This window comes from Endozoicomonas sp. ALE010, from assembly GCF_049310165.1.
GTDB lineage: Bacteria > Pseudomonadota > Gammaproteobacteria > Pseudomonadales > Endozoicomonadaceae > Endozoicomonas.
In genome coordinates this window covers 115,344-155,823 of sequence record NZ_JBLYNV010000005.1, presented here as the reverse complement: position 1 = coordinate 155,823, position 40,480 = coordinate 115,344, and the positions used below count along the sequence as shown (strand labels likewise).

The window sequence follows — 40,480 nt, the reverse complement described above, 5'->3', positions numbered from 1 at the left end:
CATAGCTACGGCTATGCTCCCTCCGTTGTGCCTCGCATAGCACCTGCCCAAGTAGCCAGAAATATATGATTCCATATGGCCAGCTACTTAAGAGTTATGCCCGCCTGTCGGTGACGGCAGGCGGACGTCGTTTTTATTGAGACTTGCGAACCCGGATATACCATTCGGATAACAGGCGAACCTGTTTCTCGGTATAGCCATGGGCAACCATTCGTGACACAAAATCGGCATGCTTGCGCTGATCTTCCTGGGATCCCTTGGCATTAAATGAGATAACCGGCAGCAGGTCTTCCGTATTGGAGAACATCTTCTTCTCAATCACGGTGCGCATCTTCTCATAGCTCAGCCAGCTGGGGTTCTTGCCATCATTATTGGCCCGGGCCCTGAGCACAAAGTTCACCACTTCGTTCCGGAAGTCCTTGGGATTGGCAATACCCGCAGGTTTCTCAATTTTCTCCAGCTCTTCGCTCAGTGCAGCACGGTCAAGAATATGGCCGGTATCCGGATCACGGTACTCCTGATCCTGAATCCAGAAATCAGCGTAGGTGATGTAGCGATCAAAGATATTCTGACCGTACTCAGAGTAGGACTCCAGGTAAGCGGTCTGAATTTCCTTGCCCAGGAACTCGATATACTTGGGCGTCAGGTACTCTTTGATAAACGACAGATAGCGATCGTGTATCTCTTCCGGGAACTGGTGCTGCTCAATCTGCTGTTCCAGAACATACAAAAGGTGTACCGGGTTTGCAGCGACCTCTGAAGGATCAAAGTTGAAGACCTTGGACAGAATCTTGAAGGCAAACCGGGTGGAAAGACCGTTCATGCCTTCATTAACCCCGGCCATATCCTTGTATTCCTGCAAAGGCTTGGCATTGGGATCGGTGTCTTTCAGGTTTTCACCGTCGTACACCTTCATTTTCGAGTAGATAGATGAGTTATCTGGTTCCTTGATACGGGACAGGGTGGTGAACTGTGCCAGCATCTTCAGGGTATCCGGTGCACAGGGGGCTTCCCTGAGGGAGCTGTTTTCAAGCAGCTTTTCATAGATATGAATCTCCTCACTGACTCTTACGCAGTAAGGCACCTTGACGATGTTAACCCGGTCAATAAAGGCTTCATTGGTTTTATTGTTGCGGAAAGACTGCCACTCAGACTCGTTGGAGTGCGCCAGCAGAATACCTTCATAAGGGATGGCACCAAGGCCTTCGGTGCTGTTGTAGTTACCTTCCTGGGTTGCGGTCAGCAGCGGGTGCAACACCTTGATGGGGGCCTTGAACATCTCAACAAATTCCATGATGCCCTGGTTGGCACGGCACAGCGCGCCAGAGAAGCTGTAGGCATCGGGATCGTCCTGGGAGTACTCTTCCAGCTGACGAATATCGACTTTACCCACCAGGCTGGAAATATCCTGATTGTTCTCATCACCTGGCTCGGTTTTGGCGATACCAACCTGATTCAAACGACTTGGGTAGAGTTTAACCACTCTGAATTTGGAAATATCACCACCATACTCATTCAGCCGTTTAACGGCCCAGGGAGACATGATGTACTTAAGATACCGGTTTGGTATTCCATACTCTTCCTGGAGAATGTCGGCATCTTCATCCGGATTGAATAAGCCCAGGGGAGATTCAAAAACCGGAGAGCCTTTGATGGCATAGAACGGTACTTTCTCCATCAGGTGCTTTAATTTTTCCGCAAGGGATGACTTACCGCCCCCCACTGGCCCCAGTAAGTAGAGAATCTGTTTCTTCTCTTCCAGGCCCTGTGCGGCATGCTTGAAATAAGAGACGATCTGTTCAATGGCTTCTTCCATGCCATAGAACTCTTTGAACGCCGGGTACTGCTTAATCAGTTTATTGGAAAAGATCCTGCTTGAACGTGGATCCCGGGAAGTGTCAATCACCTCAGGCTCACCAATCGCTTTCAACATACGTTCAGCGGCGTTGGCATAAGCCCAGGGATCTTTTTTGCAGAGTTCCAGGTACTCTGTGAGACTCATCTCTTCCTGCTGGACGGACTCGTATCTCTGCTGGTATTGAGCAAATATGGACATCTGTTTCCCCCTCGCCTGATCGTTGTGAGTCTTTTAAGGCGTACTGCTTAGTTATGATTTTCAGAAGTCTTTCTATCCTTTTGAACGACACATTATCAATAATGAAAAAAGTGTGCGTACATTAACGTTATAGAACTAATGGATAAGAATGTCTATACCTTTTACGTTTTGATTTTTCAGGAATTATTTGTAAAAGAAAAGAGTGGGGTGGGGATAAAATAGCCAACTGTTTAATAGGCATCCAGCCATTCTAGATTAGTTTTTCGATTATTTGAATATACTTTGTCGTATAAATATTAGTCGTATAAATATTGGTCGTAAGAGTTGGTTGATTTTCATAAAAATCTCAAAAAAGATATTTTATTTAATTTGCTTATCATCATTGAAATATCCAGGTTAATAGGTATTCCCTGAAAATAGACTCACCTGATAATAGTTTATCGTCGTATAATTGTTAATCTGTTTTTTTATAAGGGATAACAATGCTCTTTCTACTCTACCTTGTCCTGGGGGCTTGTGCCGGAGTAATGGCCGGTTTATTTGGTATTGGTGGCGGGCTGATTATTGTTCCTGTACTGATCTTCAGCTTCACCGTCCAGGGTATGTCCCCTGAGGTTTTGACCCATTTGGCGGTAGGCACATCTCTGGCTACCATGGTGGTCACATCGGTAAGCTCCATTAAAGCGCACCAGGATGCCGGAGCTGTTCGATGGCGGATATTTGCCACGTTAAGTGTCGGTATTCTTGCCGGTGCTTTTCTCGGGGTGTATACCGCCGTGAATCTGAGTGGGCATCTGTTGCAGAAGCTTCTTGGTGTATTTGCGATCCTGGTGTCAGCAAAAATGTGGTTCGGGTTTAAGGTTTATGAAGGTGGCAGAGCGCCGGGGAAATCAATGCTGGTGAGTGCCGGTGTTGTCATTGGGACTGTCTCCAGTATGTTTGGTATTGGTGGTGGGACTCTGTCTGTGCCGTTTTTGCGCAGAATCAGCCTGACAATGCAGCAGGCAGTGGGTACTTCGGCGGCCTGCGGCTTCCCTATTGCCGTGATGGGAGCCTTATCCAACATGGCTCTGGGTGAAAAGAGTTCAGGCCTGCCTGCTCTGGCTACCGGGTATGTTTATTGGCCTGCTTTCCTGGGGATTGTCTTGACCAGTGTTCTATTTGCGCGAATTGGTGCCCGTATTGCTCATGGACTTGCCGCAGACAAGCTACAGAAATTGTTTGCCCTGTTTCTGTTTATTGTTGGAATACAGTTTTTGGCTTAACACCGGCTGATCCGTTCATTATCCAGTTGTAAGTAGCTAACCATATGAAATCATATATTTCTGACTCCTTGTGCCGACACTCCCGGCAACTGCTCCTGCGTTGCTCTAGCTCCTGCATCCATGCAGTCGTGCTTCGTTACAACTCCGGTCACATAGCTACGGCTATGCTCCCTCCGTTGTGCCTCGCATAGTACCAGCCCAAGTAGCCAGAAATATTCGATTCCATATGGCCAGCTACTTAATACTGATTCTGGCGTAGCATTTCACACTTGATTTATCCGTTTTTCCCGCTCTAAGGTGCTCACCATTTCAACCAGTGTTTCTGCCAGATATTCCTGACGGGATTTAAAAGGTGGCAAGCTTGAGTGGGGGTCATCATGCTGAACCGTACTGTCTATTTCGGCCATAACCTGGCCTACCGTTGTATTTTCAAATCCCCTTTGTCTGGCGATAGTCACACACTCAGCAGGCAATAGTACCGGTGATGTTTCCTTGATGTATTGCATGCCCCCGGATGTCTCGATAATAACGACGGCTTTATCTAACCATACTTTCTGACCGTTGACCTGCTCATGGAAAATACCATTTTCAATGGCCACCAACAAAAAATCAGCGTCACGATCAGCTGCCTGGTACTTTGCTTTCGCGTCTTTTATTCTGTTGCCAGCTCCCGTAAGGGTTTCGTTTTCAACGGGCTGGCTATTTATTCCGGAGCGTGCTTTGGTTGCAATCAGATTAACCTGGTAGCGAGCAAAAGCTTTCTCTACGGCACTAATTTTCATTTTTGACTCAGAGCCCACAACAATATCAATTGCAGGAATATCAATTGCAGGTTTGCTGCCAGGGACGGAAAGATTCATAGCAATGGCTCTGCTTTTTTTAGAAGATGCTGAGCAATTATAGTGAGCTTTTCGGATTGTGCTTCTGATAATTTTCAATTTGTGACTGAGCGAAAACTCCAAACACGTGAAAACTTAATTGCTGTTTTTTGAGGTCAGCGGACCAGGCCCACAAAGCTGATGGGAAACAAGTTTAGCGGGTGTTAAAAATGGCGATATATCAGACATTCAGTATTGAGATTGAATTTTTGAACTTTGCGGTTTTTAGCTAAAAAGGATTTACCCATGGCTCCTCCCATTGAACCCAACAAGCCTGGCTCCAGTAGCTTTATCCACGATTTTTCGACACCAGAAAGTAAACCAGCCAAAAAAAAATACCATAAAGATGTATCACCAGTCAGGCTGAATGAGCCCGGCATACAGGCAGATGATGGGCAGCAGGGAACAAAAGCGATCACCAGCTTTGAAACAATAAAGCCAGTTAGTGCAAGCCCTCTTGTGGATGAAAAAAACTGTTCTGTACCCGAGCAGGAATTGGAAGAGCTGCTCTCAACGGATGGAGAGCTTGCGAAAATTCATCGGGAAAATTCAGAAAATTACTATATCAGTGAATCTGATAGAGCGCTGAAATCGTTAATGGAGTCCATAAATAATGGTGTTCTGAACAATGATCTCTCCGACAAAAAAGCTTTCAATAGCTATAAAAATTTAGTCACACAACTGAATTTGCCAAAAGATCTGACAATCACCCTGACAATGCCATCAGGTGACATATTCTGTTTAATTCCTGTCAACAGCCGACTAAAGATTATAGATAACCTGCAACCACTGATTAGCACAGCGATCCAGCTTACTGAAGACATAAAAGATTCAAGAACCAGCCAGCAGAGAGCGCTACCCCCACCCTCCAGAAAAAAAGAAATTCTGGAAAACATCAATCAGCTACTTCCCAGGGTCAATAACCCTGAACCGTTTATATCGAGACTTAAAGAAATAAAAAAAACACCAATATGCATCACGACCGATAGCTGCAAACCATCTCCTGCTGATGTGCAAAGCCGATCCACACAGCTTGCCATCACAACCATAAATACCCCGGAACAAATAGAAAAGCTGGCTGACCAGTTAACGGCGCACCGGGAAAAAGTGCAATCGTTCATCCACTGGACGCAACGCTTATTGTTGGAAAATGGTCCGGATATGAGGTGGATAGCGCCACACTGGCCCGACATTGAGGGCGGCCCACTGCAACAGGCAAGGCAGCTGGTTGGCAGTGGCAGCGAACATCTCAGTGCAAGACTGATAGCAATGACTGGCGCTATTGAAGATGATATAGCGGGCTTGAAAAGATATATACGGGATGCCGCCAAATACGATTTCAGAGGTGGCGAGCAATATCTTGGACAGGTGGATATCTATGCCGAAGTGGTCAGGCGGTTATCCAATACTCAGTCTGGAAAGAAAAAGGCTGACGGGGAAATCGCTGCAATTATCGATAGTAAAAGGGCAATCGCACAGACCAGTACCGGCAAGACGGTCCAGTGCGTTCCTGACGCCATTCAGGAACTCACCGGACTGCACAAGCAGCTAAAGAAACGATTTAATGCCGATCTATTTGAACAGGAACTTATGAAGGTTCTGGCAGAGGATAGCACGTCGTTCAGCAGCCGACTTCATATTTATCAGCATGATCAATGGCACCAGGTCACTCTTGAATACACTCCGGCAGCGTCCATGCGTCTCCATGATGACACTGCTGATGCTGGAAACAGAGACCCTTTTGCAAATGGCTATCATGACAAATTGGCTCTTTCAATGGAGCGGAACTCGCCTCATGCAATAAATATGCTGGCCTACACCATGCAAGTTGATGGTCAGGAGACGGCCAGGCATATCCGGGTCGGCTGCCCTTATGCCTACAAGGAAAAAGGAGAGAATGTAGATCGCATAACCGACCAGCGCCTCGATGAAATCTTTACCGCCCTTCTGCTTCACAACCATAAACCGGCGTTACAAAATGCCATGAAAAACCCCGATCACCAACCCATTCAGCTGGATTGCCTGTACTTGAATTTACTGAGCCCGGATCAGATCCGTGATAGTCGTATTGCCAGAGCCGCAGGCCTTGAAAATGAGAAAGAATGGACTGAAAAGCTGCACGAAAAGTTAATGGAAATGTCCAATAAAGAGCGCACGCTAACCATTCATTACGCTGATGGCAGGTCCGCTGCCGTGAAAATCAGGCCTCGGCCCGTCATGCTGGTTGCACCCTGTAATAAACTGGCCTTGGCAGACCGGCAAAAATCATTGTCTGGCAAAATCCTGATGGCTAATGCCAACACCTGGAAAACGGTGATGGAGGTCAATGGCGCTGCACTGCAACAATTAGTCGGTTCAAACCATCAGTACGGCGGCTTACTGGGAGAAAAGCTGCCAGCACTATCCGCCAGCAACCAGTACAGGGCAAAGGAACTGGCTGATGATTTATGGGCGCTGTACAACACACCTGGCGGCCTGCAACAGGTTGCCGAACAAGCAGGTCCCTTTTATTTCTCCGGAAAATTAAGAGAGCTATCCGCCATTATGGGAATGGACCTTTTCACCGGTTGCAAAAGCAATAAAGATCGAACCGGGCTCTCTGAGGCAGTTCAACAGTCGATGTCAACCTGCGGTACTCCCGGTCTTACGGAGCAGTTTATGGTCTACGGTGGTCATATAATGATTCAGATGAAAAATACCGGCCTGCCCGGCTATAAACTGGATGGCACCCAGGCCAAACAGCTGGACGACAGTATATTTTCAAAGCTAATCCGTTAAGACAGGTTTATGGGCGAAGACATCAACGACTTTTCTTTTATTTCAACTGTTTCCGGCTGGCTCAGAAGCCAGTTACCTTGGTACACTTGAACTGTATTTTACTGATCGGAAATGGTTTGTGATTGCGTATCCTGAGATAGATCCCGTGGCGTTCAGCCTTGGCCCCCTGAGTGTGCACTGGTATGGCCTGATGTACCTTGCAGGCTTCGCCCTGGCACTCTGGCTGGGTGGTATTCGTGCCCGGAGATCCGGTGGCCTGTGGCGTCCGGAACAGGTCAGTGACCTGGTTTTCTATGGGGCTGTCGGAGTTATCCTGGGTGGACGATTCGGGTATGTCATCTTCTATCACTTTGACTATTTTGTCAGAGACCCGCTCTGGCTGTTCAAAGTGTGGGATGGCGGCATGTCCTTTCACGGTGGCCTGCTTGGGGTGCTTGTGGCCATGTGGCTCTATGGCCGTTCTCAGGGTAAAGGCTTTTTTCAGGTGACGGACTTTATTGCCCCACTGGTACCTTTGGGGCTGGGCCTTGGTCGAATAGGAAACTTTATTGGTGGCGAGCTTTGGGGCAGAGCCTCCGATGTGCCCTGGGCCATGGTGTTTCCTACCGATCCCGGTCAAATGGCAAGACACCCTTCCCAGCTTTATCAGTTCTTCCTGGAAGGGCTCGTGCTGTTTGGCATACTGTGGTGGTTTTCAGCAAAGCCCAGGCCAAGAATGGCCATTTCCGGACTGTTTCTGCTGATCTATGGGCTGGCAAGGTTTGCCGTTGAGTTTGTCCGGGAGCCGGATGCCCAGCTTGGTTTTATCGCCTTCGACTGGCTGACCATGGGGCAGCTGTTGTCTTTGCCGATGGTCGTTATGGGTATAGTGTTTATGGTCTGGGGTTATCGTCACCATTCACTGGTGAATGGTATGAATAGTGATGACGCCGCCTGGCAGGCAAAGACCAGGGCTAATAACAGCCCAAAGCACAGAAACTGCCCAGAGCCTAAGCAACGAAATAGTGGATCGAAAAAACGATGAAAGAATATCTGGACCTCCTGCGCCATGTAAAAGACCATGGCACGTTCAAAGCGGATCGGACCGGCACGGGTACCTACAGTGTGTTTGGCTATCAGATGCGGTTTGATCTTTCCCGGGGCTTGCCACTGGTGACCACCAAAAAGTGTCATCTGAATTCAATCATTCATGAATTATTGTGGTTCCTCAAAGGGGATACCAATATCGGCTACCTGCAGGAAAACGGTGTCCGGATCTGGAATGAGTGGGCAACCGACGACGGTGGTCTCGGCCCGGTTTATGGCAAACAGTGGCGCAGCTGGGAGGGGGCCAATGGTGAAGTGGTCGACCAGATTCAGTGGCTATTGAATGAAATCAAAACCAACCCGGATTCAAGACGGATGGTGATCAGCGCCTGGAATCCATCGGTACTTCCGGATGTCGCCTACTCGCCAAAAGACAATGCCGCTATGGGGCGTCAGGCGTTACCACCGTGCCACTGCCTCTTTCAGTTTTATGTTTTGGATGGCAAGTTGTCCTGCCAGTTGTATCAACGCAGCGCTGACATCTTTCTGGGAGTGCCTTTTAATATTGCTTCCTATGCGCTGTTGACGATGATGATTGCCCAGGTCTGTGACCTGGAACCCGGTGATTTTGTTCATACCTTTGGTGATGCTCACCTGTACGCGAATCATCTTGAACAGGCAGAAGAGCAGTTAAGCCGCACACCTTACCAGCGACCCCGGATGAAGCTAAACCCGGCCATTCGTGATCTGTTTGAGTTTTCCATTGATGACTTTGAGCTGGTGAATTATCAAGCCCATCCCCATATCAAAGCGGCTGTGTCCGTTTAACCGACAGGCTCCTGGCCTCTTGGTGGTTTATCCGTGGGGCAACCTGCGGGTTAACTCTTCAGGTGTGAACCTTTCAGGGGCCAGGATTGCATACCCCTGCCTCAAACATAGCCTGCAGTATGGCGTTTCGGTTCTCTTGCAATGTGACCAGGTTCTGGTACTGGAGGGAGTTTTGCACAAACTTCAATGATCTGCGCTGTCTGGCGGCAAGAATCTTACTGTCTATATCCAGTGGGCCCCCTTGTGGATTTTGCCCATAGTGGCGAATGATATCGCTGGCGACAATAAATGTACCGGTCCGGCCTACCCCCGCGTTACAGTTAACCACCATCGGATTATTTGCCCGTTCCAGCACTGCGGGGTGTTTTCTCAAGGTTTCGGCAATCATCGTGATGGCTGCCAGCCTCACCGGATTGCTGGCTGTTCCATCAACCCACCCCATTTCATTGATGCGAAAGTGCGGTTTGCCATTAATTTCCAGTTGGTCAATCCTCAGCTTCATATCTGGCAGATCCATTGAACCGACCAGGCTTACTGATACAGAAGGCAATGTCTCCGTTCCTGTTGTGGTGGTGATTTCCAGTGCAGGAATGGTTTTCGGCTGATCAATGTCGGTTGGTCCAATGCGGGTGTTATCAGGGCGCTTGAGCTCATTTTCAGTGACCAGGGCAACGGAGATGGCCGTATCGTTCACTGCCAGCAGCTGCAGGAAACGGTCATGGGTTCTGTTGACGGACCCCTGTGCCGCAATGAATCGACCGTAATGCATGTCGATGTAGTTGGCATGGTATGCCTGACCAGGCATGGCGCAGTATGCCTCGTGACAGCTTATATTGCTGTGCTTGGAGAGGGCATAATTTCTAAAGTTAGCGGCACTGGCCCTGGGACAGGCCCCACCATTGAGATTTTGCTCAAAGGGAACATCGCTGGATCTTTTGCGCAGCTCCAGGAAACGTTTGGAGACCTCTGCGGAGCAGAACCGGGAGAAATTGGGAAACGTCTGCGCGACCGATCCAAGGGCCTTCAGGATGCCCTGCAGAGTTTCGGCAATGGCAGGCAGTTCTGTGCTGTTCCCGGTGATGACTGTCCGGATGGGCTGGGTATCGGACTGGCGGTCATTACTGGCTGCAAGGCCCTGCGAACCGGGCAGAAGTGATTCAGCCTGAGCCAGTGAGCCTGCTGTTGGTGAAAGTTGCACAATGCTACTTTGAGTTAATGACGATGGGGGAAGGATTTGACAAAGTGCAGTTGCCAGGCAAATAAGCCCGGCAGTGGCAAAAACCGCGGAAGGTATAAAAGTACCGGACGCGATCGCAGCAGCGATAAAACCCGCGCCGACAAACGCAATGGTACAGGTACGGACTTTTCGCCAGGGCACTCGGGCGATTATTCCGGTGTTATTCCCGGGCTGCGCAACTGGATTGTGGCGATAAACTCCAGTTGTTTCTGCAGTTGTCGAAGCTGTTGGCATCATTCTATTGGTACTGAAAGTCAGGTACTTCTGAAGTCAAAGATGAAACTTTTTCATTATCGTATGGTCAGAAAGTTACCTGAAACCTGTTAAACATAGAAAGAAAATTGGGGAGATATTTCTAATGAGTCCAATTTCTTCACATTTCTCAATGTTTCATGAATTCTGGGGCGACGACGAAAATGTTGTTCGGGGTAGCCAATCTTCCAAGTTATTCTGGCGTCATGGTACCGGGCACAAGACCTTTACTACTGATGGTGCCAGTAACCGTCTGATAGAACAGGCAACAGTTGACCATGTTGGCTGTTGCCTGGTCTCTTTTGATTCAGGAAAACGAAAAGTTGCTCCGCTGAACCCTGACACTCGACTGCTTTTCAGACATCAACTACCCCATGAATCGTTCCTGGAGCCGGAAAAAATCAAGGAACTGTCCGACAGGAACATTATTGTGCTCCATGGTTTCTCTGAACTTCATGATGCGCAAGCCTTTGAGCACCATCTGAGAGTGCACTCTTATTATAACGACGATGGCACTTGCATATTGGATGAATTCCCGAAATGGCCTTCGGCTGACCAGATGGCAAGTTACGGTTTCGTTTTTTCTGAGATTCAGGTTCACGGTCCCGAGGGCAAAGCGTGCGTGGATATGGATTCAATCTGGCAAAGTAAATTGTGGACTAACTTTGCGATAGACGATATGAAAAGACAGGATGCTGACGACATGAAAATTGAGGATATATACTCTGATTCCTGTAGATTTACTCTGAATGTTGATAAACAGCAATACCTTGCTGAACTCAATGCCGCCCGTAGGCAACCGGTTCTGCAACTGAACCACCAAGGCTTGAAGAATAATAACATGCTGACGCCGGTTTCGGCCTTGCGCTCAGTGGTACAAACTGAAGACGCCTCCCTGCCCGAACTGCAGCTGATCATGCCTGCCGATTTTGATATTCTGCCCAGGTGTAATCCTGAAGGTTTTGCCGCCCGATCAGTGCCGGTTGCTGTTTGTGATCCATCCTTTACTATTCCTGTTTTCCGATCGAAAGAAATATCGCTTGTCTCGCAAGTGAGACAACCAATCAATTCGTACCCATTTTCTCCGGTGGAAGATTCGCACATGGCCGACTCTTCTGCTGATTCCGATTCTGCCACGCTGAAATTTACTGGAGAAAGTGTTACGGCACCTGATTTTTCGGCGGTAAAGTGCACATTAGTAAAATTGCCTTCAGTGTATGTGAACATAGTTGTCACCCCAATGGTACCTTAGTGCATATTACAACCTTCTTGCTTTTTGATATACATCATCCAGAGCTGGACGATGGCCGCTGGTCGTTCCCAATAGATTAACAGAACCCAAATTGGCAGGTCGCAGCTGTGGTGGGATGGGGGGGGGAAATTGCGAATCAAACATGAAACTTTTTCATCATCGTATGGTTAGCAAACTGTCTGACACTTTTTAAAAGTGAGCAGTCGGAGAAAGAAAATTGAGGAGTTTTTTTAATGGGACCATTTTCTTCACATTTCTCAATGTTTCATGAAGTCTGGGGTTGTGACGATGACGGAAATGTTTTTCGGGAGCACCCGTCTTCTGATTTATTCTGGCGTCATGGTTCCGGGCATAAGACCTTTACCAGTGATGGTGCCAGTAACCGTCTCATAGAACAGGCAACCGTTGACCATGTTGGCTGTTGCCTGGTCTCTTTTGATTCAGGAAAACGAAAAATTGCTGCGCTGAACTCTGGCACCCGACTGCTTTTCAGACATCAACTACCCCATGAATCATTCCTGAAGCCAGAGAAAATCAGGGAACTGTCCGACCGGGATATTATCGTACTCCACGGTTTCTCTGAACTCCGGGATGCGCAAGCCTTTGAGCACCATCTGAGAGTGCGCTCTTATTACAACGAAGATGGCATTTGCATACTGGATAAATTTCCAAAATGGCCTTCGGCAGACCAGATGGCAAGTTATGGTTATGTATTTACTGAGGTTCAGGCTCACGGGGGCAAATGGTGTGTTGATATGGATTCAATCTGGCAAAGTAAATTGTTTATCAACTTTGCGATAGAAATGATGAATAAAGATCATTCTAACCTGACGATGGAGGACATATACGCAGCGTCCTGTCGCAACATGAAGGTAGATAAAGGGCAATACCTTGAGGAGCTTGATGTCGCCCGCAGGCAGCCTGTGCTTAATCTGAACTACAGTAGCTTGCAGAAAAATGACTGGCTAACGCCGGTTCCGGCCTGGCGTTCAGTGGTACAAACTGAAGATTCCTTCCAGCCTGAACTGCAGCTGGTCATGCCTGCCAATTTTGATATTTTGCCCAGGTGTAGTCCGGCAGGTTTCGGTATTGCCGCCCGAACCTGGCCGACAGGTCCGACCGTTGGTTATGGTTCATCCACTGCTAATCCTTATTGTCAGTTGCAAGCAACATCGCCTTTGCCACCAGTGAGGCAGCCAATAAAACCGCCAGCATATCCCTCTATTCAGGCAAGGGCTCTGCACGTGGCCAGGACGGGTGCTGATTCCTATTCTGCCACTCTGAGATATGCCGGGGCTGTGTTGAAGCACCTGATTTTGAGGCGGTAAATGACGGTTTAATCGTGATTTTCAGGTACCGGCAGCTGGGCAACACCCAGGTCAAGCACTTCTTCAACCACTTCCTGGTCATACTCGGTATCTGCCAGGGTACTGCTGACTTTGGCAAGATGAACCAGTGCATCGCCCTCATTGGCCAGTGGCAGCTGGCTAAGGCCAATAACAACACCATCAAACGGTGCGGTGATGCCTTCACTGTCACTGGCGTCAAACGGATTCACAATGGTCATCATGGTGTCCCCTTCCTTGACCAGGTGACCCTGTTTGATATGAAGTAACACCAATCCATCCCTTGAGCTTCTCAGCCACTGGCTCTGGTTGCACTCCCATGGCTGAATAGCCGGTGTTTTGGCGGGTTTCCCGGGCAGCATATTCAGATGACGCATAACACGCATAACGCCTTTGAAACCCAGCTTGATGGAAGCCTGTTCCAGTCGTAGTGCTTCACCGGCTTCATAAACCAGTGCCGGAATGTTGTACTCATTGGCTGCATGGCGGAAAGAGCCATCTCTCAGGGATGAGTGGAGGATTACCGGCGCACCAAAGGCCCTGGCCAGACCAAGACATTGCTCGTTGGTCAGGTCGGTTCTCAGCTGTGGCAGGTTGGTTCTGTGAATGGCTCCGGTGTGGAGGTCCAGGGCGTAGTCAACGTGTGGAAAAATGCCCGTAGTAATCAGGTTGGCGAGCCTTCCGCCCAGAGACCCTTTGCTGGATCCCGGGAAGCAGCGGTTCAGGTCTCTGCGATCAGGCAGGTAACGAATTTGCTGGATGAATCCGAGCTGATTAACCACGGGAATGACAATCAGGGTGCCATGGATTTTCGCCAGATTTTTATAGCCGAGGATTTGCCGGCAGATTTCCACGCCATTGAGTTCATCACCATGAATGGCCGCCGTCACTAACAGGCATGGGCCTTTTTTGCGACCGTGAATAACCTCAATCCGAAGATCAATGGGCGTATCGGTGTAGAGTCTGACGACCGGGATATTAAGGTGCTGTCGTGTACCTGGCAAAATGGTATGGCCAAATAGCTCTAGGGGTTGTGCTCTTTCCATGGAAGACTCCAGCCCCGGTCATCAGGCCTGAAAGGAAGAGACCGGGATTGAAAAGCATCACTCGGGTGTTTTTTTAATCAGAGTGATGGTGGGTTGGTGAAGTGAATTTATCCGGTAATTCGTGTATTACTCGTGCGGCGATAGTTATTTTCAAGGTATTCAATAATGCAGTTGGCTACATCGTTGGCTGTTGCCCGCTCAATACCTTCCAGCCCCGGAGAGGAGTTGACCTCCATCACCAGGGGGCCGCGATTGGAGCGAAGAATATCGACACCTGCCAGTCTCAGCCCCATGGCTTTTGCCGCCTTTACTGCGGTAGCCCGCTCGTCTTTGGTCAGCTTCACCAGGCTGGCACTGCCGCCCCGGTGAATGTTGGAGCGGAACTCGCCTTCAGGTGCCTGACGTTTCATCGCGGCGATGACTTTGTCGCCAATGACAAAACAGCGAATATCCGCACCGCCGGCCTCTTTGATGTATTCCTGAACCATAATATTGGCTTTCAGGCCCATAAATGCTTCCAGGACACTTTCTGCCGCTTTCCGGGTCTCGGCCAGGACCACGCCAATACCCTGGGTGCCTTCCAGCAATTTGATCACCAGGGGGGCACCGCCAACCATATCGATCAGGTCGGGGATATCGCCAGGGCCACTGGCAAAGCCGGTAACCGGCAAGCCCACGCCTTTACGCGACAGCAGTTGCATTGACCGTAACTTGTCACGGGAGCGGGCAATGGCCAGGGACTCATTCAGTGAGTAACAGTTCATCATTTCAAACTGGCGAATAACCGCAGTCCCGTAAAAGGTGTTGGAGGCACCAATACGTGGAATCACCGCATCATAATGAGGCAGCTCCACCCCTTTCATATGAATACTGGGGTGTTTGTCATTGATATTCATGTAGCAACTCAAAATATCAATAACATCGATCGTATGACCTCTGGCTTCTGCAGCCTCAATGATGCGGCGGGATGAGTATAACCGCTCGTTACGGGAAAGTAGCGCAATTCGCATTGGGTAATTCCTGATAAAAGGTCATTCTGCGCTCTGGCTGAAAACCTGGTTCATGACTGATTCAAATTAAAAGGCTGAGAAAAAGTATGGCTTACCAGAGCGCTTTTTACTGAATATACGCAGACCAGCAGATACGTAAAACGGTGTTATAAAAGTAGTACTCGTCTTTTGCTATGAACATGCTTTGTCACCATGCCATGGTCGCTTATTCCATCGTCACAAAAGAGGTCCGGGTAATCGCTTGTCAACAGCAATATAAATCAAAGCGGGCTGATCAACTGCAGCCCTTGGGTAGAGGAGGGATCCTGATCAGTAGCGGGGGGCAGTTTACCAGTGGTCAAAGACCAGGTGCTCGTCTTCGAGTAACTCCCGCAACCGTTTGCGTTCAAGGTGAAGCTCCGCTTTCGACCGTTTTTTCTCATAGTCGGCCTGGCGGGTGCGATAACGCTTTTTAGCTTTGGCCGCTTTTTCAAACTCTTCTTCGAAGTCTGGATACTCTTCCATCTCTGCCTGCTCTGAATGCCGGTCAAGACAAATAGCAAACAGCCGTTCCTCATCTGCAAACCATCGTTCACAAAGGCTGGTCTACAAGAGAGAGGAACTGGTGTTGCTGCGCTAATTTCTGGTAAAACCGGGGTTCAGTCAATAAAAAAAAACAGGGCCAGGGTAAAACAGGATGAATTCCTGTTTTTTATGATTTAGTTGTTTTTTAGTCTGAAAATAATGCGTTTTTCTATAATTTTGCCTTTCTGATGGCATATTTTTAGTGTTTTATGTTTTTTTAGTAATGGTGGTGAGTGATTTTTCCCGGTTTTTTGTTAGATGTTGCTGAGTGAAGCGCCATAAAACCGCTCCTAAAAAGTGGTTGCTCTGCGGTTACGGCCATCGTCACTTAGTCTCAACGCGTTTTTCGGGTATGCTCACAAACTTTAGATCAATCGTCCGGCAATCAGCTTACCATCATGTTCTTCCCTGAGATCTTCCACTTTTTCCGCAATTACTGGGCAAACGACCGGATTAATTACAGTGTAAAAGTCTTTTTTGCCCTGACTGGCGTTACCTTGCCTGCCTGGTATCGGGGATCACCTGATGACATCACGCCTGTGGTACTGGGTGTGATTGCCGCAGCCCTGGCTGAAGTGGATGACAACCTCTGGGGAAGGATTAAAGCGCTGATCATGATGCTGGCCTGTTTTCTGCTGGCATCACTGTCCATTGAGCTGCTGTTTGATTATCCATTGCTTTTTGCGCTAGGGCTGTGCAGTTCGACGTTTGGATTTACCATGCTCGGTGCCATGGGGCCAAGGTATAGCAGTATGACCTTTGCCTCGCTGTTGCTGGCGGTTTACACCATGCTGGGTGCGGGGGCAAGCCAGAGCCTGTGGGAGCAGCCGCAGCTGCTGCTCAGTGGCGCGCTATGGTATGGTGTGCTGTCTCTGGTCTGGCATATTCTCTGGCCTGATCGCCCGGTGCAGCAATCCCTGGCCAATATATTCAAAGAGCTGGCGGGTTATCTTGACAGTAAAAGTCAGCTGTTTGATCCCGTCGCCAATATGAACCCTCAGCCTTTGCGTCTGGAGCTGGCCAGAAAAAATGTCAGTGTTGTCAATGCCCTGAACCAGGCCAAGGCTTCTTTGCTCCAGAGAGTCCGCCGACAGGACAACGTGAGCGCGCAGCCTTTCCTGCACATATACTTTCTTGCCCAGGATATCCATGAACGGGTGAGTTCCTCTCATTATCGTTATCAGGATCTGGCAGAGCACTTTTCCCGCAGCGATATTCTTTTTCGCTTTCAGAAAATGTTGCGAGTTCAGGCTAAGGCATGCCGGGCCATCGCCCGGTCTCTGGCCATGGGACAGGAGTATTTGCATGATAACGAGAATGCAGCGGTTCTTGATGAGCTGCGCCAGTCGCTGAAATATCTGCAACAACAGGAAAATCCTCAGTGGCGATCTCTGCTGGTTCAGCTGGAATATCTGCTGAAAAACCTGACGACAGTGGAATTACAAATATCATCTGTAGGACACCCGGACTCAGACATATCCGCCGACGAGCGCATATTGGCTGATTCCAACCCCAGGGGAATCAAGGCTCACCTGCTGTGTATCTGGCATGAGTGTCGCCTGGACAGCCCTCTGTTCCGACATGGCCTTCGTCTGGCAACGTCGCTGACACTGGGTTACGGGCTGATTCAGGGGTTGCACCTGCAACCCGGTTACTGGGTTCTGCTGACTATCCTGTTTGTCTGTCAGCCCAGCTACAGCGCTACGCGACAGAAACTTGCCCAGAGGGTCGTTGGCACGCTTGCCGGGCTTCTGACCGGCATACCGCTTTTGTACCTTTTTCCGGGGCAGGAAGGTCAGCTGGTTCTGATGGTGATCAGCGGAATTCTGTTTTTTGCATTTCGTACCGTACGCTATGATCTGGCAACAGCGTTTATTACCTTGCTGGTGTTGTTTTGTTTTAACCAGCAGGGATTGGGCTTTGCTGTGATTATGCCTCGCTTGGGGGATACCCTGCTGGGCTGCCTGCTGGCCGTCACTGCGGTTGTGTTTATTCTGCCTGACTGGGAATCCCGGCGGCTGAATCGGATTATGGCATTGACCATAGCCAGGCATCGAGAGTATCTGTCTCAGGTTATGACGCAGTACCAGACGGGTAAACGGGATACATTGGCCTATCGTCTTGCGCGTCGTCATGCGCACAATATGGATGCCCGGCTTAATGCCGCCATTATGAATATGCTGACTGAACCGGCCCGCTATCAGCGGGCAAAGGATGAGAGCTTTCGCTTCCTGACCCTTTCCCATGCCATGCTGAGTTATATCTCTACTCTGGGGGCACACCGGATGCTGTTGGCTGGAGACTCTTTTCACGAAGGGCTGCTGGCACAATATCAGTCCATGGATAACCATCTGCAATTGTTGGAGAAACAGTTGATAGGGGGCTCTGTGCAAAGTCGTGGACGTTTTTCTAAAGCGGAATTAACCGACGAGCGGCCTGAAACCCGTTTATTGCTGCAACAGTTACAGCTAATGTTTCAAATCATGCCGGAAATGCATCTTCTGGCTGTTGAGATTTACAATAAATTAAATAAGCCTGACAGCCAGTAACTCAGGGCCTGTTGACGTTTCGTTGCGAGCAGGCAACGAAACGTCAACAGGCCCTGGTACATGGTTTCAATGGCTTTGACGGGTTGTTGTGCCTCCGCACTCCGTTCGTCCTGTCGAAGGACCCATAGGGCCTAAAGGCGGAAACTCCGGACTCTGATAGATCTTACCAATCACCCTTCGACTCCGCTCAGGATGAACGGGGTGTAAAGGTATTAACGCTATTCTGCACTGGCTATCAGTACGGAGGTTTTAATCATCATATTGTCGATCAATAATGGGGGCGAAGGATTTAACCCACTTTCACCACCAAAATAACGTAATCATTTGATTTTGAAGCATATATTCTATTCGAATATATGGTTGGCACGATATTTAATCGTTTAAAATCAAAATGTTACCAAGGGGTGGTGAAGGTCGGATTTAAATTAAGGTGAGCAGTCTGGTGCAAGGGTCATAATGGCATAAGCCTTTTTCTACCAACTGAGAGATACTTTGACGGGCTGCATTGGATGGAATATTTTCCAGACTGAAAAATTTCAGGTTGATAGTCCAGTACTTTTGCAGCGCAATCGGATTAAGTATGAGCTGATTTCTCGATGCATCATGCCATTCGGTGAATTTACGGCATTCATTCACATCTTACTTAATCCACTCAAGCATCGGGTTTTTCCGAGCCGCCAAAAGATTGGTTTTTTCCGTACCCGGGGGTTGATGACTGGCTCCTGGTTCAGATGCAGATAACGGCTTGTTGTTACTGGCCAGATCTGATGGGTCAGATGCCCGGATGGGCGATGATTGGCAGAGTGGTTCCTGAGTCGTTACTTTTAACGCATTCAGGACCATAGGGTGTCGTAAATTCAAAGAAAAAATATTCCGGCTTTCATCGTAGGTCCAGTAGTTCTGTACTGCAAAAAACCGGGCAAAAAAATCAAAGTCAGTCCGTTCACGATACCCGGATGGATTGCTTGATAGCCATTTGGTCGTCAATTTTTTCATGTCGATTATAAGCTCGCCCGCTGCTCTGTCATGCCATGTCGCAAAGCTTTGCTGTCCATCAGCATTTGAAAAAATAAAAGACAGGCAGTCTTCGCAGCTTTTTGTTGTTGGTGATTTATAAGTTGGCTTTATCGAATCAGTTGGTTTGGCGGACTGAGCACTCAATGGCGTTTTCCTGGCGTCTGTTCGAGCCTCAGGGAGTGTGCTCCTGATCTGGGCCTCACCAGGCGTTGAGCCCCCTGCATTTGCCAGTGTTGATATCGGGTTTGGAGGTGGGGTTGTATAAGGGGTAGCTTGCTTTGAAGTGGATAATGCAATGGATTGGTGATTTTCTGCTGACGAAATGGTATCAGCTGAGTAGTGTTTGAACTTAAGTTGGAAAATGATTTCATGTGAATCGGTAAGCACTACACACTCAATATCATTTTTTCCGATCTCTGTTATTAAGGCATCTTGTAATGTTTCGCCATTAGATACGTTAAATTGCCGCTGAAGTATACTCCATTCTTTCTTCACTTGCTCAGTATTTATTACTTTAAATGTTCCCCGGTCTTTATTAATCCATTGAACAGATAGGCCAATATCCGCCTGTCTTGCCAAAAAAGTACAGGCATACAACTGTGGTGACCTTGCTGTTTCATGTTGAGTCTGTGTGGTTATGTTCAGTCCTGTGCCCGAAGAGTGTGTAGATAAGCATCGCTCTGGCCCTTTACGTCGCTCTGGCCCTTTACGTCGCTCAGGTATATTGTAGGGCGCATGCTGATGACGCGATGCTCTGGTAGTTGTCATTTTGGTAACCAGGTCGGTCTTATACGACGAGAGTTTATACTGCTGACCAGACAGGGTGTCTATATCTTCTGAGTGGCATAAAGCATTACGTAATTCACTGGGATTCACGACGCCTTTAAGACGTTGATCTTGCTTCCATTGAGCTTCTGTCAGGTACCAGTCATTTATTTTCAGAATACCTTGTTTCTTATCAAGCCAGGTGACAGGGGGCTCATTTGCTCTGCTCTCTAAAAAAGCATGCAGACAGGATGGCTTGTTACGGGGTAAATGATTTTCTGTCTGGCTTCTAAGCGACATCTGTCTTTGTAAAACCGGAGTAGATGTGCTGGATGGCGCAACCTGATACACCGGGTGGTATAACGGTAATTGAGTGTGATCTACCAGCCACTGGTTATATACCATCTGTTCATGAGTGGCATTAAGTTTTTGAGCTAATTGTGGCTGCTTGCCCAGAGAGAGAAAATAGTTATGGGCAGTGGGGTATCCGTTTTGAATACTGGTCTTTTTAGGGTCCATTACAATAAACATGATTTAATGAAATTGAACTTCTAGACCGAAAATATGCCTGTTAGTTCCTTTTGTTTTTACTTTTGTGGGCTCACCGGTGGTGGATGAGCCCTGATTTATTGGTTTCTGTTGTTATCGGCCAATGGTTTCCGCCAGGTTGATCAGCACATTGCGCAGCAGTGTCAGGCGGGGCTCGATGGAGTCCAGCACCAGAGATTCTTTGCGGCTGTGCATGGCACCGCCAATCGGGCCCAGACCATCAATTGTGGGCACGCCCAGTGAGCCGGTCAGGTTGGCATCGGAACCGCCACCCACTGCCTGCCAGGTAATGTTCAGTCCCATATCCTGACCGGTTTTTTCAATCAGGGCCATCAGTTTTTCACTGCCTTCATTCGGGGTAAAGGCGGGCTTGTGGGCTTCGCGGGTCAGCTTGATGTCAATCCCCGGCAGTGACGGGTTTTCCAGCATGTGCTGGATCTTACTTTCCAGACGGGCGTAGTCATCGTTATCCCAGAAGCGGATATCCAGGACTGTGGACGCATAGTCTGGTACCACGTTACCGGCGGAACCGCCCTTGACAACACCGAAGTTCAGGGTGGTGCCAGTTGCAAAGTTGGTTTCCTGGTTCAGGGTGGTGATCCAGTGCGCCAGCTCAGTAATGGCAGAAATACCTTTCTCGGGCTCATTACCCGCGTGCGCCGCTTTGCCCTTGAACTCTACCTGGTAAGAGGCCATTCCTTTACGCGCTTTAACCAGTGATCCATCAGCACGGGCAGCTTCAGCCACCAGTACATAACGGCTCTTGCTGGCAATGCCCTTGAGCCACTCGCCGGAGTAAATGGAGCCGATTTCTTCATCCGGATTCATACAGACGCAGATGCTCAGACGATCAGCGACGTCTTCTGGCAGCTGGCTGATGGCCTTGAACATATTGAGCTGGCCGGATTTCATATCAGCCACGCCCGGACCGTAGGCTTTTTCACCATCATGGGTCAAGGACCATTCGGCCACTGTACCTTCCGGGAAAACAGTGTCCAGGTGTCCGATCAGCATGATGTCGTACTCTTCGGCGTCCGGCTTATTGGTCGCCAGCAGGCCGGGGCCTACTTTTTCATTAAAGGTATGACGGGTAACCTGCCAGCCGATGCCCTGGTATTTTTCGGTCATGATATCAGCAACCTTGCTGACACCGGCGGGGGTCCAGGTACCACAATCGACGTCAATCAGTGGCTTCAGTTCTTCCAGATATTGATCCAGGTTGAAGTGTTGATCACTCATGATGGCTTTATATTTCCTGCTTGGAGGTTAGGTTGCTTACCGGGACAGTGGTGATGATCATCATAAATAAGCCGCTGGCCTTTCTGGCAAAGCTGAATTTATGATCTTTGTACCAAATGCAGAGGCGGTTGTACTGACGTTTAGGTAGAATTCCTGATCAGTATTTTCCGTTTGTCAGCAACCTATCCCGGATATTTCATAAACTGCCCCGAATCTCGCGCAGGACTTTGTCGCTCTAAGGGATTTTGTGAGGGAGCGCCGTACCGGGGAGTACGGTCGACCGAACAAAACTCCCTTAGAGGGGCAAAGGACAAGCGAGAGCGGGAGCACGTTTATGAAATATCCGGGCTATAAGAGAAGCAGTGAAAACATGAAATTGTACGCAAGGCAGCAGGGGCAGGGGGCTGATGTGATCAGTTTGCATGGTCTGTTTGGCTCTGGGGAAAACCTGGGGATGATCAACCGTGGTCTTGCTGAATCATTTCGTGTTCATGGGCTGGATCTGCGCAATCATGGGCGCTCACCCCATGATGAGGCTATGAATTATCCGGTCATGGCGGAAGATGTTCTGGCCTATATGGATGATAACCAGCTTGAGAAAGTGCATTTGTTGGGGCATTCCATGGGCGGTAAGGTGGCGATGACCATTGCCCTGATGGCACCGGAGCGCGTCACCAGGCTGGCTGTGATCGATATTGCGCCGGTCACTTATCAGGAAAGGCGACACGACAGTATTCTTGAAGGGTTGTCGTCCATGCCTTTGAACACGTTGAAAAGCCGTACTGAAGCAGACCGTTTTCTGGAAGCTTATGAACCAGAACAAGGTGTGCGTCAGTTTCTGCTGAAAAACCTCTACCGTGATGAGCAGGGGCTCTATCGCTGGCGGGTAAATCTGCCTGTGATTATGGCGCATTATATGGAAATTCTTGCAGGGCAGGAGTCTGATACGGGTTTTGCCAATAAAACCCTGTTTATCAAGGGTGGCGAGTCTGACTATATTTTGCCGGAACACCGTGAGCAGGTGCTGGCTCTCTTTCCATCAGCATCCATGCGGGTGATACCGGGAGCGGGTCACTGGGTTCATGCCCAGAAACCAGAGTTGGTGACGCGGACACTGTTGCGCTTTTTCGGATGACTATTTTTACAGACGCTGCCCGCTACCCGAAAAGCGGAACCTCCTGAGCTTTTGCAAGCAGCGGGTGGCGACAATAATCCCTTACACAGCGTCCGGCTGGTTTTCCGGTGCCGCATCAATAAAGGCAGGCTGCGTATTGCAGTGCTGGTAGATTTTATGGATTTTTGGGAAGTCTGACATATTCATCTTAAAGCGCAGGGCATTAAACACTTGTGGTACAAGGCAGATGTCGGCTATGGAGGGCTGTGCCGAGCAGCAGAAGGGCTGGTCATCCAGCTGTGCTTCCAGTGCGGTAAAGCCTGAATGAATCCAGTGCTGATACCACTGTGTTTTGGCATCGTCACTCACGGCCAGTTCCTGCTGCAGGTATTTCAGTATTCTGAGGTTATTGATCGGGTGGATGTCGCAGCTGATCTGGTAAGCCAGGCTACGAAGCTGGGCTTTTTGCCAGGGATCTCCGGGGATAATGGAGCGTTCCGGGAATGACTCTTCCAACCACTCAATAATGGCCAGTGACTGGGTGAGCATTCCTTTGTCGGTGGTGAATGTGGGTACCAGTCTCTGGGGGTTGATCTGTTGATACTCCTCCGAGTTCTGCTCGCCTTTCAGAAGATTGATGGGCGATTGTTGATAATCAAGCGCTTTCAGGTTCAGGGCAATTCTTACCCGATAGGCAGCCGAGGAGCGGAAGTAGCTGTAGAGTTTCATGGTGTTTATTCTCCAGTCCCGGCAGGCAGAACCTCTTGAGCCGGTAAAATCGTCGCCTGCACTTCACCGAAGCCGATACGGGCATGTCCGGCTTTTTCACACCAGCCGTTGAAAATAACGGTGTCGCCATCTTCGAGGAATGTTCTGGTTTCACCGTTGGGCAGAGGCAGAGGTTGTTTACCACCATGGGACAGCTCCAGCAGGGAACCCGCTTCTTCCGGGTTGGGTCCTGACTGAGTGCCGCTGCCAAACAGATCACCCGGCCGAAGGTTGCAGCCATTTACGGTATGGTGTGCCACCATCTGGTTGATGGTCCAGTAGGAATGACGGAAGCTGGATTGGGACAGTTTCGCAGGTGAATCTCCTGCCTGTTCCATCTGTCTGCTCAGCAGATGAGCAGAGAGCTGAATATCAATGGAGCCCTGCTGGCGGTTTTTCCGAGAGTCAAGGTAAGGCAGTGGCTGGGGATCACTGGCAGGGCGTTCAAAGCTGGTCAGGTAAGGCACCAGCGCTTCCAGGGTGACAATCCAGGGGGACACGGTGGAAGCAAAACTCTTGGATAAAAATGGCCCCAGTGGCTGGTATTCCCAAGCCTGAATATCCCGGGCGGACCAGTCATTAAACAGACAGAGACCAAATACGTGTTGATCAGCCTGATCCAGCGTGATCGGTTCTCCCGGGGCATTGCCGGGGCCAATGAAGATCCCCATTTCCAGTTCATAATCCAGCCGTTTACAGGGACCAAAAGAGGGAGTGTCAGCATCCGGCGCTTTGGTCTGGCCGCAAGGGCGGTGAAAATTCTGGCCTGATACATCAATAGACGATGCACGGCCGTGGTAGCCAATGGGCACCCATTTGTAGTTGGGCAGCAATGGGTTATCGGGTCTGAACAGTGAACCTACGCTGGTGGCATGGTGGATGGAGGTATAAAAGTCGGTGTAATCACCAATCTGGCAGGGCAGGCGATATTCCACATCGTCCATGGCAACCAGACAGCCCGAGAGTTCAGCTTCTTCCGTGGCTCCGGCGCGCAGGGCTTTGGATAACGCCGATCTCAGGGATGACCAGTGCTCAAGACCAAGCCCCATAAATCGGTTGAGGGTTTCATCACCGCACGTTGCCAGGGCCTCACTGGACAGTCCTGATGCACCTTTCTGTGAAAAAGCTGAGGTGTGGGAAACGGCGGCAAGATCCAGAACCTGGTTGCCAATGGCGACACCTGCCCGAAAAGATTCACCACTGCCTTTACGTCGGAAGATGGCAAAGGGCAGGTTTTGAATGGGGAAATCACTGTTTTTGTTATTGGCTGATGTAACCCAGCTGGTCAGGTTGACATCGTGTGTTTCATTGAGTGCTAGCATGATGGGCTTTCAGTCTCCGGCGTATGTGAGAAAAACGGCAAGTTATTTATTCTTATCGGTTAAAGTGCTTCTTGAGCCCTTTCCAGCAATCAATATAGTCGGTTTGGCGGGCATTACTTTCCAGCGCAAACCGGGTTGGCGCATAGATAAAGCGGGACTCAAACATAAAGGCCATGGTGTCTTTGTAGCGCACGGGCTTCAGCTCTGCGGCACTGGCTTTGTCAAACACTTCAGCCTCGGGCCCGTGGGGGCTCATGCAGTTATGGAGGCTGGCTCCGCCGGGCACAAATCCTTGTTCCTTGGCGTCATAAGTGCCGTGAATCAGCCCCATAAATTCACTCATGACATTGCGGTGATACCACGGGGGGCGGAAGGTGTTTTCAGCCACCATCCAGCGGGGCGGGAAGATAACAAAGTCCACATTGGCGACCCCGGGGGTGTCACTCTGTGAGGTTAATACGGTGAAGATGGAGGGGTCTGGGTGGTCGAAGCTGACGGTGTTGATCACATTGAAGCGGGACAGGTCGTATTTATAGGGGGCAGAAGTACCCACCCAGGCGACCACATCCAGGGGAGAGTGATCCAGGGTGCAGCTGAACAGGTTTCCGGCAAACTTGGCCACCAGTTCAAACTCACCGTCGATATCTTCAAAGCAGGCCACCGGATAATGGAAGTCCCGATCATTGGCATAACCATTGGCTCCTACCGGCCCACGTTCGGGAAGAGTCAATGGTGCACCGTAGTTTTCGCAGATATAGCCTCTGGCTGTGCCTTCCGGAAGTTGAATCTGAAACTTGATGCCCCGGGGGATAACCAGAATCTCGCCGGGAGGCACATGCAGGTGGCCCAGCTCGGTACGTGCCAGGATGGCTCCCTGTTGAGGGACGAACAGCAGCTCACCATCGGCGTTGTAAAAGAAGCGGTCGGTCATATCCCGGTTGGCCAGATACATGTGCACAGCAGAGCCGGTCTGAGTGTGGAGGTCGCCATTGGCCGCCATGGTGACCAGGCCATCAACAAAATCGGTTTCTTCTGTCGGGAGGTCAAGAGCGTCCCAGCGCATCGGGTCCGGGGACGTTGGCACCTCAGTAACCGGGCCAGAGCGAAGCAGGTTTGATGCTATTGGCTGGAACTTGCCCTGGGCTGCTGACGGGCGAATCCGGTACATCCAGGTCCTTCTGTTTTGATGTCTTGGTGCGGTGAATGCGGTTGTGGAGAACTGCTCTGCATAGAGCCCCATGGGCGCACGTTGCGGATTGAATTGCCCGATGGGTAGGGCTCCTTTCAGGGCTTCGGTTTCATGTTCGTTACCAAAGCCATGGAGGTATTGGAGTTCGGAAGGTGTTGTCATTCGTCATTGCCCCATAATCGTACAGTCGATTTCTGATCAGTACAGAACATTTATGGCAACTAGTGCATGGTTTCAATGAGTTTGACGTGTACAATCTCCGTTCACCCTGAGCGTCCTTCGGCTCCGCTCAGGATGCACGGACGAAGGGTGCTTGGCACGATCTATCAGAGTCCGGAGTTTCCGTCCTTCGACAGGCTCAGGACGAACGGAGTGCGGAGGCACGACAACCCATCAAACTCATTGAAACCATGTACTGGCTCAGAAAAGCGTTACTACTGATGCTATTGAAGTTATGCCTTATTTATGAACCATTTCTATCGGCGATGCCATAAATAAAAAATGCCACATTCAATAAGTGGCATTTTTGGGCTGGTGATATGATTCAGAGGCGGGGTTTATAGCTGGGCTGGTTGACGTCATCAAAATCATCAAGCTCTTGAAAACTTTCTGAAATACTGTTTTTCAATTTGCTTTTCTCAAAGTAGTCTTCAATGCCCTTTCTTATGGTTGATGATTTAAGCCCCTTGTGCCTTGCTTTGCGTGCTTTAGCCTTTTTGTGTTCGTGATTGCTGTTCCACAAAGCATCGTCCCACTCATCCTGATGCATGGACTTTATCCTGGTCATAACTACATCCTTATGTTTACTGCTCCTAACAATAAATTTAGATAAAGGATGCGGACCTATTTAATAAAAAATGGTTATATGATTCTAATCGATTAATTCTGAAATATCCGGGCTAGGAGCCTGTCCGAGAATAGCGCCCGTAGCGAGGATGGCAGAAAATTGAGGATAAGAAGTCGGAAATTTTTAGTGAATAGTGGTTCTATTTGCTAAAAATTTCCGACTTTTTAGACCAATTTGCTGCCACCGCAGTAGGGTAGTCTATTCTCGGACAGGCTCCTAGTACTGCTGACAGTGGCAGTGCTTCAGTATTCAGCGGAAAATTGACCATCGATTGTTGATGGTCTGTCAGTAACCGTTTGATCTCAGGTCAACGTTCATTGGTTTATCACCCATTCTTACAACGATGCTTTCTATCTGACCGTCTGGCAACAGATCAACCACACGAAAGCCCGGCTGCCTGGTATCCGCCTGAAAATCATCTGACTCAGGCGCAAACTGAACACAGGTCGAAGGGCTTGCCATAACGGGAAGATCGCAGAATTGATAGGTTCTGGCCTGGTGCACATGGCCGTGAATGATGCCCCGGACCGTGTTGTGACCAGTGATGACCCTGGCCAGCTCCTCCGGGTTTTGCAGCATGATCTGATCCATCCACCGGCTATTGATGGGAGCCGGGTGATGATGAAGAGCCAGAAGCGTATGTTTGTCCGGCTCCTGCTGCAAACAGGTAGCCAGCTGTTCCAGCTCAGTTTCCCTGAGATAGCCGTGTGTTTTGCCTTCGACCTGAGTGTTCAGCAGGACTATTTGCCAGTTACCCAGAATAATCTGCTTTTGCAGCGCCGATGGGTTTATCGCCGCCATAAGATGGGGCTGATCATGATTGCCCGGCAACCAGTAGCCGGGAGCATTGATTTTTAACAGTTTTTCTTTCAGGTGATGATAGGAGGCGGCACTGTCATCCTGGCTCAGGTCTCCGGTGACCAGAAGGCAATCAGGTTCCCGGTAGTCTTTCTGTATTTTTGCCAGCACCTCATCCAGGGTCGCCGAGGTATTCACTCCCATCAGTGTCGAGCCGGAATCAGCAAAGAGGTGAGGGTCGGTAATCTGCAGGACTCGAATTCTGGCGGTATTCATCGGTTGTTTGTATCAGTGTCTTCGTTATCCTGTCTTTTCTGTATAAGTTCGACAGGCAGGTAAAGCGTAATCAAGCCATTGAGCCAGAAACTGATTATGCTGCTCTTTTTCATCAGGCTGATGCATTTTACTATTGGGATAATCGTACCGTGGCTGTATTATCTGGCTGGTTTTTCGGGAGACAATTTCGGCCATCTTAACGTCGTGATAAAGGCGCACTTCGGCTTTTGGCATATTGAATAATTGTCCCCAGTCAGCTTCCATCTGCAACATTAACAAAGTGGTAAATGGTGACCGTTCCAAAACGTCAATGACCAGCCATTCCACGCCGCTTGCCAAACTGTTTTTGTGCTTAACCGGCAGGCGAAAATGCTCCTGATCTGATAACTCAGGCAGCAGACGCATAAGACGCAGGTAGTTACTTTCACAAACCTGTTGCAGGCGGATCAGGTTGACACGGTAGTTGGGTTTCAGCGAATGTCTTTTCATAGCACCTATTATAGCGTCCTCCTGCCTTCACCCTGAAGAAGCAATATCCATAGAGGAATTCGTCATACTACTGCATTTTTTGTGCAAATTAGTGTAGATTTCCTCGATCTGAGTTTGCTACAGCGATTTTATCCCCAACCAGGAACCAGTCAGGCTACCGTTAACCGGTGAAGAATGACTGGCGAACTTTCCAAGGATCACAAGATTATGTCACGAAATAGTCGTAGAGGATTTCTGCTTGCCGCCCTGGCGAGTGCAGTATTAAACGTGCAGGCTGCACCAACTCAGTACAATCTGCTCGATGTATACAATATGGCGCTGAAGAATGATGCCCAGCTGGCGGCGGCCGAGGCCTCCATGAAAGCGGTTCAGGAGACGGTTAACCAGGGCCGTTCTGCATTGCTGCCCACCCTGGGGCTGTCTGCTAAAACGCAATATAACAAGACATCTTCTGAGTTGACGAATGGTTCAGATACTGATGAAAACTATAACTCTCATGGGTGGGGCGCGACATTAACTCAACCACTGTTCAATATGAACAGCTGGTTCAATTATGAGCAGGCCAAGTCTGTCGGGGATCAGGCCACTGCCGTATTTGCCAATGCCCGGCAACAATTGATCCTGCGTGTGGCAGAGTCCTATTTCAATGTGCTCCGGTCGGAAGACAGCCTGATGACCGCGAAAGCCCAGGAAAGAGCATTAAAGCAGCAACTGGATCAGGCTCGTGAACGTTACAATGTGGGGCTGATTGCAGAAACAGACGTGCTGGTGGCCCGTGCAGCTTATGACAATGCCCGCGTAGCCCGCATTCAGGCTGAGAACCAAGTCTCTGTAAGCTACGAAGGGCTGCGGACCATTGTAAACCAGGATGTTACCGATATTGCCCAGCTGGAGAAGGCAATGCCAGTGGTTGCGCCAATGCCAAACAGTCCTGAAGAGTGGGTAAGCATGGCACTGGCCAATAACCTGGGGTTGAAAGCGGCCCGGGAAGGGTTAACGGCTTCTGAGTCCAAAGTAAAAGCCAGCAAGTCTGGTCATGCTCCAACAGTTAATGCGTTTGCCAGCTATAACTACAGCTCCAACAATTCCAGTCAGGCCTCTGGAAACGGTACTCTTTCTGGCGATCGTACTGACACCATTGTTGGCGTTCAGTTCGATCTACCGATCTTCGCTGGTGGCGCTACCAGCTCTGCTTCCCGTCAGGCAGGCTATCAACTGGAAGAAGCCCAGAAAAATTACGATCAGCAGCTCAGGGGTACCAATGCCAATACCCGTAACCTGCTGAGAACCGCTACCTCCGATGTGGACCGGGTTCATGCCAGCTGTCAGGTGATTATCTCGTCAGAAAGTGCCCTGAAAGCGACTCAGAGTGGTTATGAAGTGGGTACTCGCAACATCACTGATGTTCTGGACGCTCAGCAGCAACTCTACTCTTCCATCAGTAACTATCTGAACACCCGTTATGACTTTATCGTCAATACACTGAAGCTCAAACAGGCTGTGGGAACTCTCAGCCCGACCGATCTCGAAGAGTTGAACCAGTGGATGACGGATGCCAGTGACGAGCTGTCTGTTCCGGATCAGTGCGGTGGTTAATTACTGATCATCATGGCGTTTCCGTAAAAATGGCTCGTAAGTGGAGCCATTTTTATTTGGAGTCAAATAGCCGCAGATACTGAATCCACTCTTCTATAATGAGTAGATACCCGGCTATGGACGATAATGTCATGGATGAGCATATCAGGAACTGCGAAACCCGTATGAAATCTTATGTGGATGAAGGGTGTTCTCTGGCAGAGGCCTTTCTGAAGACCTTTGCCTATGAAGACCTGGAAGAACAGCAAAGGGTTATGAATCGGATTCTTGGCAAATTGTCCATCCAGGGGCTGCAATCCGGTAACGATTACTATTTTGTAGACGGCAGTCGTTTGAATATTGATCCTGCGGTGGATTCAATGCTGGCCACCAAATCTTCCAGCACCAACTTACGCCCCGGACTGTAACAATGTTTACTTGCCGGACGGCATAAGCTGATCAACCAGCATCAATGTCTTTTGCAGTGCTCCCCGGTTGTTACGGACAAACTCTCCGGCATGATGGCTCATGCTTTTATACTCCTCTTTATCCTGCACCAGGCTGATGGCGCTCCGGGCGAGCGCTTCGCTATCGTTAACAATGCTCAAACCTCCCGCCTGAATCAGAGATTCGCTGATCTCTTCAAAATTAAACACATGAGGCCCGGACAACACCGGCAGGTTTAATGCCGCCGGTTCCAGCAGATTATGTCCGCCCGTTGGTACCAGACTGCCACCCACAAAGGCTATATCAGAGGCGGAGAACAGCTTCATCATTTCGCCCATGGTGTCCCCGAGAATAACCCTGGTCTTATCAGAAGGCTGGGTTCCCTGGCTATGGCGGACCACAGGGAGCTGGTTGTCCAGGATCAGCTGGTGGACACGGTCAAACCGCTCAGGGTGCCTGGGCACCAACAGTAGTCGTACTTCCGGTGATGCTGCCAGAATGATTTTAAACGCATCAAGTACCTGCTGATCCTCGCCGTCATGGGTACTGGCGGCCACCAGAATACGAATGTCACTGCCCATACCCTGCTGCCACTTCTGCCGAAGTGCCTGACCTGAGGTTATGATTTCCTGAGCAACATCCAGATCAAACTTGATACTGCCGGTAACGTTGAGCTGTTGCCCGGGCAGGCCAAGCTCCAGGAATCGACGACCCGTCTCCTGGTTCTGGGCAGCAACCATATTGATCTGTTTGAGCATGGGACGGGTGAGAAAGCCGAAGCGTGCATACCCTCTTGCCGAGCGTTCGGAGAGTCGGGCATTGGTCACCAGTACGGGAATCGAACGTTTGTGGCAGGCGGCAATGGTGTTGGGCCATAGCTCGGTATCAATGACGATGGCCATGACTGGCTTTACCTTGTCCAGAAATCGCCTGACAGCACAGGGAAGGTCATAGCAGGCATAGACATGGTCCACGCTGTCGCCATGAATTTTGCCAACCTGGGCCGAGCCAGTGGGGGTCATGGTGGTAATTAACACTCGATGGGTTGGGTAATTCTTCTGTAATTGCTTTACCAACGGGCCGCTGGCAATGGTTTCTCCCATGGATACCGAGTGTACCCAGATAATGGGTTTATCGGAGGCGGGAAGACTGAAGAAGCCAAATCGTTCTCTCTTTCTCTGCCCGTACTCTGGTGCTTTTTTGGAACGCAAGTAAAGGCGGACCATTGCCAGGGGGGATATCAGATATAACAGCAGAGAATAAAAAATACGACTCATAAGAAACCACAGGTTGAAAATTTTTTGGGGCTGAATATTAACAAAATTCCTGCCTGCCTTCCTGAGAGTTGTGAGAAGAAACGGACGGGAAACCGGGTAAAGACAGCATTTAAGTCATGACGCATGCTCGGAGGATATATGTCCTGTCAATTCAAATGCCCATTCTTCTCTCATTCTTTGGGCACTTTGAAGATCCCATGACTTTTTACCCTTAATATCACTGAGATCAATTCTGGAGGTATCAATTCCCTCGACAGATTTACCTTTGGAAAGATCATACAGCTGTTTAATATCCAGAATGTACGCTTTCATTGCCAGGGAGTAGGCTTTCTGATCAGAATCATAAGATGGAATAGTTATCATGGTTTTTTTCACCGGAGACCATATCTGAATGAAGTTGGAGTTAATGTCATTTGTTGCGGTTGTTTCGTTGCCAGATTTATTTCCCGGTGGGCTATCGGGACTCATCCGGGTTTGGACGAGACTGTTTCGGGTCACCGTTCTGTTAAACACCGACGAAAAACAACCGCTGTGCCGTCTGGTATCTGCTTCAGGCCTTTCTGTATTAGGCAGTAACATGGAAAGAGTGCGGGACACTCTCCCTCGGAAGTTGCCGGACCTGCCTGGCGGAACCTGATCTTTTTCAGTGCTGACTGGTTCAGAATCTATGGCAGAACCTGTACATTGTTGTGGAGCTGACAATTTGGCCGCTGCACTGGTCTCCATAGAATCGTTAACCCGGGGTTGCGTCAGGTACGCTCGATTAGACTCTTTATTCTATTAAAAGTTCTTCTATTAAATATTTTTTACCCTTGAGTTTTTCTGCCCTTATAATCCATGCCTTTCTGACAGGCTGGAATTCCCGCTATGGGCAGCAACCCAACACACACTTTGATGGTACAGGGTACAACCAGTGACGCTGGGAAAAGTGCCCTTGTCGCAGGACTTTGCCGGGTATTCCGGCGTCATGGTATTTCGGTAGCGCCTTTCAAGACCCAGAATATGGCACTGAACAGCGCCGTCACCGGGGATGGTGGTGAGATTGGCCGGGCCCAGGCGCTTCAGGCGGCTGCGGCAGGGCTTGAGCCTCACACGGACATGAACCCGGTATTGCTGAAACCGAACAGTGATATCGGTGCCCAGGTGATCGTCACTGGCAAAGCCGTGGGGGAAATGAATGCGGCTGAGTACCATGCCTATAAACCGGAAGTCATGGCCGCCATTTTGCGTTCCTGGCATCGTTTGCAGAGCCAATATCAAACTGTGCTGGTGGAGGGGGCCGGTAGCCCGGCAGAGATTAATCTGCGCGAAGGCGATGTTGCTAATATGGGCTTTGCGGAACAAGCGGACTGTCCGGTGATTATCATTGCAGATATCGATAAGGGCGGGGTTTTCGCCCATCTCTACGGTACCCTGGCGCTGCTCTCGGAGTCCGAACAGGCGCGGGTAAAAGGATTTGTGATCAACCGTTTCCGGGGTGACGTAAAATTGCTTGAGCCCGGACTTCGTTGGCTTGAAGAGAAGACCGGCAAGCCAGTACTGGGCGTTTTGCCTTACCTTCATGGGTTACATCTGGAGGCAGAAGATGCGGTGATTGCCCAGCAACATCTGGCAGACCGGAAAACCCTGTTGAAGGTAGCTGTGCCGATTCTGACCCGCACCAGCAATCACACCGACTTCGACCCTCTGCGCCTGCACCCTGAAGTGGACATTCACTTTGTTGGAAAAGGGCAACCCATTCCGGCGTGTGATCTGGTCATTATTCCGGGGACCAAAAATACCCGAACCGATCTTGCGTTTCTCAAAGACAACGGCTGGGATCAGGATATCTTCAGGCACCTGCGCTACGGTGGCAAATTGATGGGGATCTGTGGCGGTTACCAGATGCTCGGTAAGGCGGTGCATGATCCGGAGGGCATTGAAGGTGCCGTCGGCAGCTCACAAGCGTTGGGTCTTCTGGATCTGGAAACCACCATGGTTCGGCAAAAGACACTCACCCGGGTCAGTGGCACCATGCAGTTGCCGGGCCAGGACCCGGTGCCCGTCACCGGCTATGAAATTCATGCCGGGGTGACCACCGGCACGGCCCTGGAAAAACCGTTAATCCAGCTGGATCAGCAGGTGGATGGGGTGATGTCTGACGATGGTCAGATATTTGCCACCTATCTCCATGGCGTGTTTGAACAGCCAGATGCCTGCACGGCCATTTTGACCTGGGCCGGTTTGCAGGAAGCTTCAAGGATTGATTATCACCTGTTGCGGGAAGAGGGCATTAACCGAATGGCGGATGCTATCGAAGAGCATCTTGATATGAGTAAAATCTTTGCACTGTGTGAGGCTGAACCACAAAGCCACTGAGTGCAGAAAAACGTTAACAACGCTTTGTGGTGCAAAAATTGACTGGAAGAACCTGAGCTATGACTGAAAAAAAAGGCTACCGGCTAACCCGTATCTACACTCGAACTGGCGACCAGGGCATGACCCGCATTGGCGATGGTCAGCAGCTGCCAAAGTCACACCCCCGGCTCCATGCCATTGGTTCCGTGGATGAAGCCAACAGCTGGCTTGGCCTGTTGATTCTCTCCCTGAAGCAGGGCAATGAAGTCACTGAAAACCAGTTGCAACAGATTCAGGATATCCAGCACCGGATGTTTGATGTGGGGGGTGAGCTGGCCATGCCGGGCTATCAGCTGATTCAGGAAGCCCATACCAGGGCGATTGAGGCTCTGATTGACGAACTCAATGAACCATTGCCGCCTCTGACAAACTTCACCCTGCCCGGTGGTGGTCAGTCTGCCTGCCATTGCCACATGGCCCGAACCGTATCCCGCCGGGCGGAGCGGCATATTATCGAGTTAAACGAAGCGCTTCAGGAAAGTGGTGAAAAGATCAACGAACCATTACTGAAATTTGTGAATCGTTTGTCCGATCTTATGTACGTCCTTGGCCGTCATTGTGCCCGACAGGATGAGGGGGAGGTCCTCTGGCAGGCATCCGAGAAAAGCAAAACAGGCTGATGGTAAACGGTTTCGATGTATTTGATGGGTTTCTTCTATCAATGATGCCCAAATTTCGTTCGTCCTGATCGCCCTTCGGCTCGGCTCAGGATGCACGGAAGAAGGGCGTAAACACCATACCCTGAATAAAGACTGTGCCAATCACCCTTCGACTTCGCTCAGGGTGAACGGAGATTGTACACATCAAACTCATCGAAATGATGTACCAGTAGCAAGATAAACGGCAAAAAATCCACAAACCCCTAGTGATTTAAGTCAACGGTTTGGGTAATATTGCGCAACTTTGTAAGGGGTTCGTCAGTGATTGGTATGAATCACGACACTTTTGACCGCGCATGTCGGCTATTGCTGAACCGGTCAAAAGAGGGAACGGGGTGAAAAACCCCGACTGTACCCGCAACTGTAATGGAAGAGTTCTCCGCGATTTATGCCACTGGTTCAACCGGGAAGGCTGCCGGGAACGATGATGCCAGAGTCAGGAGACCTGCCTTTGCAAAGCCCAAGAAGTCTGTACATGCAGGCGCAAACCGGGCGGGTAACCTGGCGGCTGGGAACACATCTCCTTTACACTGGGCTTTTTTGATAAGCCCGGTGACCGCTTGTGCCGCCCTGAGTATTGATTGTGACTCAGGGAGATCATGAAAACACCTTTAGCACCCTGCAAGACACTGAAGAACAGGCTGCCCCGGTTAATGCTGGTGCTGGCGATGGTATTGGCCAATGCCGTTGCGTTGGCTTGCAGTATTGCCCGGGCCAGCGAGTCTGACAGTCAGTATTGTGTGACCGATATGAGCGACCGCGCTGTCTGTCTGGATACCCGTTCGCCCAGAATCATCAGTCTGTCTCCGGGTTCTACTGAATTGTTATTTGCTGCCGGTGCCGGTGATCGTGTTATTGCGGTTGATCAGCACAGCGACTTCCCTGAAGCGGTCAAACAGCTGCCCAATGTGGGTGGCTACCCCAATGTGAGTGTGGAAGCCATTGTGGCCATGAAGCCCGATCTGGTGGTGGTCTGGACTGCCGGTAATTCCCAAAAGGTGATTGAGCAGCTGGAGTCCCTGGGCATCAGCACCTTTCATATCGATGTGGTGGATTTTACCGGCATTAAGCAGGCCCTCCGAAGTCTCGGGCAGGTGGCCGGGACCGAAAAAACAGCCGAACAGGTTGTTGGTGACTTTACCGCGCGTTTGCACACACTGCAGAGTCAGTATGCCCGGCGTGAGCCGGTATCGGTGTTCTTTGAAATCTGGCGATCCCCACTGATGACGGTGGGTAATGGCCTGGTGATTGATGATGTTATTTCGTTGTGTGGTGGCCGGAATATCTATGGTGATGTCTCCGAAAGTATTCCCAAAATCGGTATCGAATCCCTGATTACCCGTGATCCACAGGTCATTATTGGTTCTGATCCGCAAGGCGATACCCCAAAAACCCGCAAAGAGTTGCTGGGCTACTGGAGCCAGTGGCAAAACCTGCAGGCGGTGCAGCAGCAACAACTGTTTTCGGTACCCAGTGACCTGATTGCCAGACCAACGCCCAGGATTCTGGACGGGGCAGAGATGATCTGCCATCAGTTACAAGCGGTGCGCTCAAAGGCAAGCCACACAGAGCGTGTGGCTGCCCAGATACCAATTCATCAAGAGAGTCCGCTCTGAAAAGGCAGAGTTCTGTCCATTTTTAAGACAATTCGCTTACTTTAAGGATGCAAACAAAATGTCGTTTAATCATCGTTCTGTTTTTGCACGAACCGGGCTTTCGGTTGCTGTGGCAATGTCTGTGATGAGTTCTGCTGCGGCTGCAGAAGAGGTTTATAAGCTTGGAGAGATTGTTGTTACTGCGGCAAGGACCGCTCAAACAGTTGATGAGACGTTGGCTCCAGTGACGGTGATTAATCGGGAGCAGATTGAGCGGAGTCAGGCTATTTCCGTTACAGAACTTTTGACACAGGCACCTGGTGTTCAAATCGCCTATACAGGTGGTGTTGGCAGTAAGACGGGAGTTTATTTGCGAGGCACAAAAACACAGCAGACACTGATTCTCGTCGATGGTCATCGTATGAATGGAGCTTACGCCGGTGAGGCTCCTTTGCAGTATTTAGATCCAGATCAAATCGAAAGAATAGAAATTGTCCGTGGACCGCGTTCAACACTGTATGGTGCTGATGCGGTGGGGGGTGTTATCAATATCATCACTCGAAAAGGCGGAAAAGAACCTCAATTGACGGTTAAGGCTGGTGGTGGTAGCCGAAATACCGGTGAATATGGCTTGAATTTTAATGGCTCAGTTGGCAGAACGCAGTTCAATTTGGGTGCTCGTCTTTTTGAAACTCAAGGCTATGATCGCACGACGAATCAGCTTGGTTCGGACTGGGATGATGATGCGTTTCGTAATAAGTCCATTTCGGGCAGTTTGTCTCATCGCTTTGAAAATGGTATTGATGCAGGGGTCAATATCTCTCACTCCGAAGGCAAGGCTGAATACGATAATAGTTTTGGTAGCAATGCGCCAGAGTATCCAATTTCATTTTTTGAACAAACGACGTTCAATGTTTACGCATCCTTGCCGGTCAATGAACTGTGGAATACTAAAATTGATGCGGGTTACGTTCAGGATGATCGAAAAGATGTAGGAGCTCGCCCGAGCTATGCGGAAGGCGAAATTCTTTCCCTGAGCTGGCAGAATGATATTGCCTGGTCTGATGAGCAATTGCTGATTGCGGGTGTTGACTATTCAAACGATAAAGTAACCACCAGTAATAACTATGCTGTTGATGAACGTTATAATGTTGGGGTTTTTGCTCTTAATCAGTCGTCTTTTTCTGGTAGCGATCTACAGTTAGGTGGACGTTTTGACAAGAATGAAGTGTATGGCAATAACACAACGGGCAGTGTGTCCTGGGGCTTTGATTTGCCTGCTGACACTCGTCTGATCGCCTCTTATGGAACAGCATTCAGAGCTCCTCCATTCGTTGACCTGTATTCTCCATATGGTCCGAATCCAGATTTGAAGCCAGAAGAAGCCAGAAATACTGAATTAGAATTACGGGGTGTCTGGAGTCATAATACTCAGTGGTCGGTCAGCATGTATCAGAATGATATGGATAATATGCTCGATTATAATTCTGATACGCGTCGTACAGAAAATATTGCTAAAGCCAGCATGCGTGGAGTTGAGTTTGTGGTAACCTCACGGATTTTCGACTGGGACCTAAATACCAACCTGAGTTTTGTTGATCCGGAAAATCGGTCAGGAGCGAATGCTGGCAAAACGCTGCATCGTCGGGCCAAGCAGCTTTTTACCATGAATGTTGACAGAAATTTTGGCAAATGGGCGATCGGAGGAACCCTCAGGGCTCAGGGAAAAACATGGGATAATGCAGCTAATACGCTTGAAATGCCTGGGTTTGGTACGTTTGATTTAAGAGCGTATCTGGCTGTCACTCCTGAGTTGAAAACACAGCTTAAAGTTGTCAACCTGCTTGATAAGGATTATACAACTACCAACGGCTATATAGATGAGCCTGGAGGTGTATTCGCTACTCTTATCTGGTCACCCGAGCTATAAACTTCTTGTTCCCACGCTATTTCTCGTTCCCGCGCTCTGCGCGGGAATCATACCTTTACTATCAATGAGCTCTGTAGTGTCTGCTAGGAGGCTGACCGAGAATAGCGCCCGTAACGAGGATGGCAGAAAATTGAGGATAAAAATTCGGTTTTGTGAGGTGAATAGCGGGGCTATTTGCCGAACAAAAGCGGATTTTTAGACCAATTTGCTGCCACCGCAGTAGGGCAGTCTATTCTCGGTCAGCCTCCTAGAATGCATTCCCACGGAGGTGCAGAAGGCTGGTTCTGCAATCGATAGGCTCTAATATGACTTTAAAATACTCCGGCGATATCCGCGAACTCTGCTACCCATTTATCTACGAAGACTCCCCCCTGTGTGATTATGAAATTATCACCGACGAACTGTGTGCAACGCTCGGTGGTGTTATCAGCGAGCTGGAAGGCGATCAGCGGTTTGTCGATATCTATGATTTCCTGGATCAACTGCAACCCAGAATTTTCCATATGAATGGTTCAGTCCGTGGCAAGCAGGCGATTTTTGAACAGCAGATACAGTGGCTGGCAGGTTACTTTGATCACTACCAGCAAGAGATAGAAGGCCTGCTGCACGGTTTTGTCCTTCCCAGGGGCGGTCGTCCCGTGCAATTACTACACAGCTGTCGTTCGCTCTCCAAAAAGGCAGTCAGGGCGCTGGTCAAGGTAGACGCCCATGGCATTAAGGTGCCGGATGAGTTACATCGGTTTGGCAATATGCTCTGTAATCTGTTCTTCCGTTTAACGGTGGTGATCAATCGCCGACTCGGCATTGTAGAACCTGAATACCAGAGTTTGAGCTATAACCTGAAGCCGCCATCCAGAAAAGAACAACAATAAAATGTGGCATCAGTCGGCTTCCGTCAGAAGCCGACATCGCTATGGATCAGTAGGCAATATTCCGGTAGTTGAACCCTTTAAAGCTAACCTTGTACAGCAGGGAATAGATCACCGGTAGCACGATCAGTGTCAGTACCGTAGCAAAGCCCAGACCGAAGATAATGGTCACGGCCATGGATTTGAAAAAGGCATCAAACAACAGTGGAATCATGCCCAGCATGGTGGTCAGGGCGGCCATACAGACGGGCCGCAGGCGGCTGACCGAGGCGTGGAATATGGCCTCATGTTCTTCCCGGCCTTCTTCCAGCTCCAGTTTGATCTGTTCCACCAGAACGATACCGTTCTTGATGATCATGCCCGACAGACTCAGCAGGCCCAGCAGCGCCATAAAACTGAACGGTGCATTCAGCGCCAGCAGCCCGGCCACAACACCAATCAGTGCCAGGGGAACCGTACACCAGATAGCTATAGGCTGTCGTATGGTGTTAAACAGGAATACAGTAATCAGAAACATCCCCAGATAGCCCAGCGGTATTGAGGCAAACACCGCACTCTGTGCGTTAGAAGACAGTTCATGAGCACCACCCCATTCCAGCTGGTAACCATCGGGTAGTGGAATGGCTTCGATGTTTGCACGCACCTTGCGCAACACGCTGTCGGCGGTTTCATCACCCAGCAACTGTGGGTCAGCCATCACGGACATCATGCGTTTACGGTCCCGGCGGATGATCAGCGGGTTTTCCCACTCAGTATCAAAACTGGAAATGGCCTGGGTGATGGGCACATAACTGTTATAGTCAGCACTCCAAACCTGCAGATCGGTAATGCTATCGGCATTCAGGCGTTCGGATTCCGGAGAGCGGACAATCAACGGCATTAACTGGCTGCCTTCACGATAGACGCCAACCTGACGGCCGCTGAAGTTCACCAGCAGAGCGTCGTCCAACGCCTGTTTGGAGATACCGCTGCGGCGGGCACTGGCTTCATCCAGGTGAGGGCGAATCAGGCTGACCTGGTTACGCCATCCGTGTCGTATATGCGTGGCCATCGGTTCGTTACGCAGTACATTGATGGCCTGTACCGCGAGAGACCGTAATACTTCCGGGTCCTCGCCATAGAAACGGGCTTCAATTTCTGCGGCGGGGGAAGGGCCATTCTGTAAGTATTTGATCCGATATTCCACATCACCGAAGTCTTCGGTCAGGCGGATTTCCAATGTCGGGATCAGCGGTGTGATGGCTTCCAGGTTATCTGTCTCGATAATCAGC

General features: G+C 49.7%; 32 protein-coding genes and 1 riboswitch (1 of these 33 running past the window's edge). Of the genes, 15 read left to right on the top strand and 17 right to left on the bottom strand.

Annotated features, from left to right (window positions below):
* Positions 1-133: 133 nt before the first annotated feature.
* Positions 134-2,056 carry a PrkA family serine protein kinase gene (locus ACO6UY_RS04345; RefSeq protein WP_422450424.1) on the bottom strand — a complete coding sequence of 641 codons (1,923 nt, stop codon included), beginning with the start codon at positions 2,054-2,056 and terminating at the stop codon, positions 134-136.
* Positions 2,057-2,538: 482 nt separating this feature from the next.
* Here ACO6UY_RS04345 and ACO6UY_RS04340 point away from each other — a divergent pair, with 482 nt between their 5' ends.
* On the top strand, positions 2,539-3,321 hold the full coding sequence (locus tag ACO6UY_RS04340; RefSeq protein ID WP_422450425.1) for a sulfite exporter TauE/SafE family protein: 783 nt from the start codon (positions 2,539-2,541) through the stop codon (positions 3,319-3,321).
* A gap of 263 nt (positions 3,322-3,584) precedes the next feature.
* Here the strand turns inward: ACO6UY_RS04340 and ACO6UY_RS04335 are convergent, their stop codons facing one another.
* Entirely contained in the window at positions 3,585-4,181 is a 597-nt protein-coding gene (locus ACO6UY_RS04335; protein ID WP_422460069.1) for a DUF84 family protein, read from the bottom strand.
* Between the two features lie 264 nt (positions 4,182-4,445).
* Between ACO6UY_RS04335 and ACO6UY_RS04330 the strand changes: the two genes are divergently transcribed.
* The 3 genes from ACO6UY_RS04330 to ACO6UY_RS04320 all read left to right on the top strand — a co-directional run bounded on the left by ACO6UY_RS04330 (position 4,446) and on the right by ACO6UY_RS04320 (position 8,831).
* Positions 4,446-6,977 carry an inositol phosphate phosphatase SopB gene (locus ACO6UY_RS04330; protein WP_422489182.1) on the top strand — a complete coding sequence of 844 codons (2,532 nt, stop codon included), beginning with the start codon at positions 4,446-4,448 and terminating at the stop codon, positions 6,975-6,977.
* A gap of 118 nt (positions 6,978-7,095) precedes the next feature.
* Complete coding sequence (gene lgt / locus ACO6UY_RS04325) at positions 7,096-8,001, top strand: prolipoprotein diacylglyceryl transferase (RefSeq protein WP_422450428.1); 906 nt, start codon at positions 7,096-7,098, stop codon at positions 7,999-8,001.
* Positions 7,998-8,831 (top strand): thymidylate synthase, encoded by an 834-nt coding sequence (locus ACO6UY_RS04320; protein ID WP_422489180.1) that lies wholly within the window; start codon positions 7,998-8,000, stop codon positions 8,829-8,831. The genes lgt and ACO6UY_RS04320 overlap by 4 nt, the downstream gene beginning before the upstream one ends.
* Before the next feature lie 73 nt (positions 8,832-8,904).
* Here ACO6UY_RS04320 and ACO6UY_RS04315 read toward each other — a convergent pair whose 3' ends face one another.
* Entirely contained in the window at positions 8,905-10,029 is a 1,125-nt protein-coding gene (locus ACO6UY_RS04315; RefSeq protein WP_422450430.1) for a protein-tyrosine phosphatase family protein, read from the bottom strand.
* 721 nt (positions 10,030-10,750) lie between these two features.
* Between ACO6UY_RS04315 and ACO6UY_RS04310 the strand changes: the two genes are divergently transcribed.
* Positions 10,751-11,572 carry a hypothetical protein gene (locus tag ACO6UY_RS04310; RefSeq protein ID WP_422489178.1) on the top strand — a complete coding sequence of 274 codons (822 nt, stop codon included), beginning with the start codon at positions 10,751-10,753 and terminating at the stop codon, positions 11,570-11,572.
* A 233-nt stretch (positions 11,573-11,805) separates the two neighbouring features.
* Positions 11,806-12,900: a hypothetical protein gene (locus ACO6UY_RS04305; RefSeq protein ID WP_422489176.1), complete on the top strand. Its 1,095-nt coding sequence runs from the start codon at positions 11,806-11,808 to the stop codon at positions 12,898-12,900.
* Positions 12,901-12,908: 8 nt separating this feature from the next.
* Here the strand turns inward: ACO6UY_RS04305 and ACO6UY_RS04300 are convergent, their stop codons facing one another.
* The 3 genes from ACO6UY_RS04300 to ACO6UY_RS04290 form a co-directional block, all read right to left on the bottom strand.
* Positions 12,909-13,964, bottom strand: a complete 1,056-nt coding sequence (locus ACO6UY_RS04300) for a succinylglutamate desuccinylase/aspartoacylase family protein (protein WP_422450433.1) — start codon at positions 13,962-13,964, stop codon at positions 12,909-12,911.
* A 107-nt stretch (positions 13,965-14,071) separates the two neighbouring features.
* Positions 14,072-14,974 carry a 30S ribosomal protein S6--L-glutamate ligase gene (gene rimK, locus ACO6UY_RS04295; RefSeq protein WP_101747669.1) on the bottom strand — a complete coding sequence of 301 codons (903 nt, stop codon included), beginning with the start codon at positions 14,972-14,974 and terminating at the stop codon, positions 14,072-14,074.
* A 327-nt stretch (positions 14,975-15,301) separates the two neighbouring features.
* Positions 15,302-15,478, bottom strand: coding sequence for a hypothetical protein (locus ACO6UY_RS04290; protein ID WP_422450434.1), 177 nt, complete (start codon positions 15,476-15,478; stop codon positions 15,302-15,304).
* Between the two features lie 458 nt (positions 15,479-15,936).
* On the opposite strand from ACO6UY_RS04290, the gene yccS reads away from it, so the two are divergent.
* Positions 15,937-18,087, top strand: a complete 2,151-nt coding sequence (gene yccS / locus ACO6UY_RS04285; RefSeq protein ID WP_422460061.1) for a YccS family putative transporter — start codon at positions 15,937-15,939, stop codon at positions 18,085-18,087.
* 639 nt (positions 18,088-18,726) lie between these two features.
* Here yccS and ACO6UY_RS04280 read toward each other — a convergent pair.
* A complete protein-coding gene (locus tag ACO6UY_RS04280) occupies positions 18,727-20,220 on the bottom strand; it encodes a hypothetical protein (protein WP_422489174.1) in 1,494 nt (497 codons plus the stop codon).
* 291 nt (positions 20,221-20,511) lie between these two features.
* Positions 20,512-21,657 carry a M20 family metallopeptidase gene (locus ACO6UY_RS04275; protein WP_422450437.1) on the bottom strand — a complete coding sequence of 382 codons (1,146 nt, stop codon included), beginning with the start codon at positions 21,655-21,657 and terminating at the stop codon, positions 20,512-20,514.
* Positions 21,658-21,991: 334 nt separating this feature from the next.
* Between ACO6UY_RS04275 and ACO6UY_RS04270 the strand changes: the two genes are divergently transcribed.
* Positions 21,992-22,792, top strand: a complete 801-nt coding sequence (locus tag ACO6UY_RS04270; RefSeq protein ID WP_422489172.1) for an alpha/beta fold hydrolase — start codon at positions 21,992-21,994, stop codon at positions 22,790-22,792.
* A gap of 81 nt (positions 22,793-22,873) precedes the next feature.
* Here the strand turns inward: ACO6UY_RS04270 and maiA are convergent, their stop codons facing one another.
* The 6 genes from maiA to ACO6UY_RS04240 form a co-directional block, all read right to left on the bottom strand.
* Positions 22,874-23,500 (bottom strand): maleylacetoacetate isomerase, encoded by a 627-nt coding sequence (maiA, locus tag ACO6UY_RS04265; RefSeq protein ID WP_422450455.1) that lies wholly within the window; start codon positions 23,498-23,500, stop codon positions 22,874-22,876.
* 5 nt (positions 23,501-23,505) lie between these two features.
* Complete coding sequence (gene fahA, locus ACO6UY_RS04260; RefSeq protein WP_422450456.1) at positions 23,506-24,861, bottom strand: fumarylacetoacetase; 1,356 nt, start codon at positions 24,859-24,861, stop codon at positions 23,506-23,508.
* A gap of 52 nt (positions 24,862-24,913) precedes the next feature.
* Positions 24,914-26,212 carry a homogentisate 1,2-dioxygenase gene (gene hmgA, locus ACO6UY_RS04255; RefSeq protein ID WP_422450457.1) on the bottom strand — a complete coding sequence of 433 codons (1,299 nt, stop codon included), beginning with the start codon at positions 26,210-26,212 and terminating at the stop codon, positions 24,914-24,916.
* 382 nt (positions 26,213-26,594) lie between these two features.
* Positions 26,595-26,819 (bottom strand): hypothetical protein, encoded by a 225-nt coding sequence (locus tag ACO6UY_RS04250; RefSeq protein ID WP_422450458.1) that lies wholly within the window; start codon positions 26,817-26,819, stop codon positions 26,595-26,597.
* Positions 26,820-27,182: 363 nt separating this feature from the next.
* On the bottom strand, positions 27,183-27,971 hold the full coding sequence (cpdA, locus tag ACO6UY_RS04245; RefSeq protein ID WP_422489170.1) for a 3',5'-cyclic-AMP phosphodiesterase: 789 nt from the start codon (positions 27,969-27,971) through the stop codon (positions 27,183-27,185).
* A 24-nt stretch (positions 27,972-27,995) separates the two neighbouring features.
* Positions 27,996-28,460, bottom strand: a complete 465-nt coding sequence (locus ACO6UY_RS04240) for a DUF1249 domain-containing protein (RefSeq protein WP_422450460.1) — start codon at positions 28,458-28,460, stop codon at positions 27,996-27,998.
* Between the two features lie 207 nt (positions 28,461-28,667).
* Here ACO6UY_RS04240 and ACO6UY_RS04235 point away from each other — a divergent pair, with 207 nt between their 5' ends.
* Together ACO6UY_RS04235 and ACO6UY_RS04230 are read left to right on the top strand one after the other, a co-directional pair.
* A complete protein-coding gene (locus ACO6UY_RS04235; protein WP_422489168.1) occupies positions 28,668-30,056 on the top strand; it encodes a TolC family outer membrane protein in 1,389 nt (462 codons plus the stop codon).
* Positions 30,057-30,154: 98 nt separating this feature from the next.
* Complete coding sequence (locus ACO6UY_RS04230; RefSeq protein WP_422489166.1) at positions 30,155-30,463, top strand: hypothetical protein; 309 nt, start codon at positions 30,155-30,157, stop codon at positions 30,461-30,463.
* A 6-nt stretch (positions 30,464-30,469) separates the two neighbouring features.
* Here the strand turns inward: ACO6UY_RS04230 and waaA are convergent, their stop codons facing one another.
* Both waaA and ACO6UY_RS04220 read right to left on the bottom strand, forming a co-directional pair.
* On the bottom strand, positions 30,470-31,759 hold the full coding sequence (gene waaA / locus ACO6UY_RS04225; RefSeq protein ID WP_422489164.1) for a lipid IV(A) 3-deoxy-D-manno-octulosonic acid transferase: 1,290 nt from the start codon (positions 31,757-31,759) through the stop codon (positions 30,470-30,472).
* Between the two features lie 114 nt (positions 31,760-31,873).
* Positions 31,874-32,122 (bottom strand): hypothetical protein, encoded by a 249-nt coding sequence (locus ACO6UY_RS04220; RefSeq protein WP_422450464.1) that lies wholly within the window; start codon positions 32,120-32,122, stop codon positions 31,874-31,876.
* 504 nt (positions 32,123-32,626) lie between these two features.
* Here ACO6UY_RS04220 and ACO6UY_RS04215 point away from each other — a divergent pair.
* From ACO6UY_RS04215 to ACO6UY_RS04195, 5 genes are all read left to right on the top strand, one after another.
* Entirely contained in the window at positions 32,627-34,117 is a 1,491-nt protein-coding gene (locus ACO6UY_RS04215; protein WP_422489162.1) for a cobyric acid synthase, read from the top strand.
* Between the two features lie 59 nt (positions 34,118-34,176).
* Positions 34,177-34,776, top strand: a complete 600-nt coding sequence (locus ACO6UY_RS04210) for a cob(I)yrinic acid a,c-diamide adenosyltransferase (RefSeq protein WP_422489160.1) — start codon at positions 34,177-34,179, stop codon at positions 34,774-34,776.
* Between the two features lie 318 nt (positions 34,777-35,094).
* Positions 35,095-35,282, top strand: a riboswitch (cobalamin riboswitch).
* A gap of 132 nt (positions 35,283-35,414) precedes the next feature.
* Positions 35,415-36,431: a cobalamin-binding protein gene (locus ACO6UY_RS04205; protein WP_422450467.1), complete on the top strand. Its 1,017-nt coding sequence runs from the start codon at positions 35,415-35,417 to the stop codon at positions 36,429-36,431.
* A gap of 58 nt (positions 36,432-36,489) precedes the next feature.
* Positions 36,490-38,340, top strand: a complete 1,851-nt coding sequence (locus ACO6UY_RS04200; RefSeq protein ID WP_422489158.1) for a TonB-dependent receptor domain-containing protein — start codon at positions 36,490-36,492, stop codon at positions 38,338-38,340.
* 305 nt (positions 38,341-38,645) lie between these two features.
* Complete coding sequence (locus ACO6UY_RS04195) at positions 38,646-39,212, top strand: cobalamin adenosyltransferase (RefSeq protein ID WP_422450469.1); 567 nt, start codon at positions 38,646-38,648, stop codon at positions 39,210-39,212.
* Between the two features lie 46 nt (positions 39,213-39,258).
* Here ACO6UY_RS04195 and ACO6UY_RS04190 read toward each other — a convergent pair whose 3' ends face one another.
* Positions 39,259-40,480 carry the 3' end of an efflux RND transporter permease subunit gene (locus ACO6UY_RS04190; RefSeq protein WP_422450470.1) on the bottom strand. Its footprint extends 1,868 nt past the window's final position, so only the last 1,222 of its 3,090 coding nucleotides appear in the window; the start codon falls outside the window, past its right edge; its stop codon occupies positions 39,259-39,261.

Excerpts from the sequence above, each read along its gene's own strand:
- ACO6UY_RS04345 (WP_422450424.1), bottom strand. The coding sequence starts at position 2,056 with ATGTCCATATTTGCTCAATACCAGCAGAGATACGAGTCCGTCCAGCAG.
- ACO6UY_RS04340 (WP_422450425.1), top strand. The coding sequence starts at position 2,539 with ATGCTCTTTCTACTCTACCTTGTCCTGGGGGCTTGTGCCGGAGTAATG.
- ACO6UY_RS04335 (WP_422460069.1), bottom strand. The coding sequence starts at position 4,181 with ATGAATCTTTCCGTCCCTGGCAGCAAACCTGCAATTGATATTCCTGCA.
- ACO6UY_RS04330 (WP_422489182.1), top strand. The coding sequence starts at position 4,446 with ATGGCTCCTCCCATTGAACCCAACAAGCCTGGCTCCAGTAGCTTTATC.
- ACO6UY_RS04320 (WP_422489180.1), top strand. The coding sequence starts at position 7,998 with ATGAAAGAATATCTGGACCTCCTGCGCCATGTAAAAGACCATGGCACG.
- ACO6UY_RS04305 (WP_422489176.1), top strand. The coding sequence starts at position 11,806 with ATGGGACCATTTTCTTCACATTTCTCAATGTTTCATGAAGTCTGGGGT.
- ACO6UY_RS04300 (WP_422450433.1), bottom strand. The coding sequence starts at position 13,964 with ATGGAAAGAGCACAACCCCTAGAGCTATTTGGCCATACCATTTTGCCA.
- rimK (WP_101747669.1), bottom strand. The coding sequence starts at position 14,974 with ATGCGAATTGCGCTACTTTCCCGTAACGAGCGGTTATACTCATCCCGC.
- ACO6UY_RS04290 (WP_422450434.1), bottom strand. The coding sequence starts at position 15,478 with ATGGAAGAGTATCCAGACTTCGAAGAAGAGTTTGAAAAAGCGGCCAAA.
- yccS (WP_422460061.1), top strand. The coding sequence starts at position 15,937 with ATGTTCTTCCCTGAGATCTTCCACTTTTTCCGCAATTACTGGGCAAAC.
- ACO6UY_RS04275 (WP_422450437.1), bottom strand. The coding sequence starts at position 21,657 with ATGAGTGATCAACACTTCAACCTGGATCAATATCTGGAAGAACTGAAG.
- ACO6UY_RS04270 (WP_422489172.1), top strand. The coding sequence starts at position 21,992 with ATGAAATATCCGGGCTATAAGAGAAGCAGTGAAAACATGAAATTGTAC.
- maiA (WP_422450455.1), bottom strand. The coding sequence starts at position 23,500 with ATGAAACTCTACAGCTACTTCCGCTCCTCGGCTGCCTATCGGGTAAGA.
- fahA (WP_422450456.1), bottom strand. The coding sequence starts at position 24,861 with ATGCTAGCACTCAATGAAACACACGATGTCAACCTGACCAGCTGGGTT.
- hmgA (WP_422450457.1), bottom strand. The coding sequence starts at position 26,212 with ATGACAACACCTTCCGAACTCCAATACCTCCATGGCTTTGGTAACGAA.
- ACO6UY_RS04250 (WP_422450458.1), bottom strand. The coding sequence starts at position 26,819 with ATGCATCAGGATGAGTGGGACGATGCTTTGTGGAACAGCAATCACGAA.
- cpdA (WP_422489170.1), bottom strand. The coding sequence starts at position 27,971 with ATGAATACCGCCAGAATTCGAGTCCTGCAGATTACCGACCCTCACCTC.
- ACO6UY_RS04240 (WP_422450460.1), bottom strand. The coding sequence starts at position 28,460 with ATGAAAAGACATTCGCTGAAACCCAACTACCGTGTCAACCTGATCCGC.
- ACO6UY_RS04235 (WP_422489168.1), top strand. The coding sequence starts at position 28,668 with ATGTCACGAAATAGTCGTAGAGGATTTCTGCTTGCCGCCCTGGCGAGT.
- ACO6UY_RS04230 (WP_422489166.1), top strand. The coding sequence starts at position 30,155 with ATGAGTAGATACCCGGCTATGGACGATAATGTCATGGATGAGCATATC.
- waaA (WP_422489164.1), bottom strand. The coding sequence starts at position 31,759 with ATGAGTCGTATTTTTTATTCTCTGCTGTTATATCTGATATCCCCCCTG.
- ACO6UY_RS04220 (WP_422450464.1), bottom strand. The coding sequence starts at position 32,122 with ATGATAACTATTCCATCTTATGATTCTGATCAGAAAGCCTACTCCCTG.
- ACO6UY_RS04215 (WP_422489162.1), top strand. The coding sequence starts at position 32,627 with ATGGGCAGCAACCCAACACACACTTTGATGGTACAGGGTACAACCAGT.
- ACO6UY_RS04210 (WP_422489160.1), top strand. The coding sequence starts at position 34,177 with ATGACTGAAAAAAAAGGCTACCGGCTAACCCGTATCTACACTCGAACT.
- ACO6UY_RS04205 (WP_422450467.1), top strand. The coding sequence starts at position 35,415 with ATGAAAACACCTTTAGCACCCTGCAAGACACTGAAGAACAGGCTGCCC.
- ACO6UY_RS04200 (WP_422489158.1), top strand. The coding sequence starts at position 36,490 with ATGTCGTTTAATCATCGTTCTGTTTTTGCACGAACCGGGCTTTCGGTT.
- ACO6UY_RS04195 (WP_422450469.1), top strand. The coding sequence starts at position 38,646 with ATGACTTTAAAATACTCCGGCGATATCCGCGAACTCTGCTACCCATTT.